This window comes from Microbacterium sp. 16-032 (assembly GCF_041079455.1).
In the GTDB taxonomy this organism is placed as follows: domain Bacteria; phylum Actinomycetota; class Actinomycetes; order Actinomycetales; family Microbacteriaceae; genus Microbacterium; species Microbacterium testaceum_A.
Map to the genome: position 1 here is coordinate 625881 of NZ_JBFYGQ010000001.1, position 56385 is coordinate 682265.

General features: G+C 69.6%; 55 protein-coding genes and 1 pseudogene (2 of these 56 running past the window's edge). 33 read left to right on the forward strand and 23 right to left on the reverse strand.

The window, feature by feature from the left end:
* Positions 1 to 1217: the 5' portion of a sugar ABC transporter substrate-binding protein gene (locus tag AB6V31_RS02835; protein ID WP_056225223.1), read on the reverse strand. 79 nt of this gene lie to the left of the window's left edge; 1217 of the gene's 1296 nt are visible here — the first part of the coding sequence; the start codon lies at positions 1215 to 1217; its stop codon lies beyond the left edge, outside the window.
* A 161-nt stretch (positions 1218 to 1378) separates the two neighbouring features.
* Here AB6V31_RS02835 and AB6V31_RS02840 point away from each other — a divergent pair, with 161 nt between their 5' ends.
* Positions 1379 to 2398 (forward strand): LacI family DNA-binding transcriptional regulator, encoded by a 1020-nt coding sequence (locus AB6V31_RS02840; protein ID WP_156371599.1) that lies wholly within the window; start codon positions 1379 to 1381, stop codon positions 2396 to 2398.
* Between the two features lie 133 nt (positions 2399 to 2531).
* Positions 2532 to 8729 carry an Ig-like domain-containing protein gene (locus tag AB6V31_RS02845; RefSeq protein WP_369363900.1) on the forward strand — a complete coding sequence of 2066 codons (6198 nt, stop codon included), beginning with the start codon at positions 2532 to 2534 and terminating at the stop codon, positions 8727 to 8729.
* Between the two features lie 50 nt (positions 8730 to 8779).
* Here AB6V31_RS02845 and AB6V31_RS02850 read toward each other — a convergent pair whose 3' ends face one another.
* Positions 8780 to 9904, reverse strand: a complete 1125-nt coding sequence (locus AB6V31_RS02850) for an AI-2E family transporter (RefSeq protein WP_369363902.1) — start codon at positions 9902 to 9904, stop codon at positions 8780 to 8782.
* 80 nt (positions 9905 to 9984) lie between these two features.
* Between AB6V31_RS02850 and AB6V31_RS02855 the strand changes: the two genes are divergently transcribed.
* The 4 genes from AB6V31_RS02855 to AB6V31_RS02870 all read left to right on the forward strand — a co-directional run bounded on the left by AB6V31_RS02855 (position 9985) and on the right by AB6V31_RS02870 (position 14054).
* Positions 9985 to 10290 carry a chorismate mutase gene (locus AB6V31_RS02855; protein WP_074694465.1) on the forward strand — a complete coding sequence of 102 codons (306 nt, stop codon included), beginning with the start codon at positions 9985 to 9987 and terminating at the stop codon, positions 10288 to 10290.
* Positions 10291 to 10676: 386 nt separating this feature from the next.
* On the forward strand, positions 10677 to 12011 hold the full coding sequence (locus tag AB6V31_RS02860; RefSeq protein ID WP_369363904.1) for a glycine betaine/L-proline ABC transporter ATP-binding protein: 1335 nt from the start codon (positions 10677 to 10679) through the stop codon (positions 12009 to 12011).
* A complete protein-coding gene (locus AB6V31_RS02865; protein WP_369363905.1) occupies positions 12011 to 13015 on the forward strand; it encodes an ABC transporter permease in 1005 nt (334 codons plus the stop codon). Before AB6V31_RS02860 ends, AB6V31_RS02865 begins: the two co-directional genes overlap by 1 nt.
* Positions 13016 to 13148: 133 nt before the next feature.
* Entirely contained in the window at positions 13149 to 14054 is a 906-nt protein-coding gene (locus AB6V31_RS02870) for a glycine betaine ABC transporter substrate-binding protein (protein ID WP_369363907.1), read from the forward strand.
* 53 nt (positions 14055 to 14107) lie between these two features.
* Here the strand turns inward: AB6V31_RS02870 and AB6V31_RS02875 are convergent, their stop codons facing one another.
* Positions 14108 to 14515, reverse strand: coding sequence for a DUF2071 domain-containing protein (locus AB6V31_RS02875; protein WP_369363909.1), 408 nt, complete (start codon positions 14513 to 14515; stop codon positions 14108 to 14110).
* A gap of 35 nt (positions 14516 to 14550) precedes the next feature.
* Here AB6V31_RS02875 and AB6V31_RS02880 point away from each other — a divergent pair, with 35 nt between their 5' ends.
* Genes AB6V31_RS02880 through AB6V31_RS02890 form a run of 3 tightly spaced genes read left to right on the forward strand, consistent with a single transcriptional unit; the run spans position 14551 to position 16344 of the window.
* Positions 14551 to 15339, forward strand: coding sequence for a hypothetical protein (locus tag AB6V31_RS02880; RefSeq protein ID WP_369363911.1), 789 nt, complete (start codon positions 14551 to 14553; stop codon positions 15337 to 15339).
* A gap of 40 nt (positions 15340 to 15379) precedes the next feature.
* On the forward strand, positions 15380 to 15910 hold the full coding sequence (locus AB6V31_RS02885; protein WP_369363913.1) for a hypothetical protein: 531 nt from the start codon (positions 15380 to 15382) through the stop codon (positions 15908 to 15910).
* Complete coding sequence (locus AB6V31_RS02890) at positions 15907 to 16344, forward strand: hypothetical protein (protein WP_369363915.1); 438 nt, start codon at positions 15907 to 15909, stop codon at positions 16342 to 16344. Before AB6V31_RS02885 ends, AB6V31_RS02890 begins: the two co-directional genes overlap by 4 nt.
* Before the next feature lie 45 nt (positions 16345 to 16389).
* On the opposite strand, the gene AB6V31_RS02895 is transcribed toward AB6V31_RS02890, so the two are convergent.
* A complete protein-coding gene (locus AB6V31_RS02895) occupies positions 16390 to 17133 on the reverse strand; it encodes a YqjF family protein (protein ID WP_369363916.1) in 744 nt (247 codons plus the stop codon).
* Positions 17134 to 17213: 80 nt separating this feature from the next.
* Between AB6V31_RS02895 and AB6V31_RS02900 the strand changes: the two genes are divergently transcribed.
* The gene (locus tag AB6V31_RS02900; RefSeq protein WP_256335524.1) at positions 17214 to 17441 is read left to right on the forward strand and encodes a DUF3253 domain-containing protein; all 228 of its coding nucleotides are present in this window, start codon (positions 17214 to 17216) and stop codon (positions 17439 to 17441) included.
* A gap of 131 nt (positions 17442 to 17572) precedes the next feature.
* Here the strand turns inward: AB6V31_RS02900 and AB6V31_RS02905 are convergent, their stop codons facing one another.
* Entirely contained in the window at positions 17573 to 18319 is a 747-nt protein-coding gene (locus AB6V31_RS02905) for a hypothetical protein (protein ID WP_369363918.1), read from the reverse strand.
* A gap of 33 nt (positions 18320 to 18352) precedes the next feature.
* On the reverse strand, positions 18353 to 19345 hold the full coding sequence (locus AB6V31_RS02910; RefSeq protein ID WP_369363920.1) for a hypothetical protein: 993 nt from the start codon (positions 19343 to 19345) through the stop codon (positions 18353 to 18355).
* Positions 19346 to 19486: 141 nt separating this feature from the next.
* On the opposite strand from AB6V31_RS02910, the gene AB6V31_RS02915 reads away from it, so the two are divergent.
* A complete protein-coding gene (locus AB6V31_RS02915) occupies positions 19487 to 20557 on the forward strand; it encodes an epoxide hydrolase family protein (protein ID WP_369363921.1) in 1071 nt (356 codons plus the stop codon).
* A 71-nt stretch (positions 20558 to 20628) separates the two neighbouring features.
* Here the strand turns inward: AB6V31_RS02915 and AB6V31_RS02920 are convergent, their stop codons facing one another.
* Positions 20629 to 20766: a hypothetical protein gene (locus AB6V31_RS02920; RefSeq protein WP_164481587.1), complete on the reverse strand. Its 138-nt coding sequence runs from the start codon at positions 20764 to 20766 to the stop codon at positions 20629 to 20631.
* A 62-nt stretch (positions 20767 to 20828) separates the two neighbouring features.
* Complete coding sequence (purL, locus tag AB6V31_RS02925) at positions 20829 to 23168, reverse strand: phosphoribosylformylglycinamidine synthase subunit PurL (protein WP_369363924.1); 2340 nt, start codon at positions 23166 to 23168, stop codon at positions 20829 to 20831.
* Between the two features lie 226 nt (positions 23169 to 23394).
* Here purL and AB6V31_RS02930 point away from each other — a divergent pair, with 226 nt between their 5' ends.
* Positions 23395 to 24390: a glycerate kinase gene (locus AB6V31_RS02930; protein WP_369363926.1), complete on the forward strand. Its 996-nt coding sequence runs from the start codon at positions 23395 to 23397 to the stop codon at positions 24388 to 24390.
* Positions 24391 to 24450: 60 nt separating this feature from the next.
* On the opposite strand, the gene AB6V31_RS02935 is transcribed toward AB6V31_RS02930, so the two are convergent.
* Positions 24451 to 26772 (reverse strand): FdhF/YdeP family oxidoreductase, encoded by a 2322-nt coding sequence (locus tag AB6V31_RS02935; protein WP_369363928.1) that lies wholly within the window; start codon positions 26770 to 26772, stop codon positions 24451 to 24453.
* Between the two features lie 61 nt (positions 26773 to 26833).
* On the reverse strand, positions 26834 to 27712 hold the full coding sequence (fdhD, locus tag AB6V31_RS02940; RefSeq protein ID WP_369363929.1) for a formate dehydrogenase accessory sulfurtransferase FdhD: 879 nt from the start codon (positions 27710 to 27712) through the stop codon (positions 26834 to 26836).
* A gap of 301 nt (positions 27713 to 28013) precedes the next feature.
* On the opposite strand from fdhD, the gene AB6V31_RS02945 reads away from it, so the two are divergent.
* From AB6V31_RS02945 to AB6V31_RS02975, 7 genes are all read left to right on the forward strand, one after another.
* On the forward strand, positions 28014 to 28493 hold the full coding sequence (locus AB6V31_RS02945) for an Asp23/Gls24 family envelope stress response protein (RefSeq protein WP_056225274.1): 480 nt from the start codon (positions 28014 to 28016) through the stop codon (positions 28491 to 28493).
* Positions 28490 to 28678 carry a DUF2273 domain-containing protein gene (locus AB6V31_RS02950; RefSeq protein WP_369363932.1) on the forward strand — a complete coding sequence of 63 codons (189 nt, stop codon included), beginning with the start codon at positions 28490 to 28492 and terminating at the stop codon, positions 28676 to 28678. Before AB6V31_RS02945 ends, AB6V31_RS02950 begins: the two co-directional genes overlap by 4 nt.
* Positions 28675 to 29067 (forward strand): hypothetical protein, encoded by a 393-nt coding sequence (locus AB6V31_RS02955; protein ID WP_369363934.1) that lies wholly within the window; start codon positions 28675 to 28677, stop codon positions 29065 to 29067. Before AB6V31_RS02950 ends, AB6V31_RS02955 begins: the two co-directional genes overlap by 4 nt.
* Entirely contained in the window at positions 29067 to 29645 is a 579-nt protein-coding gene (locus AB6V31_RS02960) for a DNA/RNA endonuclease G (protein ID WP_369363937.1), read from the forward strand. The genes AB6V31_RS02955 and AB6V31_RS02960 overlap by 1 nt, the downstream gene beginning before the upstream one ends.
* Complete coding sequence (locus AB6V31_RS02965; RefSeq protein ID WP_056225284.1) at positions 29645 to 30232, forward strand: hypothetical protein; 588 nt, start codon at positions 29645 to 29647, stop codon at positions 30230 to 30232. Before AB6V31_RS02960 ends, AB6V31_RS02965 begins: the two co-directional genes overlap by 1 nt.
* 20 nt (positions 30233 to 30252) lie before the next feature.
* A complete protein-coding gene (locus AB6V31_RS02970; RefSeq protein WP_369363940.1) occupies positions 30253 to 31140 on the forward strand; it encodes an Asp23/Gls24 family envelope stress response protein in 888 nt (295 codons plus the stop codon).
* 277 nt (positions 31141 to 31417) lie between these two features.
* Positions 31418 to 32983 (forward strand): putative Ig domain-containing protein, encoded by a 1566-nt coding sequence (locus tag AB6V31_RS02975; protein WP_369363942.1) that lies wholly within the window; start codon positions 31418 to 31420, stop codon positions 32981 to 32983.
* 50 nt (positions 32984 to 33033) lie between these two features.
* Here AB6V31_RS02975 and AB6V31_RS02980 read toward each other — a convergent pair whose 3' ends face one another.
* From AB6V31_RS02980 to AB6V31_RS03000, 5 genes are all read right to left on the reverse strand, one after another.
* Positions 33034 to 34395: an ABC transporter substrate-binding protein gene (locus AB6V31_RS02980; protein ID WP_369363945.1), complete on the reverse strand. Its 1362-nt coding sequence runs from the start codon at positions 34393 to 34395 to the stop codon at positions 33034 to 33036.
* Positions 34396 to 34423: 28 nt separating this feature from the next.
* Positions 34424 to 35365: a carbohydrate ABC transporter permease gene (locus AB6V31_RS02985; RefSeq protein WP_056225295.1), complete on the reverse strand. Its 942-nt coding sequence runs from the start codon at positions 35363 to 35365 to the stop codon at positions 34424 to 34426.
* Entirely contained in the window at positions 35365 to 36261 is an 897-nt protein-coding gene (locus tag AB6V31_RS02990) for a carbohydrate ABC transporter permease (protein WP_369364124.1), read from the reverse strand. Before AB6V31_RS02990 ends, AB6V31_RS02985 begins: the two co-directional genes overlap by 1 nt.
* A gap of 337 nt (positions 36262 to 36598) precedes the next feature.
* Positions 36599 to 37093 carry a DUF1990 family protein gene (locus AB6V31_RS02995; protein WP_369363947.1) on the reverse strand — a complete coding sequence of 165 codons (495 nt, stop codon included), beginning with the start codon at positions 37091 to 37093 and terminating at the stop codon, positions 36599 to 36601.
* A 22-nt stretch (positions 37094 to 37115) separates the two neighbouring features.
* Positions 37116 to 37361: a hypothetical protein gene (locus AB6V31_RS03000; protein WP_369363949.1), complete on the reverse strand. Its 246-nt coding sequence runs from the start codon at positions 37359 to 37361 to the stop codon at positions 37116 to 37118.
* Positions 37362 to 37458: 97 nt separating this feature from the next.
* Between AB6V31_RS03000 and AB6V31_RS03005 the strand changes: the two genes are divergently transcribed.
* The 4 genes from AB6V31_RS03005 to AB6V31_RS03020 are packed head-to-tail and all read left to right on the forward strand — an operon-like array spanning position 37459 to position 40414.
* Positions 37459 to 37917: an N-acetyltransferase family protein gene (locus AB6V31_RS03005; protein WP_369363951.1), complete on the forward strand. Its 459-nt coding sequence runs from the start codon at positions 37459 to 37461 to the stop codon at positions 37915 to 37917.
* Between the two features lie 49 nt (positions 37918 to 37966).
* A complete protein-coding gene (glp, locus tag AB6V31_RS03010; protein WP_369363953.1) occupies positions 37967 to 39163 on the forward strand; it encodes a gephyrin-like molybdotransferase Glp in 1197 nt (398 codons plus the stop codon).
* Complete coding sequence (locus tag AB6V31_RS03015) at positions 39160 to 39987, forward strand: NTP transferase domain-containing protein (protein WP_369363955.1); 828 nt, start codon at positions 39160 to 39162, stop codon at positions 39985 to 39987. Before glp ends, AB6V31_RS03015 begins: the two co-directional genes overlap by 4 nt.
* A 7-nt stretch (positions 39988 to 39994) precedes the next feature.
* Complete coding sequence (locus AB6V31_RS03020; protein ID WP_369363957.1) at positions 39995 to 40414, forward strand: YkvA family protein; 420 nt, start codon at positions 39995 to 39997, stop codon at positions 40412 to 40414.
* A gap of 3 nt (positions 40415 to 40417) precedes the next feature.
* On the opposite strand, the gene AB6V31_RS03025 is transcribed toward AB6V31_RS03020, so the two are convergent.
* The 4 genes from AB6V31_RS03025 to AB6V31_RS03040 are packed head-to-tail and all read right to left on the reverse strand — an operon-like array spanning position 40418 to position 42758.
* Positions 40418 to 40876 carry a hypothetical protein gene (locus AB6V31_RS03025; RefSeq protein ID WP_056225314.1) on the reverse strand — a complete coding sequence of 153 codons (459 nt, stop codon included), beginning with the start codon at positions 40874 to 40876 and terminating at the stop codon, positions 40418 to 40420.
* Positions 40876 to 41289, reverse strand: a complete 414-nt coding sequence (locus AB6V31_RS03030) for a type II toxin-antitoxin system VapC family toxin (RefSeq protein WP_056225317.1) — start codon at positions 41287 to 41289, stop codon at positions 40876 to 40878. The genes AB6V31_RS03025 and AB6V31_RS03030 overlap by 1 nt, the downstream gene beginning before the upstream one ends.
* Entirely contained in the window at positions 41286 to 41537 is a 252-nt protein-coding gene (locus AB6V31_RS03035; RefSeq protein WP_369363959.1) for a type II toxin-antitoxin system Phd/YefM family antitoxin, read from the reverse strand. The genes AB6V31_RS03030 and AB6V31_RS03035 overlap by 4 nt, the downstream gene beginning before the upstream one ends.
* A 39-nt stretch (positions 41538 to 41576) precedes the next feature.
* Complete coding sequence (locus tag AB6V31_RS03040; protein WP_369363961.1) at positions 41577 to 42758, reverse strand: citrate/2-methylcitrate synthase; 1182 nt, start codon at positions 42756 to 42758, stop codon at positions 41577 to 41579.
* Positions 42759 to 42810: 52 nt separating this feature from the next.
* Between AB6V31_RS03040 and AB6V31_RS03045 the strand changes: the two genes are divergently transcribed.
* Positions 42811 to 43896 carry a citrate synthase gene (locus tag AB6V31_RS03045; protein ID WP_369363963.1) on the forward strand — a complete coding sequence of 362 codons (1086 nt, stop codon included), beginning with the start codon at positions 42811 to 42813 and terminating at the stop codon, positions 43894 to 43896.
* Between the two features lie 180 nt (positions 43897 to 44076).
* Positions 44077 to 45273, forward strand: a complete 1197-nt coding sequence (locus AB6V31_RS03050; RefSeq protein WP_369363965.1) for an MFS transporter — start codon at positions 44077 to 44079, stop codon at positions 45271 to 45273.
* Between the two features lie 159 nt (positions 45274 to 45432).
* Here AB6V31_RS03050 and AB6V31_RS03055 read toward each other — a convergent pair whose 3' ends face one another.
* Together AB6V31_RS03055 and AB6V31_RS03060 are read right to left on the reverse strand one after the other, a co-directional pair.
* Positions 45433 to 46320 (reverse strand): helix-turn-helix domain-containing protein, encoded by an 888-nt coding sequence (locus tag AB6V31_RS03055; RefSeq protein ID WP_369363967.1) that lies wholly within the window; start codon positions 46318 to 46320, stop codon positions 45433 to 45435.
* Between the two features lie 43 nt (positions 46321 to 46363).
* A complete protein-coding gene (locus tag AB6V31_RS03060; RefSeq protein ID WP_056225328.1) occupies positions 46364 to 46735 on the reverse strand; it encodes a hypothetical protein in 372 nt (123 codons plus the stop codon).
* A gap of 83 nt (positions 46736 to 46818) precedes the next feature.
* Between AB6V31_RS03060 and AB6V31_RS03065 the strand changes: the two genes are divergently transcribed.
* Positions 46819 to 47568 (forward strand): DUF429 domain-containing protein, encoded by a 750-nt coding sequence (locus AB6V31_RS03065; protein ID WP_369363969.1) that lies wholly within the window; start codon positions 46819 to 46821, stop codon positions 47566 to 47568.
* A 63-nt stretch (positions 47569 to 47631) separates the two neighbouring features.
* Here the strand turns inward: AB6V31_RS03065 and AB6V31_RS03070 are convergent, their stop codons facing one another.
* Positions 47632 to 48651 (reverse strand): Lrp/AsnC family transcriptional regulator, encoded by a 1020-nt coding sequence (locus tag AB6V31_RS03070; RefSeq protein WP_369363970.1) that lies wholly within the window; start codon positions 48649 to 48651, stop codon positions 47632 to 47634.
* A gap of 271 nt (positions 48652 to 48922) precedes the next feature.
* Between AB6V31_RS03070 and AB6V31_RS03075 the strand changes: the two are divergent.
* The 3 genes and pseudogenes from AB6V31_RS03075 to AB6V31_RS03085 all read left to right on the forward strand — a co-directional run.
* Positions 48923 to 49564, forward strand: a pseudogene (locus AB6V31_RS03075) (sigma-70 family RNA polymerase sigma factor); the annotation flags it as partial.
* A 420-nt stretch (positions 49565 to 49984) separates the two neighbouring features.
* Positions 49985 to 50767, forward strand: coding sequence for a hypothetical protein (locus AB6V31_RS03080; RefSeq protein WP_369364126.1), 783 nt, complete (start codon positions 49985 to 49987; stop codon positions 50765 to 50767).
* A gap of 172 nt (positions 50768 to 50939) precedes the next feature.
* Positions 50940 to 51098, forward strand: a complete 159-nt coding sequence (locus tag AB6V31_RS03085; protein ID WP_369363972.1) for a hypothetical protein — start codon at positions 50940 to 50942, stop codon at positions 51096 to 51098.
* A 483-nt stretch (positions 51099 to 51581) separates the two neighbouring features.
* On the opposite strand, the gene AB6V31_RS03090 is transcribed toward AB6V31_RS03085, so the two are convergent.
* The gene (locus AB6V31_RS03090; protein WP_369363973.1) at positions 51582 to 53447 is read right to left on the reverse strand and encodes a DUF11 domain-containing protein; all 1866 of its coding nucleotides are present in this window, start codon (positions 53445 to 53447) and stop codon (positions 51582 to 51584) included.
* 1278 nt (positions 53448 to 54725) lie between these two features.
* Here AB6V31_RS03090 and AB6V31_RS03095 point away from each other — a divergent pair.
* The 4 genes from AB6V31_RS03095 to AB6V31_RS03110 all read left to right on the forward strand — a co-directional run.
* Positions 54726 to 55406 carry a hypothetical protein gene (locus tag AB6V31_RS03095; protein ID WP_369363975.1) on the forward strand — a complete coding sequence of 227 codons (681 nt, stop codon included), beginning with the start codon at positions 54726 to 54728 and terminating at the stop codon, positions 55404 to 55406.
* A 33-nt stretch (positions 55407 to 55439) separates the two neighbouring features.
* The gene (locus AB6V31_RS03100; RefSeq protein ID WP_180993409.1) at positions 55440 to 55607 is read left to right on the forward strand and encodes a hypothetical protein; all 168 of its coding nucleotides are present in this window, start codon (positions 55440 to 55442) and stop codon (positions 55605 to 55607) included.
* Positions 55608 to 55677: 70 nt separating this feature from the next.
* A complete protein-coding gene (locus AB6V31_RS03105; RefSeq protein WP_369363977.1) occupies positions 55678 to 56250 on the forward strand; it encodes an exosortase/archaeosortase family protein in 573 nt (190 codons plus the stop codon).
* Positions 56250 to 56385, forward strand: the beginning of a protein-coding gene (locus tag AB6V31_RS03110; RefSeq protein ID WP_103207194.1) for a glycosyltransferase family 2 protein. The gene runs 1217 nt beyond the window's last position; 136 of the gene's 1353 nt are visible here — the first part of the coding sequence; its start codon is at positions 56250 to 56252; the stop codon falls past the right edge of the window. The genes AB6V31_RS03105 and AB6V31_RS03110 overlap by 1 nt, the downstream gene beginning before the upstream one ends.

The window sequence follows — 56385 nt, forward strand, 5'->3', positions numbered from 1 at the left end:
AGCGTCAGCCACGGGCTCCCGGGGGCGTTGAACGCCTGCTGGAAGTTCAGCGCCACGGGCGTCTTGCCCTTGCCGGCGACCTCGTTGATCGCCACCTGGCGGGGGTCCTTCGCCGAATACTCGTTGTTGGCGAGGTCGGAGCGGGAGACCGTGCTGCCGTCCTTCGCCAGCACGCCCACCTGGGCGTCCTCGGAGGTGAGCCACGACAGGAAGTTCCACGCCTGCGCCGACTGCTTGGAATCCTTCGAGATGCCGATACCGTCACCGCCGACGAACGTGGACTCGCCGCCGTCGACACCCGGGATTCCCGAGACGCCGGCGTCGAACGTCAGGCTCGACAGCAGGGTGGCGGGGAACGGCATGATGCCGACGTTTCCCTCCTGGAATCCGGCGACCCACGTGGCGCCCGTCTCGTCAGCCGAGCCGGGGGCGACTGCTCCCGACGCGTCGAGGTCCTTCCAGGTGGAGTAGACCTCCTTGGCGGCGTCGTTGTTCAACAGCGACTGCGTGCCGTCGGCGTTGAGGACGTCCTGGCCCGAAGCCCAGATCGACGGGAACCAGGTGAAGAGCAGGCAGCCGCCGCAGTTCAGTCCGGTCGAGGTGCCCGAGACCCCGGGCTTGTTCAGGGCCTGCACGGCCTTCGCGGTCTTGGCGAAGTCGGCGATGGTGGCGGGGGCCTTCTCGGGGTCGAGGCCGGCCTCCTTGACGAGGTCCTTGTTCCACATCATCACCGAGAGGTCGAGCACGAAGGGCAGCACGTGCTCCTTCCCTTCGAGCGTGCCCGCGTCGAGGTGACCCTGGTTGATCGTGTCCTTGTAGGAGAGCCCGTCGATCTGGGCCGTGATGTCCTGGAACAGTCCCTGCTCCACCCAGTTGGGCACGTAGACGATGTCGGCGGCGAAGAGGTCGGGCAGGCCGCCGGAGCCGGCGGCAGCGCCCACCTTGGCCACGTAGTCGTCGTTCGGAACGACGGTCAGCTCGACCTGGTTCTTGTGGCTGGCGTTGTACGCCTCGACGAGCAGCTTGGCCTGCTTCTCGAGGGGTGCGCGCGTCCACAGCGTCAGGGTCGTGCCGTCGTCGGTGCCTTCAGCGGGGATGTCGGCCGGTGCGGTGGTGGTCGAACCGCCCGAGCACGCGGCGAGGCCGCCGACGAGTGCGCTCGCGGCCAGGATGGCCGTCGCGGCCCGAAGGGCGAAGCGGCGCCGGGATGGGGTCATTGCAGTCTCCTCTAGCTCTTCATTGAGCGGATGCGACATTCGGGGTCGGCACCGCTTTCAGGGCGGGAGATCGAAATAACCGAAATCCCTTTCGGGACGGTAACGTGAGTTCTGCCGATCCGTCAAGACGGCAGAAGATCACGAAAACGAAACGGATGCCGATGACGACAGATCCCGTGCGTGCCGCCACTCTGAGCGATGTTGCGCGTCGCGCCGGCGTCTCCATCGCCACGGCGTCCAAGGCTTTGAACGGCCGGGGCGACGTCGCCGCGGGGACGCGCAAGCGCGTCATGGAGGCGGCCGCCGAGTTGGCGTTCACCCCGAACGCGATGGCGAGGGGGCTCCTGGCCGGTCGCACGGGGACGGTGGGTCTGCTGACGAACGACCTCGAGGGTCGCTTCGTCATCCCGATCCTCATGGGCGCGGAAGACGCCTTCGGCGCCGGTCAGATCAACGTCTTCCTGTGCGACGCGCGCGGCGACGCCATCCGCGAGCAGCACCACCTGAGGGCCCTGCTGAGTCGTCGCGTCGACGGGATCATCGTCGTCGGCCGCCAGACCGACCCCCGGCCCTCGCTCGGGCAGGAACTCCCCGTCCCGGTCGTGTACGCCTACTCGCCCTCCGACGATCCTCGTGATCTCTCCCTGACGCCCGACAACTACTCGGGGGGGCGCCTCGCGGTCGAGCACCTCCTCGCGTGCGGTCGCCGGCGTATCGCCCACATTTCCGGGGATCCCTCCTATGCCGCCGCGCAAGACCGCCTGGCCGGGGCGCGGGCGGCGCTCACGGCCGCGGGCCTCGACTTCGTCGGTGAACCGATGTTCGCGGCGTGGAACGAGCACTGGGGCCGTGACGCGGCCGCGATGCTGCTGGAGCGGCATCCCGAGGTCGACGCCGTGTTCTGCGGGTCCGACCAGATCGCCCGCGGGGTGCTCGACACCGCCCGCGATTTCGGCCGCGACGTGCCGGGCGACCTCGCCGTGATCGGCTACGACGACTGGGAGCTGCTCACCGAGAACGCCCGCCCGCCCCTCACCAGCATCAACGCGAACCTCCAGCAGCTCGGCAGGCAGGCCGCGCAGCGGGTTTTCGATGCGATCGACGGGGTCGATGTCGGAGCCGGCACTCACCCGATGCCGGTGAAGCTGGTCATCCGGGGGTCGACGATCGCCCACCGCTGAGGGCGCGGCGGTGGGCTTTTTCGGGATCTTTCGAAATCTACGAAAACCATTGCGAAACTCTCAGGTTCCTCTGTAGCGTCCCAGCCACGCACCCGCTGCTCATCGATGAGCGGCGCCGAGAGGAACAGACACCGTGGACTGCAATCCGACGACCCCCCGTCGCGTCGGGCGCTCCGCGATCGCCACAGCGGCGATCGCGACGGTGCTGGCGACGACCTTCGTGGTCGCGCCGGCACACGCCGCCAACACCGACATCGGCTACCCGACGTTCTCGGGAAGCCCGACCCCCGTCCCCGACACCGGGGTGGCCTACACCCCCGGCAACCAGCTGCAGAGGATCTTCGACGCCGATGTCGCGGCGGGCGCCGGCTCGAACGCGTCGAACGACTTCTGGATGGACGAGATGCTCGCGCGCACCGGCGACGCGGGCAGTTTCGGAGACAACAATCAATGGCTGTTCACCCGCGGGCGGGCGGCTTTCATGAAGGAACACAACCCGTCGGTCCTCGGGTTCGGCGGACAGCTCGCCTATTGGGAGTCCATCGACGGGCGCTCGGGATACGCCATCACCGCGCGGGTCGCCGGCACGGAGGTGCCGCTCACCGAGGACGTCACGCAGCGGAAGCAGACCCCCAGCTACTGGCGGAGCGTTCACCGGGGAGCAGGGCTCGAGGTCGTGCAGACCAAGTTCATCACCGACGCCAACGTGCTCGTGACCAACCTCGAGCTGCGCTCGACCGGCGGTGCCGTCGACGTCGAACTCGTGGCATCCTCCCCCTACGCCCTCACGGCTGAAGGCGATGAACTCGTCGGTCACGTGCAGGCGCTGAACGACCTGACGAAGCTCTCGCCGCGTTTCTCGGGTGACGGCTTCGCTCCCGCGGGGGAGAGCCTCACCCGCACGCTGTCGGTGCCCGCCGGCGGTTCTGTCACCGCGAAGGTGCAGCTCGGCCTCGTCACCGACGAGATCGCCGCCTCCCGGACGGACTACGACGCCACCCGCGCCCAGTCCCCGGGCGAGGCACTCACCTCGCATGTCACCGCCTACAACAAGTGGTGGGCCGACAACGTGCCCTACCTCGACACCCCCGAAGACAACATCGACAAGACGCTGTACTACCGCTGGTGGCTGATGAGGTACAACTTCCTCGACGCTGACATGCCCGGAAACACGTACCAGTTCCCCGTCGCGATGGAGGGCGTGCTGGGGTACAACAACTCGATCGTGCTCACCACGGGGATGTTCATCGACGACCTCAAGTACTTCCGGGACCCGATCTACTCCTACGGTCCGTGGGTGTCGACCGGCGAGACCAGCAAGAGCTACAAGTTCGTCGACAATCCGGGCGATCCGGCCAACTGGTCGAACAGCTACACGCAGTACATCTCCGAGGCCGCATGGCGCTCCTACGAGCTGCACGGCGGTCCTACCGCGATCGCGAAGAACCTCGCCGAGTACGCCGAGGACGACGTGAAGGGGCTGGTCGACGCCTACGACTTCAACAAGAACGGCCTCATCGAGTACAACTGGGGCGCCATGACCGGCAATGACGCGGATGCGGTGTCGTTCCATTGGAAGGGCGGCTACCAGGACCGCGCCGAGAACGCGTACCTGTACTCCAACGCCCTCGCCTCGGCGCAGGCATACCGCACGGCGGGCGACACGGCCAAGGCCGACGAGATGGATGCCTTCGCGCAGAACATCAAGAGCCAGCTCATGAAGGTGCTCTGGAACCCCGACACCAAGCTGATCGAGCACGCCATGGCGAACAACGGCGAGCACGTGCCCTGGAAGGAGATCAACAACTACTACCCGTTCACCGTGGGTCTCGTCCCGAAGCCGGGGGATGCCGACTACAAGGACGACTACGTCCAAGCGCTGCGGCTCTTCGGCGACGACAAGCAGTACCCGATCTTCCCCTTCTACACGGCGAACCAAGCTGACCAGGCCGCCTACAACGCGACCGGCGGACAGGGCAGCAACAACTTCTCGGTGATCAACTCGACGGTCATGTTCCGCATGCTGTCCAAGGTGCTTCGCGACTACCCCACCGACGCGATCAACGCCGAGTGGTACAAGAAGCTCCTGTACTGGAACGCGTGGGCCCATTACCAGAACGGTGGAGACAACCGCCTGCCCGACCAGAACGAGTTCTGGGCGAACGGCTCGGCCGACCCGCAGAAGATCGATTACCGGTCATGGATCCACCACACGATCCTCGGCGCGACCAACTTCACGATGATCGAGGACACGATGGGCGTGCGTACCCGCAGCGACGCCAAGATCGAGCTCGACCCGATCGACATCGGGTGGGACCACTTCACCGCGAACAACATCCGGTACCGCGATCGTGACCTGACCGTCACGTGGGACGCTCCGGGCGGGACGCGGTACTACGGCGACGACGTGCCCGAGGGCTACTCGGTGTTCCTCGACGGCAAGCTCGCCTTCACCGTCGACAAGCTGTCGCACGTCATCTACGACCCGGCCACCGGAACGGTGCAGGTCGTCAAGGGCGACGCGCAGGTGACCACGGCGACCACCTCATCGGTCCAGGCGCCGCAGGACGTGCGCTTCGCCGACGACGCCCGCGTGGTCGACCTGTTCGCCAAGGCCGGTGCCGACGTCCGCACCGCCAGCACGGGCAGCGCGAACCTCGCCGCCTCGGCGACGGCCACGTTCTCGGCCGCGGGCCGCGACCCGAAGGGCGCGGTCGACGGCACGACCATCAACGAGCCCTTCTGGGGGACCGCCGGATCGCCGAACGCGAAGGACTCCCTCACGGTCGAGCTCGGCGGCGAGAAAACCTTCGACGACATCCGCCCCTACTTCTACGACAGCTCGTCGTCGGCGACCGCGCCGGGGTACGCCGAGCCGTCGGTCTACACGCTCGAGGTGCGCCGGGGCGGGCAGTGGTCGGTGATCCCGCAGCAGGCCCGCACACCCGCGTACCCCCGCGCGAACTACAACCACGTCCAGTTCCCTGAGGTGACCGGTGACGCCGTGCGCCTGACGGTGACCCACGCCAGAGGCATGAAGACCGGTGTCAAGGAACTGCAGGTGTTCCACACGGGCGTCGCCGCCCCGGCATCCACGAACCAGGCTCCCCTGGTCACGGCGTGGCAGAACCTCCAGGCGTCGGTCGGCGGCGCGGCCGCCCTCGTCGGCACGGTCAAGGACGACGGGCTGCCCGCGGGCACCGTGTCGTCGACCTGGTCGGTGGTGAGCGCACCCGAGGGGGCGACGGTGCTCTTCGACGACGCCGCGTCCGCTTCGACCACGGCCCGCTTCTCGGACAAGGGGCAGTACGTGCTGCGCCTGACCGCCGACGATGGGGAGAAGACGTCGCAGACCGACGTCACCGTGCAGGGCGAGCCGGTCACCGCCGGCACGAACGTCGCCCCCGAGGCGACCCCGACCGCGGAGTACACCGCGGGCTGGAACAACGTCAAGGCGGTCAACGACGGCAAGGTGTTCTTCACCGGCGGCAGCCAGAGCGACATCTGGGGAACGTGGTCGGGCAACCACCCGGCGACCCGCTGGCTCCAGTACGAGTGGAAGACGCCGCAGCGCATCGCGGGGGCCGAGATCGGCTTCTGGAGCGACCAGACCGACCCGAACTCCAGCAACGGCGTCAACGTCCCCAAGGGGTGGAAGGCGCAATACTGGACCGGATCGGCCTGGGCCGACGTCGCGAACCCGTCGGACTACACGGTGAAGCGCGACGCGACCACCTCCGTCACCTTCGACGCCGTGACCACCACGCGGCTCCGCGTCGTGCTACAGGCCGCGGGCACCGGACCGTACGCGGCCGTCGCCGTCAGCGAGCTGAAGGTGTTCGCCGACGCGCCCACCTCGATCGAGCCGATCGACGTGCGCACGGCCGTGGGCACGAAGCCGACGCTTCCCGCGACGGTGGATGCCACGTACTCCGACGGCAGCCACGCCGACCTCGCCGTGACGTGGGCCGAGGTCAGCGACGCGCAGGTCGCGGGTGAGGGCAGCTTCCCGGTGTCGGGTATCGTCCCCGGCTCGCCCGTCTCGGCCAAGGCGACCGTGTGGGTCCGCGCGACCCCTCCCGGCCAGATCAACCAGGTGGATGCCGTGACCAGCCGCACCCAGCCGGGTGTCGCGCCGGTGCTGCCGAAGACGGTGGGCGTGCTGTTCAACGACGGCTCGCGCCAGGACCTCCCGGTCACGTGGAACGCGGTCGCCGCGGACTCGTACGCCGCACCGGGACAGTTCACGGTCGCGGGCACGGTGCAGAGCGACCTGCCCGGCGCCAAGGCCGCCTCGGCGGCGGTGACGGTCGGGACCGGCGGCGACGACACGAAGGCGCCCACGGTCGCCTTCCAGGTCTCGCCCGCGGCTCCCGGGTCGGGCTGGTACACGCAGGCGGTCGCCGTCGACGTGACGGCGCGCGACGACAAGGACGCCTCCCCGCGCATCGAGGTGCGCGTGGATGCGGGCGCCTGGGCGGCCTACACCGGCACCGTCTCGGTGACCGGCGACGGAGCCCACGTCATGCAGGCCCGGGCGACCGACGCGGCGGGCAACACGTCGTCGGTGGCCGAGCAGACCGTGCGCATCGACACCACGGCTCCGGCCGTCGAGGTGACCACCGACGCGGTCTCGCGCACGATCAAGGCCACCGCGACGGACTCCGGCTCGGGTGTGGCCTCGATCGAGTACCGCCTGGGCGACTCCGGTGGCTGGAGGGCGCTGACGGGCTCTGTGCTCGTCGGACTCGACGAGACGAAGGTGCAGGTGCGCTCCACCGACACCGCGGGCAACGTCTCGCCGGTGATCGAGCGCACGGTGCCGAAGGCCGATGGCATGCAGCGGCGCAACGTCGCCCTGCTCGCCACGCCCACGGCATCCGGAACCGCTGCCTGGAACAAGGTCACGGGTCTGAATGACAACGTCCAGCCCACGTCCTCCGGCGACGTCGCACCCAACGACAACGCGAACGTGTGGGGCGTCTGGCCCGCGGTGACCGACCAGTGGGTGCAGTACGACTGGACCGAGCCGGTGACGGTCGGCGAACTGGGCGTGTACTTCGTGTCGAACATCGATGCGCAGGGACTCGGCATCGACGTCCCCGCGAAGTGGGAGGCCGAGTACTGGGATGCCACGACCAGCGCGTGGGTGCCGGTGAAGAACGCGGGCACGTACGGCACGGCGAAGAACACCTACAACACGGTGTCGTTCGACCCCGTGACCACCACGCGCCTGCGCCTGGCGCTCGACCCGGTCGGGACCGAGCAGGGCAAGGGCAGCGTCGGCATCAAGGAATGGCAGGTGTGGGAACAGCCCACGATGCCCACTCCCGACACGCAGGCCCCTGTCGTGGCCACGACGGTCGATCCCGTCGCCCCGACGAGCGGTTGGTATACCGGCACAGTCAAGGTCTCCGCGACGGCGATCGATGACCGTGACGACGCCCCGAAGATCGAGGCACGCGTCGGAGACGGCGAATGGGCCGCATACACCGCGCCGGTCGAGGTCTCGACCGACGGCGTGACGACGGTCCGGTTCCGGGCGGGGGATGCAGCGGGGAACATCTCCGCCTCCGTTCAGGTCGACGTCAAGAGGGATGCCGCCAAGCCGGTCGCCGATGTCGGCTACAACGCCGGGGCGCGGACGGTGACCCCCGCGGGTACCGACACCGGCTCCGGTGTGGCTCTGGTGGAGTACCAAGTGGGCGGCGGCGCGTGGACCCCGGCCCAGGGAAGCGTTGCCGTCGGCGATGCCGCCACAACGGTCCGAGTACGGGTCGTCGATGTGGCCGGAAACCTGTCGGAGGTCGCCGAGGCGAGCATTCCCGCGAAGGGGACGTCTGCCGGGGGGAACCCCGGCACGGGACCCGGCGCGGGCGGAGGGGACCCCGGCGCGGAACCGACCGGGGCGCTCACCGGTAAAGAGGTGCTCCGCGTCGGCGTGACGCAGGTCTCCCCGGGCGGCCAGCTGCCCGTCACGGTCACCGGGGCGGCGCCGGGAACGGTGTTCGCCGTCGAGTTCCGCTCGACGCCGGCTCGTTTGGGCACTCTCACGATCGGCGCCGACGGCACAGGGAGCGGGGTGTTCACCGTCCCCGCGTACGCCGAGGCGGGGACGCACACCGTGGCGCTGATGGTGCCGGGCGGTGAGATCACCGCTCAGGTGACCGTGGTCGCACCGGGCGCGTCGTCCTCGCAGACGCCGCCGCTCGCCACGACAGGTCAAGACCCCGCGCCCGCTCGGATCGCGACGGTCCTCGGCTCGAGCGTCCTCGCGCTGGGGCTGCTCGTGATGGCGATCGCCCTTCACCGCCGACGCCGGTCGGCGTGACGCGCGAGGGGCCGGGGGCGTTCTCGCTCCCGGCCCTTCGGCGCGGGCGGCTACTTCTTGGCATCCTGTCGCGGGATCACGATCTGTTTGACGATCAGCAGCACGGACGCGGTCACGGGGATCGCCACGAGCGCTCCGAGCAGGCCGAGGAGCGTGCCGCCGACCAGCGCGCCGATGACGACGAGAGCGCCGGGCACGGAGATCGTGCGGTTCATCACCCGGGGCGTGAGGATGTATGCCTCGATCTGCATGTAGACGAGGTAGACGATCGCGAAGATCAGGCCGGCGCTCGGGCTGACGATGAGCGTGAAGATCGTCGCGGTCGCCCAGAACAGCACGGACCCGACGAGCGGGATGAGGGTGATGCCGAACGCGAGCGCGGCGAGCAGGGCGGCGAACGGCTGCTGCAGGATGGTCAGCACGATGAACGCGAAGACCGCGTTGCAGAGGGCCAGCACGACCATCCCCGCGAGGTAGCCGCCGACGGAGTCGGTGATCTGGCCCGTCATGTCGGCGACGGTCTCCCGGCTGCGGGCGGGGGTGAGGCGCACGAGCGAGTTCTTCATCTTCGGCAGGGATGCCAAGAAGTACAGGCTCAGCACGAGCACGACGATCGCACCCGAGACGAAGGTGCCGATGTTGATCCCGACCTGAAGCAGCCCGCCGCCGATCGCGGCGATGTTGGCGGGGTTGGTGACGAAGCCCTGCACTTCTTTCAGGACGTCGCCCAGGCTGTCGCCGAAGTTGGTCTCGACCCAGCGCACGGCCTCGCTGTCGATGAGGTCGTTCACGAACGTCGGGATGTCGCCGACGAACTGTTCGATCTGGCGCACGACCGGAGGGATGAGCAGCCACAGGGCGCCGGCGAGGATCACCGCGAGCCCGCCGAACACGATGACGATCGACCACGCGCGGGAGAGCCCGCGCCGCACGAGCAGACGCACGAGGGGGTCGAGGGCGAGCGCGATGAACAGTGCGATGGCGATGTAGATCAGCACCGTCGAGAGGTTCGACAGAGCGAGTGCGAGCAGGATCGCCGTGAGCCCGCCCAGGGTGAGGAAGAACCCGGCCGCATACGGGCGGGCCAGGGCGGACCAGACCGGCTTGTCGCGCGACGTGGTGGCCCCGGCGTCTGCGCCTTCGGCGGTCGGGTCGGGGCGCGTGGATCGGCTCATGCTCACACTGTAGGACTCGCTGAGAGTCGTGCTCGGGCGGCGGCGCCGACCGGTAGGGTCGGAGCGATTGAGGAGGACACATGACCGAGGCCGATCCTTCGACGATTCTGCAGGGGCTCCGTGGCAGCATCGACAACATCGACGCCGCCCTGATCTTCCTGCTGGCGGAACGTTTCCGCTGCACCAAGCAGGTGGGCGTGCTCAAGGCGAAGCACGGGATGCCGGCATCCGACCCCTCTCGTGAGGAACAGCAGATCGCCCGGCTCATGCAGCTCGCCGAGCAGGCCGACCTCGATCCGGCCTTCGCGGAGAAGTGGTTCAACTTCGTCGTGGCCGAGGTCATCCGTCACCACCGCTCCGCCGCCGCGCAACCGGCCGTCGACTGAGGCGTCGCCGCACCGTTCCCTTCCCGCGCACGGGGTCGGCGACACGCCCGGGCTGACATCGGCGGCGTCGACGGTAGGGGCTGCGGAGCCACCTCACCCACACGCGCACGCGTGCCACACAGCATCCGGGATCGCAAGGCCGTGGGCGATTTGCCAGGGATTCCATCAGCGTGAAACGTTTGTGGAGGCCCGTTCTCGGGCCGCCCACCCGACCAGTCCGCGGTCGCCGGTGACGACTCGGGGGAGTCGACCCGGTGAGCGTACGGTCGGCGGCCTGAGCGCCGGATCCGATATCCGGTGCTGACGCGCTCCACCCCCGGAGAGCGCCGACGGCTGCCACCCGGGCGTGACCGCTGCGGCCACCCGAGGCCGCTGAGGTGCACACTGTGACCCATCCGCCTGCCTCCGCGCCGCCCGCAACCGCGGCGCCCGCTCTCTCCGCCAAGAATCTGTTCAAGGTCTTCGGTCGAGCCCCTCAGGCCGCCGTCGACAAGCTCCGCTCCGGTGCCCGACGAGAAGACGTGGCCGACGACGGAACCGCCGCCGTCATCGATGCCAGCTTCGAGGTCCAGCCCGGCGAGATCTTCGTCATCATGGGCCTCTCCGGCTCGGGCAAGTCCACCATCATCCGCATGCTCAACGGCCTGCACGAGGCGACCGCCGGCACCGTCGAGGTGAAGGGCGACGCTCTCACCGGCGTCGGCGCCGCGCGCCTGCGGTCCCTGCGCCGCGATCGCCTCGCGATGGTCTTCCAGCACTTCGCGCTCCTCCCGCACCGCACGGTCGCGGCGAACGTCGCGTACCCGCTCGAGCTCCGCGGCGTCGGCAAAACCGAGCGCCTCGCGAAAGCGAACGAGATCCTCGCCCTCGTCGGTCTCGACGGGTGGGGTGACAAGCTCCCCTCGGCCCTCTCGGGCGGCATGCAGCAGCGCGTCGGCATCGCCCGCGCCCTGGCCGCCGACACCGACATCTTGCTGATGGACGAGGCGTTCAGCGCCCTCGATCCGCTCATCCGTCGCGAGATGCAGGAGCAGCTGCTGGAACTCCAGCGCACCCTGAAGAAGACCATCGTCTTCATCACCCACGACCTCAACGAGGCGATGTTCCTCGGCGACCGCATCGCCGTCATGCGCGACGGTCGCATCGTGCAGATCGGCACCCCCGAGGACATCCTCACCGACCCGGCGAACGACTACGTCGAGCAGTTCGTGCAGGACGTCGACCGCGCCCGCGTGCTCACCGCGGGCAACGTCATGGAGCGTGCGCGTCCCCGCGTCGACGCCTCCGCCGGTCCCCGCACCGCGCTCCGTCAGATGCGCGACGCCTACATGTCCGCGGTCTACGTGACCGACCGCGATCGCAAGCCGCTCGGCATCATCACCGATCGGGATGCCATCAAGCTCGTGCGCGCCGGCGAGAACTCGCTGCTCGGCACGCTCAGGCCGCTGCCGCAGAGCGTGGGCGTCGACGACGTGCTGATGAACCTCTTCGTGCCGTCGGTCGAATCGCCCCTTCCCCTCGCCGTCCTCGACGCCGACGGGCGCCTCGCCGGGGTCATCCCCCGCGTGACCCTGCTCGCGGCTCTCGGCCCCGGCCCCACCGCGACCGAGGAGCTCACCGTGTTGCCCCAGCCCCTTCCCTCCGCCGAGATCGACGCGGCCCTCGACGGGACTCCCGCCGATGCCGGGGTCTCGGCATCCGAGACCGAGGGGGTGCGCTGATGGATGGTTTCCGCATTCCGGTCGGATCCTGGGTGGATGCCGGCGTGGACTGGGTCCGCGACAACCTCTCGGGCCTGTTCGACGTCGTCGCCCTGGTCGTGCGTTTTCTCGTCGGCGGGCTCAGCGACGTGCTGCTGGCAGCGCCCATCATCGTGGTCATCGTGGTCGCGGCGGCCCTCGCGTGGCTGCTGCGTTCGTGGAAGCTCGCGCTCGGCACGGTCATCGGCTTCGCGTTGATCCTGGCGATGGGCCAGTGGGTCACCGCGATGCAGACTCTCGCCCTGGTGCTCGTGGCGACCATCGTGGCGGTCGCCATCTCGGTGCCTCTCGGCATCTGGTCGGCTCGCAACCCCACCGTCCGCGCGATCCTGAAGCCGATCCTCGACTTCATGCAGACGATGCCGGCCTTCGTCTACCTGATCCCGGCGATCACCTTCTTCTCGATCGGCGTCGTTCCCGGTGTCGTCTCGACCGTCATCTTCGCTCTGCCGCCGGGCGTGCGACTGACCGAGCTCGGTATCCGCGGGGTGGACTCCGAGACGGTCGAGGCCGGACACGCGTTCGGTGCGACCCCCGGTCAGATCCTCCGCGGCATCCAGCTGCCGCTCGCGATGCCCACCATCATGGCGGGCGTCAATCAGGTCATCATGCTCGCGCTGTCGATGGCGGTCGTCGCCGGCATCGTCGGGGCGGACGGCCTGGGCAAGGAAGTGGTGCAGTCGATCTCGACCGTCAACCTGCCCAAGGGTGTCGAGGCGGGTCTGAGCGTCGTGGTGCTCGCGGTCTACCTCGACCGGTTGACCGCGGCCCTCGGCAACCGTGCCGACAACCGTGGTTCGCTGCTGGGCCTGCTCTCGCGTCGCCGCGCCGCGCGCTCCGCGACCGTCGTCACGGCCGGACCCACCGCTGCGCCGCACGCCGACACGTCTTCGTCGGATGCCGCGAGCGAGGCCGAGCGCGAGAAGGCCTCGCCGCGTCGAGCGCCGGTGTCGACGGGGCACTGAGTCCCGGCATCCCTCCCTCTTCCGCGTGAGGGGTCGCTTCCGGTCGCTCCGGCTCGCGCCAGGCGACACGAATCGACCCCTCACGCGGGAAGGCACCCACGGAATCACATACGAAAAGGAAGAGAACACAGCAATGAACACGCGACACCTCACCTCTGCCCTCGCCCTCGGCGCCGTGGGCGCCCTCGCCCTCGCCGGCTGCGCCAGCGGGAACCAGGCCGAAGGCGGCAACGGCGGCGGCGGCGACAAGGGCACGATCACGCTCGGCTTCCTGCCTTCGTGGACGGACGGCCTCAGCACGGCGTACCTCCTCGAAGACCAGCTCGAGAAGCTCGGCTACAACGTCGAGATGCAGACGCTCACCGAGGCGGGTCCCCTCTACACGGGCCTCGCCCAGGGCGATGTCGACATCTACCCCTCGGCATGGCCCGAGCTGACGCACAAGTCGTACATGGACCGCTACGGCGACAAGATCGAAGACCTCGGCGCCTACTACGACAACGCCAAGCTGACCATCGCGGTGCCCAGCTACGTCGACATCGACTCCATCGAAGAGCTCAAGGCCAACGCCGCGCGCTTCGACGGCCGCATCTACGGCATCGAGCCGGGTGCCGGTCTCACCAAGCAGACGCAGGAGACCATGATGCCCGGCTACGGGCTGGACGGCGACTTCGAGCTCGTCACCTCGTCGACCGCGGCGATGCTCACCGAGCTCGACAACGCCATTGCGGCGCAGAAGGACATCGCCGTCACGCTGTGGCGTCCGTTCTGGGCCAACGACACCTACGACGTCAAGGATCTCGAAGACCCCCAGGGTCTGATGGGCGACCCCGAGGCGCTGCACTTCCTCGGTACGTCCGGCTTCGCCGAGAAGTACCCGGATGCCGCTGAGCTCATCAAGGGCATCCAGCTCGATGACGAGCAGTACGGCTCGCTCGAGGACCTCGTGGTGAACGAGTACGGCGAGGGCCGCGAGGCCGAGGCCGTGGACGCCTGGCTCGAGAAGAACCCCTCGGCGTTCTCGACGCAGCGCGACTGACGCCCCGCTCGATGACGCCCCCTTCCCTTCGCGGCGGAGGGGGCTTCGTCATGTCAGGCGATCGCGTGCGCGCCCGTGAACCGCGTGATGAAGCCCGGGTGATCCGCGGGCATCGCCAGCACGGAGTCGGGCGTGCGACCGGCGAGTTGGGGAAAGCCGGAGTCGGCGACCAGGTCGTCGTCGAGCACGTCGAGGGCTGCCTCGACGAGCGGCCAAGGCTCATGTTCGTTGGCGGCCCAGATCGTGCGGCCGAGGTGCCGCTCGTGGAAGCCCCACCGCGCGGTGAGGAAGCGCGACAGCGGGGTGTCGACCGTCTCGGTGCCGAGGGTTGCCACGGCGACGGATGTTGACCCTCGCCTCACTGGCCGTATCGCGAAGGCGGAGCCGATGCCGCGACGAGGCGATGCCGAGGTCGTGCAGACGCGACGGGTCACAGCCTCGCGCGCTTGTCCACAGCGCACCTACGGTCTCGGCGTCGCGGAGTATCGTCGTATCTGTGGGTGACTATTCTCAGCTTCCCTCTTTGATCGGTCGCTTGAAAGCGGCGGCGATTGACGCCTCGATGACGGGATGGGCGAAGTCGGGTGCTGAGTATCGAGATGACTCGACCAGCGGTTATGTGACTTCGACAATGTACGTCACTCGCCCTGCGGGCGACGGCTCGGGTGGCGGTGACGTCCGGATGACGGGCTACGGAGTCATGCCACCGGAGTTCAAGAACATGTTCCACGAGCGTTTCGACGCGATCCGATCACGTGTCGATGAGGCGTTCGGCCCCTGGCTCACGTTGCCCGACCCCGCGGCGATCGGCCGGAACGTCGAGGTCTGCCGCCAGGTCACGCGACGTCTGTCCGGTGCCGCTTCGGCCACGGCTGCGGGCCAGACCGGTGCGGGGGTGATCGCGTCAAACGTCGCCTTGATCATGGAGAGTTCCGACGCGATGGCAGGCAAGGCCGCCGCCGCTTACAAAGCGACGTTCCTCGCGCGGATCGGTCCCGCAGTCGGAGGACTGCAGGGTATCTCGCTGGTTCAAGGGGCGGCGATCGCTGCGGAGCAGGGATTGTGGGACTCGGCGCGGGAGGTTGTTGTCGAAATCGTAGAGAAGGCCACCAGGCAGATGGAGGCCATCTATGCGGGCGGCGCACCGGGGCAGCTGGAACGTGGCGCTCACGGTGGCTGGCTGGGCGGTCAAGGGCGTCCAAGCGTTTGCATCTGGTGGAGTCTCCGGCGCGCTAGAGGTCGCTGGGCTCGGCCTCGAGATCCTGAACGGAGCCGAGGTCGGTGAGGTCCGGCAGGACTTCGTCGGCTCCGAGGTTGAAACGGCCTTGGCGTCCATCGAGTCCGGTCTGGCCGCCTTAAATGACAAGATCCGGGGCGAGGAAGAAGCGCTGAGAAAAAACCTGGCGTCCAACCTCTCGAACATCCGCAACGATCGTTCGTCGTACGACCTCGTCACTGACCCCATCACTCTAGAAGAGATCGACGATGGCGGGGTGATGCGCATGGACTATGCCCTTGTGCGAGACATTTACGAAACCTACATGCCCAATATCGCCGGGGAGCTGACGGAGATTGCACCCCTGAACATGACAGCCTTGATCAGCGACGCGAATCGAGATGCGGCGCTCGGCGTGGGCGGGGATGGAATCCTTCCCGAGTGGTATGCGATCAATATCACGCTGTGTCAGCTGCTGGACGAGATGCAGAGGGACGTTGTGAACAGTGCACACAACCTTGAGTACGCGGCTCGAGACATCCAGCAGCATGACGATGACAGCGCGCAGGCGCTACGCCGAATCGTCGAGCAGATGGATTCGATCGTTGACGATCCTTTGCGGAGGACGGTGTGGGGATGAGCGAGGAAGAAGTCCCGCGAGATCGGATTGCCATGGTGCTGCGGACCGTCCAGGTCTTGGCGGCGTTGGGCGCTGCTGTTGCGATCTGTCTGCTCATCGTGACCCCTCCGACGTTTCGCGTCGGAGACATATGGGAGACCGTTGAATGCAAGCCGATCGGATCTTCGGGGTTCGGCGGTGGCGGGAGTGCCGACGGGTTGACGGGGGCTCAGAGCGATCAGGTCAAGCGCATCCTTGAATCGCTGCACGTGGACGCCACGTCGCCGCTCTTCGATGAGTTTTCGGCGGGCTTCCAATCGCAGTGTCTCGAAGCGAGACAGTCGCGGATGGTGTGGGTGGGGATCACCGGGTTCGCCGCTCTGGGCGTCATGATCCTGGCATCCCCGGTCGGCTCGAGGCGAAGGTTCAGCGAGGGCGCGCCCGGAGCCGCGTGATCTCACGCCGTCTCGAAGACGAGGGTTAGAACGCCGCGCCGCTCCTCAGCGGTTCTGTCGCTCTATCGCTCTCGCGCCCGTGAACCGCGTGATGAAGCCGGGGTGATCGGCTGGCATCGCCAGTACGGAGTCGGGCGTGCGGCCGGCGAGCTGGGGGAAGCCGGAGTCGGCGACCAGGTCGTCGTCGAGTGCATCGAGCTCCGCGCTCACGAGCGGCCATGGCTCGTGCGCGTTCGCCGCCCAGATCGTGCGACCGAGGTGCCGCTCGTGAAAGCCCCACCGCGCGGTGAGGAAGCGCGACAGCGGGGTGTCGACCGTCTCGGTGCCGAGGGTTGCCCGCACGCGCGTTCCCGGATGCCGACCCCCGTGGCGCCGTGACCGGAACTCGATCCGCGCGCCGTCGGTGCGCACCCCCGCGCGCGCCCAGCGATAGGGGAGTCCGAACAGGGCCTGCGCCGCCAGCACCGGGGCGAGGTGCTCAGCCTCGAGCGTGCGGAAGACGACCCCCTGACGTCCCTCATCGTCGACGGCGTACGTGCGCACGTTGATCTCGGTGAAGGTGCCCAAGAGCGGCACCGGCGGCAGCGGCAGGAACCGGAACTCGCTCAGCACGAACGGCACCAGCCCCACCCAGGCGGAGCCGTCGTGCACGTCGGGGCGCGTACCCCGGGGAAGCAGCGGAGCGACCTCGGCGGGGTCGATGCGCCAATGCACGAAGACCGCGCGGTTCCATCGCTGCGCGATGACGGCGCGTCCGGGGAGGTCGGGGGCGTGTCGCTCTGTGATCACCGGGTCATTCTGGCCCCGGCGCTTCGGCGCGGAGGGACACTGGACAGATGGCCCCGTCATCTGGTGCAGACCCTCGGCTCGTGGCATCCATCCGCGAACTGCTCGCGGCGCGCGACGCCGGGAAGACGATCTGCCCCTCCGAGGCCGCGCGCGCGGTCGGCGGCGACGACTGGCGCGACCTCATGCAGTCCGCGCGGGACGCGGCGCACTCCTTGGTCGAGCTCGGCGAGGTCGAGGTGACGCAGAAGGGTGAAGTGGTCGACGTGAACACCGCCCGGGGGCCGGTGCGCATCCGTCGGGTGGGCTGAGAGCATCCCGATTCACCCGGTGAATCGGGATGCTCGTGCTCGGGAAGGGGATGCCAGGGCGCGAACGATCCAACGATCCGACGACGTCGCGGTTCTCGAATCCCGGCGACGGCCCGACGCGGCCCGCAGGGTCAGGCGGCGGAGCCGGGCGCCGGCTCGGCCGAGGGAGCGGATGCCGGGGGTGCGGTGCGCTCGCGGGGAAGCTCGAGCGCGACCTTCTTCTCGAGCACGTCGACGGCTTCGTCCGACAGCAGGATCAGCCCGTCGAGCTCCTCCCGGACCCGCCTGTAGGCGAGCTGGCGCTCGTTCGGGGTGGCAGCCTGATCGGTCGCGACGGTCAGCAACTGTTTGGCGGTGTCGAGGCGCTTGCGCTCGTCGGCCGTGAACGCCGCGTCCTTCACGCGTCGCGCGTCGCGCTCGGCCACGTCGAAGGCCACCTCGTAGTCGGTGACCGCGTCGCGGTACTCCCGCAGCCGCGAGGGCGAAAGAATCTCGCCCTCGGCCGGGCGCAGGTTGTCGGCGGCTTTCTTCGCCCGAAGGAACGCGGCGGTGAGCGGCTGGCGGCCATCGCTCATCGCGGGATAGGTGATGAGCTTCGTCGCGTCGAGTTCGTACTCGAGCCAGCGGTGCGTGACGGCGTCCTGCGCGGCGATCAGGCGCTGCTGACCGTCGGTCGGGGCGGCGAGGGGCATCGGCGCCGCACCCGGTGTCTCGATCGCACCACCCTGAGCGCGGATCAGCTCGAGCTGTTCACGGTGGCGACGGCGGGCACTGGCCTCGCGGAACTTCACGCGCCGGTTGATGACCCCCATGGTCATTCCGAAGAGGGGGAAGGCGAGCCACCAGTAGGTGCCCGCAAAGGGCCAGAAGTCGTGCACGGCGTCATGTTACGCCGCCCGAACAAGGACTTCTCAGGAAGACGACGTCGGCGGCCGGTCGCGTGCGGGCGGCGGCCAGACCGGGCCGCTCGACGGCGGCGGGCTCCCGGCATCCGGGGACTTCTTCTGGGCACGCTTCGCGCCCCGCTCGCTCCAGTTGCGGGCGGCAGCACGCCCCACCGACTCCATCGAGCGGGCGAGGGCGCGCTGGGCGGTCTCGGCGAGGTCGGATGCTACGCGGCTCCACGCGTCGTTGCCCTCGACGCTCGGCTGCTCGCCGGCACCGCGGCGGGCCGCCCGCTCGGCGCGGTCGAAGGCGTGAGCGGTGCGGCGCACGGCGTCGCGGTAGGCGAGGAAGTCGGCGGGAGACAGGCGCGTCTGCACCGAGGCCGGCCGGAGCCACTGCGCTTTCTCGTGCGCGCGGAGGAACTCCGCGAGCAGGGGGGAGCGGGAGTCGCTCATCTGGGGGTAGTCGATTGCGAGCCCGGGGTCGGTCTCGTAGGCCATCCAGCGCGCGAGGATCGCGTCGTGCTCCGCCAGCAGGCGGGCGACCGGCAACGGCGCGCTGCCCGAGCGGATCGCGGGGAGCATCGCCTTCGCGGCCTTCACCCCGGCGCGGCGCGCGCGCACCTCGGCCAGGGCGGCGCGAAGGTCGCGCTGAGCGTCGGTCAACCGCCCCCGCGCGGCGGCGACCGCGTCGGACGGGATGCGGGATGCCGCCCGCTCGGCCTGGGCGCGCACGACTTCGGCGTCGGCGACCTTCACGTCGGCGCGGCCGCGGGTGACGGCATGGCGCGCGGTCTGGAGATCGAGCACGGCGGCGTCGAGCTCGAGGCGGCGCGCGGCCGCCTTGCCGAGAGGGCGCGACGACCAGGCGCGAACGGCGCGATCTGTGGTGGTCGTGGTGCCCGCGGGAAGAGCCCGCTGGCGGGAACGACGCACGCCGAGCCAGCCGACGGTGCCCGCACCGGCCGCGGCCGGGCCGATCCACCACCAGTCGACCAGAAGGGCCATCAGCGGTTCCACAGTCCCCATGCTATGCCGGGGGTCCGACACGGGGCTGGGTGTCGAGCCGGAATCCGCAGCTGCGGCACCCGCGGGCGCAGCCCTCACGGACCCTGTTCCTCCCTCTGCGGCACCGGCGGCTGCCGTGCCAGGGTGGACCCCATGATCACCCGTCTCGACCCGCGCACCTCGGCTGACGAGATCGACGACCTGCGACGGCGCATCGCCGCGACGCGGTGGCCCGGCGACGTGGGCGACGACTGGTCGCGCGGGACACGTCCCTCGGCGCTTCGTCGCGTGCTCGATGCCTGGGCGGAGTTCGACTGGAGCCGCGTCGAGCGGCGGCTGCGCGACGAGCAGCACCTGCTCGTCGGCGACCCGGGCCGCCGCGTGCACCTGTGGCGCTCCGGCACGCCCGGTGCTCCGGCGATCGTGCTCGTTCACGGGTGGCCCGACAGCTTCGTGCGCTTTCGCGGAGTGGCCGAGCACCTGGCCGACCTCGATGTGATCGTGCCCAGCATCCCGGGGTTCGGGTTCAGTGACCCGGCGGGTCGCGACGAGGGCGGTCCGCGATGGAACGCCGAGCGGCTCCTCGCCGCGCTCGAAGAGATCGGCGTGCGGTCGTTCGCGGTGCACGGCGGCGACCTGGGCACCGCCATCGCCGACCAGATCGCCACTCTCGCCCCCGAGCGCGTGACGGCCCTGCACCTCTCGGACGTGCCGCTCTGGCACACGATCGACGACGACGATCTGTCGGTCGAAGAGAAGGAATGGGCGGATGCCGCTGCCGCCTGGGAGGCCGCGGAGGGGGCCTACGCCGCCGAGCAGCGCACCAAGCCCCAGACGCTGGCCGCCGCGCTGACGGACTCACCGGCGGGACTCGCGAGCTGGTACCTCGAGAAGTTCCAGGCCTGGGGCGAGGGCGACGTGTTCGAGCGCATCCCCCTCGAGCTGATCCTCGAGAACCTGTCGCTGCACTGGTTCACCCGCGCGGCCGGCAGCGCCGCCCGCGTGTACTTCGACCGGCGGCGCTTCCCACCGACCGGCCGGGTGAGCGTGTCGACGGCGTTCGGGCTCTTCCCCCACGACCTCGACCACGGGGTCGAGTCGTTCGCCCGCCGCTGGTACCCGACCGTGCGGTTCACGCGCTTCCCGTCGGGCGGGCATTTCGGCGCGATGGAGCACCCGGCGATGCTCGCCGCCGACCTCCGCGCCCTGCTCGAGAACGCGTGAGGGGTCATCTTCTGTCGCCGAGGCGCTCGCCAGGCGACAGGAGATGACCCCTCACGCGGGGATCGCGGGGTTCAGCCGAGGATCAGCGAGATGACCGTCGCACCGCCGCCGGTGAGCACGAGCGCGCCGATCACGACCCACGCGGTGATCTTGACGCGCTTCTGACGCTTGTCGCTGAACACGGTCATGTCGTCGTCTTCATCGGTCATCGCGCGTCTCCTCTCGGCGGTGCGGCGGTGCGGGGGTGCGGTGCAGGGCCGGAGCCCGGGCCTCAGGCCACCGGCTCCGAGACGGTCGGCCCGAAGACCGCGGGCAGCGTCTCGTTCGACAGGCGGCGCAGCTCCGAGACGGGGACGGTGAAGACGTCCTGGATCTCGAGGGTGGCCTCGGTGCCGGGCTCGACGTCGGTCACACCGATGCGCAGCACCGGGTAGCCGCGACCGTCGCAGAGTCCGCGGAACTTCACGTCTTCTTCGCGGGGCACGCTCACCAGCACGCGGCCGGTCGACTCGCTGAACAGGGCGGCCGTGGCGTCCACGCCGTCGCGCTCCATGAGCTCGGTCAGCCAGACGCGCGCGCCGACGCCGAAGCGCATGACGCCCTCGGCGAGGGTCTGCGCGAGACCGCCCGACGACAGGTCGTGCGCGCTCGAGACGAGCGACTGGGAGCCTGCGGCCTGGAGCAGCTCGGCGAGCTTGCGCTCCATGCCGAGGTCGACCTTCGGCGGGCGGCCGCCGAGGTGGTCGTGGATCGTGCCGGCCCACTGCGAGCCGTCAAGCTCGTCGGCGGTGACGCCGAGCAGGTACAGGTTCTCGCCGGCGTCCTGCCATCCGCTGGGGATGCGGGCGGCGACGTCGTCGATGATGCCCAGAACGCCCACGACCGGGGTCGGGTGGATCGGCTGGTCGCCGGTCTGGTTGTAGAACGAGACGTTGCCGCCCGTGACCGGGATGCCGAGCTCGAGGCAGCCGTCGCTCAGGCCCTCGACGGCCTGGCTGAACTGCCACATGACCTCGGGGTTCTCGGGGCTGCCGAAGTTGAGGCAGTCGGTCACCGCGGTGGGCACGGCGCCCGTGACGGCGACGTTGCGGTACGCCTCGGCGAGGGCGAGCTTCGCGCCGTTGTACGGGTCGAGCTGGTTGTAGCGGCCGTTGCAGTCGGTCGCGATCGCGAAGCCGAGACCGGTCTCCTCATCGACGCGGATCATGCCGGCGTCATCGGGGAAGCTGAGCGCCGTGTTGCCGAGCACGTAGTAGTCGTACTGGTTCGTGATCCACGAGGTGTCGGCGAGGTTGGGGCTCGCGACGAGGGTCGTGAACTGGTCGCGCAACACGTCGTTGTCGGTCGTGCGAGGCAGTGTCGTTGCGGAGTCGGCCTGAAGGGCGTCGATCCACGTGGGGTACGCGACAGGGCGCTCGTAGACCGGGCCGTCGACCGCGACGGTCGAGGGGTCGACGTCGACGATGCGCTCGCCGTACCAGTCGATGACGAGGCGGCCGTCTCCGGTGACCTCGCCGAGCACGCTGGTCTCGACGTCCCACTTGCCGACGACGGCGAGGAACGCGTCGAGCTTCTCGGGCGCGACGATCGCCATCATGCGCTCCTGCGACTCCGACATGAGGATCTCTTCGGGCGTCAGCGAGGGGTCGCGCAGCAGCACCTTCGACAGTTCGACCTTCATGCCGCTGTCGCCGTTGGCGGCGAGCTCGCTCGTGGCGCACGAGATGCCGGCGGCCCCGAGGTCTTGGATGGCCTCGACGAGGTCGTCGCGGTACAGCTCGAGGCAGCACTCGATGAGCACCTTCTCGGCGAACGGGTCGCCGACCTGCACCGCGGGGCGCTTGGTGGGTCCGCCGTCGGCGAAGGTGTCGGATGCCAGGATGCTCGCGCCGCCGATGCCGTCGCCGCCCGTGCGGGCACCGAACAGCACGACCTTGTTGCCGACGCCCGTGGCGTTGGCGAGCTTGATGTCTTCGTGGCGCATGACGCCGACCGCGAGGGCGTTGACGAGCGGGTTGCCCTGGTAGACCGCGTCGAACACGGTCTCGCCGCCGATGTTCGGCAGGCCCAGGCAGTTGCCGTAGAACGAGATGCCGCTGGTCACTCCGTGCACGACGCGCGGGGTGTCGGGGTGGTCGATCGCGCCGAAGCGCAGCTGGTCCATGACCGCGACCGGGCGCGCGCCCATCGAGATGATGTCGCGCACGATGCCGCCGACGCCGGTGGCCGCGCCCTGGAAGGGCTCGATGTAGCTGGGGTGGTTGTGCGACTCGACCTTGAAGGTCACCGCCCAGCCGTCGCCCACGTCGACGACGCCGGCGTTCTGACCCATGCCCACCATGAGGCGGGTCTTCATCTCGTCGCTGACCTTCTGGCCGAACTGACGGAGGTAGATCTTGCTCGACTTGTAGGAGCAGTGCTCGCTCCACATGACCGAGTACATCGCCAGCTCGCCGCTGGTGGGGCGGCGGCCGAGGATCTCGCGGATCTTCGCGTACTCGTCGCTCTTGAGGCCGAGGGCGCCGTACGGCTGATCCTTCTCGGGAGTGGGGATCGCGTTGTCGACGGTGTCCGCAAGAGCGGTACGGGCGGCGGGGTTCGGGGTGGTCACGCGGCTGAGCTCCAAGATCGCAGGGGCCGGACGCCAGTCAGTCTAGTTGGGAGCGCCGACATGCCCGGGGTCGACGGCAGCGTGAGGGCGCAACCTCGGTGATCCGCGGAAAGTCGGCCGGGTTCCCGGCATCCGGGCTGAGGATGTGCGGATCGTCGTGCCCGTGCGGCGGCTCGGGGCAAGATGGTCGGGGCTGCGCCGCCAGCAGCCCGCTGAGAGGACGCCCATGCGCATCGTCATCGCCCCCGACAAGTTCAAGGGCACGCTGACCGCGCGGGAGGCGGCGGATGCCATGGCCCTGGCCGTGCGCGACCGATGGCCGGGCGCCGAGATCGCGATCGTGCCGATGGCCGACGGCGGAGACGGAACGCTCGACGCCCTCGGCGGGGCCAACGTGCATGACGAGGTGACGGGACCGCTCGGCGCACCCGTGCGCGCGGCCTGGCGCCTCGACGGTCGAGCCGCCGTGATCGAGTCGGCGGCGGCATCCGGACTCGTCCTCGCCGGGGGAGCGGAGGCCAACGACCCCTGGGGTGCGACGACACGCGGCGTCGGCGAGCTCATCGGGCTCGCCCTCGACTCGGGGTCGGTCCGCATCGTGGTGGGCACCGGTGGCGTCGCCGCGACCGACGGCGGACGCGCGGCGATCGAGGCGCTCGGCGACCACGTGCCGTTCGCTCCCGGGCAGGTGACGGTGCTCACCGACACGACCACGACGTTCGTCCACGCGGCCGAGGTGTTCGGTCCGCAGAAGGGCGCCGACGCCGAGCTCGTCGAGCGCCTGACGGAGCGCCTGCGGGCGGATGCCGCGGACTGGACCGAGCGCTTCGGGCTCGACGTCTCGGTCGTGCCGAGGTCGGGCGCCGCCGGTGGTCTCTCCGGCGCGTTGCTCGCGGCCGGCGCCGAGGTGGTCGACGGCGCGGCCTACGTCGCGCAGGCGCTCGAGCTGAGCGAGGCGCTCGCCGAGTCGGATCTGGTCCTCACCGGGGAGGGGGCGTTCGACGCCACGAGCCTTGCGGGCAAGGGGCCGGGGCACGTGCTCTCGGTCGCCGCGCGCCACCGGGTGCCGGCGGTCGTCATCGCGGGGGTCGTCGCCGCCGACGCCGTCGGCTCGCGCGTCTTCTCGATGAGCGAGGTCGTCGGGGCCGAGCGCGCGCTCGCCGACGCCGCCGAAGCGTTGCGCGTCACGACGACGCAGGCTCTCTGGCAGCTCGACCTCTGAGGGGTCGCGGCCTCCGCGGGGCAGGACTCGGCTCGGCGGGGGCCTCGACTCTTCTCGGCGTCAGGCCGTCTTCGCGATGCGCACCCGGATGTCCTTCATCAGCGGCTGGTCGCTCTGACGGCTGTAGTCGTCGGGGCCGAGCAGCACGTTCAGCTCGGGGAAGTAGCCCGCGGCGCTGCCGCGCGGGGTGTCGTACTCCAGGGCGCGGAACGCCGTGACGCTGCGCACCGAGCCGTCGCGCGAAGTGGCGACGATGTCGACGAGGTCGCCCTCGGCGATGCCGCGCTGCTTCATGTCGCGCCGGTTCATGAACACGAGCTCGCGGATGTTGCGCACGCCGCGATAGCGGTCGTCGGCCGAGTAGATCGTGGTGTTCCACTGGTCATGTGAACGCATGGTCTGCAGCACGAGCACGTCGGCCTCTTCGGGGATGACGTTCGGCAGCTCGGCGTGCGAGAACTCGGCCTTGCCCGACGGCGTCTGGAAGTCGCGCTCGCGCGCGGGCTGCGGGATGCGGAAGCCGTAGTGCTGGCGCACGAGCTGGTTGAAGCCCTCGAAGCCGGGCAGCACCTTGGCCATCGTGTCGCGGATGCGGTCGTAGTCGCCGACGTACCACTCCCACGGCGTCGCCGACTCGGGCATGGTGGCGCGGGCGATGCGCGCGATGATCTCGGGCTCGCTGAGCAGGTGCGGCGAGGCGGGCTTGCGCGACCCGAGCGAGAGCATGACGGAGCTCATGGCGTCTTCGGTCGAGATCGACTGGGGTCCCGACTCCTGCTCGTCGCGCTCGGTGCGGCCGAGGCACGGCAGGATCAGCGCCTGCTTGCCGTGGGTGAGGTGGCTGCGGTTGAGCTTGGTGCTCACGTGCACCGTCAGCTCGCACCGGCCCATGCCCTCGGCGGTGAGCGTGGTGTCGGGAGCGGCCCGCACGAAGTTGCCGCCCATGCCGAGGAAGACCTTGAGGTCGCCGCGGTGCAGCGCCGCCACCGTGTGCACGGTGTCGAGGCCGGGCTCGCGGGGCGAGGTGATGCCGCAGACCTCGTCGAGCTTGGCGAGCCAGTCCTCGGTGGGCTTGTGGTTGATGCCGCAGGTGCGGTTTCCCTGCACGTTGCTGTGGCCGCGCACGGGCGAGGGGCCGGTGCCCTTGCGCCCGACGTTTCCGCGCAGCAACAGCAGGTTGACGATCTCGCGCACGGTGTCGACGCCGTGCTGGTGCTGGCTGACGCCGAGGCACCAGCTGATGACGCAGCGTTCCGAGGCGAGGTACACCGCCGCGGCTCCGCGGATCTCGGCCTCGGTCAGTCCCGCCTGCTCGACGAGCTCGGCCCACGTCGTCGCCTCGACCATCGCGCGGTACTCGTCGAGTCCGCTGGTGTACTGGTCGAGGAACGCCTGATCGATCGCGGTGGGGTCGGTCGCCGAGGCTTCGAAGACCACCTTGGCCATGCCGCGGATGAGGGCGAGGTCGCCGCCGGGGCGCACCTGCAGGTTCATCGTGCTGGTCGGGGTGGAGTGGAAGGTCGCCATGTCGACGATCTCGTGCGGCACGATCGTGCGGGTGCCGGCGACCTCTCGCAGCGGGTTCACGTGCACGACCTGGGCGCCGCGGTCGATCGCCTCGGCGAGGCTGGTGAGCATGCGCGGCGCGTTCGAAGCCGCGTTGACGCCGAGGATGAACAGCGCGTCGGCGTTCTCCCAGTCCTCGAGGTCGGCGGTGCCCTTGCCTGTGGCGAGGGATGCCGTGAGTCCACGGCCCGAGCCCTCGTGGCACATGTTCGAGCAGTCGGGGAGGTTGTTGGTCCCGAGCTCGCGCGCGAACAGCTGGTAGAGGAACGACGCCTCGTTGCTGAGGCGGCCCGAGGTGTAGAAGGCGGCCTGGTCGGGGGAGTCGAGCGCGGTGAGGTGCTGCGCGATCGTGCGGAACGCGTCGTTCCACGAGATCGGCACGTAGTGGTCGGTCTCGGCGTCGTAGACCATCGGACCGACGAGTCGACCGGCGTCCTCGAGCTCGAAGTCGCTCCATCGCGACAGCTCGGTCACCGAGTGCTCGGCGAAGAACTCCTTGCCGACCCTCTTGTGCGTCATCTCCCACGTGACGTGCTTGATGCCGTTCTCGCAGATGTCGAGGGTGACGCCCTTGTCGTCGGGCCAGGCGCACCCGGGGCAGTCGAAACCGCTCTTCGGGTGGTTCATCGTGAACATCGCTCTGGTGCCGGCGACCGGCTGGCGCTGCTGGTAGAGCACCTTGCCGACGGTGAGGGCGGCGCCCCAGCCGGCGGCGGGGTGCTCGTAGGGGCCGGTGCTCGACCACTCGCCCTCGACCTGCGGGCCGAGGCCTCCCTGGCGCGGTTCCTCGGTCATCAGCCCGAACGATTCACCCATGTTCACCCTCCGTGGATTGCGGCGCAGGGGTGGTGGCATCCACTCGCCCTGCACTCGGTCGTCAGCGTACGCTCGCGAGATCGGTCGTCGCGGGGGTTGTGGACGGCGCGATGATGCGATCCGTCCGCGTGTACAGGTTCATGCTGTTGCCCCGCACGAAGGCGGCGAGGGTGAGACCCGCCCGCTCGGCGAGCTCGATCGCGAGCGATGAGGGCGCCGATACGGCGGAGAGCATCGGGATGCCGGCCATCACGGCCTTCTGCACGAGCTCGAAGCTCACGCGGCCCGACACCTGCAGCACGGTGCCGCGCAGGGGCAGGCGGTCATTCAGCAGGGCCCAGCCGACGACCTTGTCGACGGCGTTGTGCCGGCCGACGTCTTCGCGGGCGACGAGAAGATCGCCGCTGGCGACATCGAACAGCGCGGCACCGTGCAGACCGCCGGTCTTGTCGAAAGTCTTCTGCTGCTCGCGCAGACGATCGGGGTAGGCAGCGACGTCCTGGGCGGGGATCCGGATGCCGTCGGAGGCGACGTCGTAGCTCGACACCTTCTCGACCGCGTCGATCGACGCCGTTCCGCACACTCCGCACGAGCTCGTCGTGTAAAGGGAACGCGCGATGTCGGGGGAGGGGAGTTCCACGCCGGGTGCGAGCGTGAGGTCGAGCACGTTGTAGGTGTTGCCGTCGGCTCCGCCCGTTCCGGGACCGCCGCAGTGGATCGCCCGGGCGAACTCGTCGCCGCGACTGATGACGCCCTCCGACACGAGGAAGCCGGCCGCCAGCTCGACGTCGTGCCCGGGGGTGCGCATCGTCACAGACAGGGGCGTACCGGCGACGCGGATCTCGAGCGGTTCTTCGACGGCCACGGCATCCGGCCGCTGTCTGTTCACGCCGTCGAGGGTGAGGCGCGTCACGCGACGCGACGCGGTCAGGCGGCCCATGTCAGGACCGAATCCGAGAGCTGGAGGGGGACATGGGTCGAGCGTACGCCGGGCCTCCGACACCGCGGCGCGCTCTTCCGCGACGAAATGACCGAACGAGGGGATGCCGAGACCCGGTTGCTATGGGAACGTGCACAGTCCCGAAATCCTGCGGTTTCCGGCCATTCGCATTCATGCGAATACAGATCTGCAGAAGTTTTTCAAGTCCGACGTGACGATTCCCCCACCCGGTACGTCTTAGTCATGTAGGCCGAAGCGCCCACCCCGGATACCCGGGTCCAGACATTCGAAAGGCACGGACATGGCTGAGAACGCCCCCACCACCCCCGCTGCGCAGAACGTCCCCCAGGCGGCGTCGCGCGTGAACCGTCCCCTCGCCGGTCGCGGTCAGGAAGCCCACACCGAGGGCAAGACCACGATCGCCGAAGGCGTCGTCGCGAAGGTCGCCGGCATCGCGGCCCGCGAGGTCAACGGCGTCTACGCCCTCGGCGGCGGCGGAGCCCGCGCCCTCGGCGCCATCCGCGACGCCATCAACGCCACCGACCTGACGCAGGGCGTCAAGGTCGAGGTCGGCGAGACCCAGGCCGCCGCCGACGTCACCATCGTCGTCGAGTACGGCGCCCCCATCCAGGAGGTCGCCGACCAGGTCCGCGCCCGCGTGGCCGGTGCCATCAACCGTCTCGTCGGCCTCGAGGTCGTCGAGGTCAACGTCGACGTGAACGACGTCCACATCCCGGGCGACGAGAACAACGACGCCGAGTCCGAGAAGCGCGTCCAGTGAGCGCCACCACGAAGGGCGCCCTGGTCGGCCTCGTCCTGGCCCTCAGCGCCCTGATCTTCGGTTTCTGGGGATTCATCCTCGTCGCCCTCTTCATGGCGATCGGCGTGGCCGTCGCCCGCATCACGGCGGGTGAACTCGACTTCGGCAACATCGTCAACGCCTTCAAGGGTCGGAGCACATCGTGACCACCGTCACCGCTTCCCCCGGGGTCGGCAACCGCACCACGGTTGCCGGCCCCGGCCTCCCCGCCGGCCGGGTGACCATCTCGGACCGCGTGCTGCAGAAGACGGCCGAGCGGGCCGCCGCCGACATCATCGGAGTGGACGCCAAGAGCGTCCGCGTCGAGATCGTCTCGGCCCGTCAGACCGCCGCCGTGCGTGTGACGACTGCGTTCCCCGTCCCCCGCCTCGACCACACCGAGGCCGTGCGCGCCGCGACTCCCGTGCTGGAGGCCGCGCGCGTCGCCCAGACCGAGCTGCGCTCGCGTCTGACCCGTCTCTTCGGCCGCGAGATCTCGCGCGTCGACCTCACCATCTCGGGCGCCACCGCCCCTCAGCGAAAGCGAGTGCTGTGATGACTGACACCGTGCTCCGCACCGTCGTGCGTCGCGAGACCCACTCGCCCCGCACCGTGGCCATGCTCGTCGTGGTCGTGCTGCTGCTGCTCGCCCTCGCCTACGCCGCGGTCGAGATCATCCTGGACCTGTCCGGAGCCCAGCCGCTGCTGGTCGCCCCCGGCGAGGCCCTCAACGCCGTCGTCGCGGCGCCCACCGCTCTCATGCCGGTCGCCTTCATCGTCGGCGGGGTCGTGCTCGCCATCGTCGGGGTCATCGTCCTGGTCCTGTCCCTCAAGCCCGGCCGCCTCTCGCGCCACGAGATGTCGTGGGGGGAGCGGGCCGTCGTCGTGGACAACGGCGTCGTGGCATCCGCCCTCGCCCAGCACCTCAGCAACGAGTCGGGGATCGCTCGGGAGGACATCGTCGTGGGCGTCGCCCACCGCTCCGTCGACGTGACGGTGCGGCCCCCGGTCGGCATCCCCGTCGACGAGGCGCAGCTGCGCCGCATCGTCGATGAGGAAGTCGGCTCGTACAAGCTCTCGCCCGCCGTGCGCACCCACCTGCGCGTACAGCGTCCCGACACCAAGGAGTCCTGATGAACGCGACGCGACGCGGTCTGAACCGCTTCCTCCTCTTCCTGGTGGCCGTGGTGCTGCTGGGCCTGGGAGCCCTTGCGCTCGCCGTGGGTCTGCTCCCGGGCGGGACCGACACCTGGACCTCCGTCATGGGCGGCTTCCAGGGCTGGCTCGAGTCGCTGGGCCGTGAGTCCGCCGGCTGGGGCGCCGTCGCGGCCATCGTGGTCCTGGCGATCATCCTGATCCTGATCGCCTCGGCCGCCGTGCGCGGGCGCCGCCAGGCTCCGCTGCAGTCGACCGGCAGCGCGAACGACGAAGGACGCATCACCGTCACCGACGGGTTCGCGTCCGAAGCCCTCAAGAACGCCCTGGGTGAGCGCGACGAGATCCTCTCGTCCCGCGTCAGCGCCGGCGAGGTCGGCAAGGAGTCGGTCCTGCACGTGGCCGTCACCCCGCGCCAGAACACCTCGCCCCGCGACGTCGCCGAGCACGTCGACACGCTGGTCACCAACCTTGCCGCTCTCACGGGCCAGAACCTGCGCGCCTACATCTCCATCCACTCGGGTCTGCGCGCGAAGCTCGCACGCGACAACACCCGCGTCCACTGACACCCCCACGAGGAGACGTGATGTCCACCATCGATGCGACCATCGACCCGCCCGACCTCGACGCCGCGGCGACCCTGGCGGCGACCGCCGCAGGCGCCGTCCCGGGCGTCCACGCGCTCGGCAGCCTGATCGGACGGGCGTCGGATGCCGTGCGCGAGCGCGTCGGTCTCGCAAGCACCGCTCCGGGCGTGAAGATCGACACCGATCGGGCCGACGCGGTCACCGCGACCATCTCGCTCGTCGTCGACTACCCGCACAAACTGCGCGAGGTGTCGGACGAGGTCCGCCGGGCCGTTCGTGCCGCGCTCGAGCCGCTGGGCCGCGGTCGGGTCGACGTCGACGTGGTGGTGACGGGCGTGTTCGGACCGTTCGACCGCGACGTCGTGGCCGAGGCCGAAGAGCGGGCGGATGCCGTCGCCGCCCGCGCATCCGAGGTGGCCGACGATGCGAAGGCCAAGGCGAAGGACGTCGCGGACCGGGCGTCGGCCGTGGCCGACGACGCGAAGTCCCGGGCCTCGGAGGTGGCCGAAGATGTGCGGTCGCGGTCGAAGGACCTCGCGGCCAGCGCCTCGGAGACGATCGACACCGCCGTCTCCAAGACGAAGGATGTCGCCGCCGGCGCAGCGGCTGCGGTGGACGAGACCGTTCGTCAGGCACGCGAGCGCGTGGTCGCGGCCGACGCGGAGTCCGACATCGACGCCGCGGATCGCGTGACCGAGGGCCTCGAGCCCGAGCGGTCCGCGCCGGCTGCGGGTGACCGCGGGGACGTGAGCGACGTCGTCGCCGAGGCCCTCGAGGACGCCGCGATCGACATCGCGATCGCCGCCGACGAGGTGCGCGCCGACGACAGTACCCCGGCGACCGACAGCGTGCAGTCGGTCGTGGAGGACGAGCGCCCCCGCGCCTGAACCGCGAGTACCGAGAGGGCGCCCCGGCTTCGACCGGGGCGCCCTCTCGCGTGCCACGGCACACGCACCCCACCCGACACGTCCCGGACACGTCACCGGAAGTTGTCGCTCGGGCAGGTATCCCACCCCGAGAAGCGACATGCCTGCATGATGGGCAGCATTTCCCTTCGGTGCCCGTGAGCCGGAGTCGATCACGCGATAAGACAGCAATGCCAGCGGCCGCGTCCGCTCTCGGTGATCCCTCCGCGCTGCGGTCCTTCCTGTGAATCGAGAGCTCATGAAGCGTTTGGCCACGACGGTATCCGTCAGTGCTCTGGCCGTCGGCCTGATCGCGTCCGGCGTCGCCGTCGGCGCGTCGCCCGCGGCGGCCGCGGGCTGCACCACGACCCCCACGACGTGGGTCGACCTACAGGACGCTTTCGCGAACGCCCCCCTGGCGGGGGCGGTGATCTGCCTCGGGGCCGACATCACGAGCCCCGCGTCACCGACGGTCAACCTGTCCCTCAATCAGCCCGTCGGGTCGAACGTGATCTTCGACCTGAACGGTCACTCTCTGACCAGCGTGCTCAACCCCGGAGGCCCCAGTTCTCCCGACGCGGGCATCGACGTCAGTGCGGGCAAGACGCTCACCATCGAGGCCACGGGCGGGGGCGCCCTCACGATCAGCGGGGGAGCGCTGTCGGCCGCGATCGGCGCTCACAACGGGGACGACCTCGGGACGATCATCATCAACGGCGGCACGATCAACGTCTCCACCGTGTGGGACGGCGCGGGAATCGGGGGTGCGAACCTCTCGAATGCCGGAGGCGGGTCGATCACCATCAACGGGGGAGACATCACCGCCACGGCGTACGACTGCGGCCCCGGCATCGGAGCCGGTGAGTACAACACCGTCGCGGCGGACATCACGATCACCGGAGGCACCGTCACGGCCCACGGCTCATGCCGGAGCCCGGGAATCGGTGGCGCGGCCGGCGCATCCGGCGGCAACATCACCATCACCGGCGGTGTCATCACCGCAACCGCGACGCAAGGCGCCGGCATCGGGGGTGTCCACGACAGTCCCGGCGCGAACATCACGATGTCGGGGGGCGAACTGACCGCATCCACCGCCGCCAGCGGGGGTTTCAACGGCGCGGCGCTCGGATCGGGATACACCCCCGGAAACGGGCCGTTGCGCGCACCCGGATCCCTCACCCTGATCGGCGCGGGTGTGCCGACCGCGACCTCGGGTACCAGCCCCCGGGCCTCGTCACCGACGGCGACGGTACTGCCGGGCCCGCCCGGTGTGGTCTTCACGCAGACGACGCAAGACGGCACGGCCACGCAGCCGGCGATGACGCACATCGTGTTCGCGCGCCTGGTGCCCCCGCAGATCACGACCCCGGCACTCGCGGGCGGCACGGTGAATCAACCGTACGCGCAGACGGTGCAGGCAACGGGTACGGGTCCTCTGACGTTCGCCGTGGCGGGCGGAACCCTCCCGCCCGGGCTGACTCTCGACCCCGTCAGTGGGGTCATCTCGGGTCAGCCGACGCAGTCGGGCACGTTCACGGTCATCGTCGAGGCCACCGGTCCCGGCGGCACGGACTCGCGTCCCTACACGATCGCGATCCCCGCCGCGCCGGCCCCCACGTCGTCGCCGAGCCCCACGTCGAGCACGACGCCGCCGTCATCGGCGACGCCCGCCTCAGCGCCGGCACGGGCGGCGTCCACGGGCCCGAAGCGGCTCGCCGTCACGGGAGTCGACAGCACCCCGGTCATCGTCGCGGGAATCGTGGGGGCGGTTCTTCTGCTCGCCGGGGCGGTCGCCCTGGTCGCTCGTCGGCGTCGCCGCAGCTGATCCCGACGGTCGAGGGGCGCCCGCGCATCTCTGCGGGCACCCCTCGACGGTCAGTTCGCCGTGGCGTTGTCGTACGCGCGCTGCGCGGCCTGCTGCGCGTCGGCCAAGGCCTGCTCGGTCGTCTTGTCGCCGAGCAGCACAGCGGTGATGGCGTTGTTCAGCTCGTTCTGGATGTCCTGCCCCGCCGGAGATGAGCCGAACGACTTCCCGCTCTCGACGACGTCGTAGTAGGTCGAGATGACCTGGTCGAAGCCGGCGTCGCCGGTCGGCTCGACGAATCGGTCGCGGATCATCGCGTCGGCCTCGGGTGAGCCGGTGAACAGGCCGGTGTTGAGCCCGCCTTTGCCCGAGATGGTCTCCGCGCGTGCGGTCCCGGCCGCCATCCACGCGTCCGTCGACGTGAGGTCGGTCATCCAGGCGCACGCCGCGGCGGGGTTCTTCGCACCGGCGGGGATCACGAACGCGGTCCCCGAGGCGAGAGAGAACGGCTGGCCGTCGGCATCCCGGAACGGGACCGCCTCCAGCGAGATCCGGTCGCGGTAGGCGCCGAGCACGTTGGGGTACCACTGGTTCGCGACCTGCGCGCCGACCTGGTTCTGCACGAACTGGTTGGCATCGCCAAAGGTGTCGAACGAGTCGGTGAAGCTCTTCACGGCGGCGTAGCCGCCCTGGGCATCGGTGATCTGCTTGAGCGCGTCGATACCCGCGGCGTTGGCCGAGTCGTCGAGGGTGGGCTTCCCGTCGGCGTCGGTCAGCTGTCCGCCCATGCCGAGCACCCAGAGGCCGCCCTGTCCGGTGGCGACCGGGTCGAGGCCGAGTCGCGTGGGGTTGCTGCCCGACGCCTGGTAGATCTTGCTGATCGAGGCCAGGAGGCCGTCCATGTCGGAGGTGTCGAACTGCTCGGGCGTCACGCCGGCCTCGTTCAGCACGTTCATGTTCAGCAGGATCGCGGGCGGCTGGTAAAACTGCGAGACCGCGTAGACGGCATCCTCATACGTGACGTCGTCGACGACGTTCTGGTACCAGCGCTCGGTCGGATCCACGCCCTTCGCCTCGAAGCATGCGTTCAGCGGCATGATCAATCCCTGAGCGGCATACGTTGTGACGTAGCGGCGATCCATCTGGACGACATCGGGCACGTCGCCGCTGGCGATGCGCGTGGTGAACTTCTGGGCGTCGAAGGCCGTGGCATCTAGGGTCACCTCGACATCGGGCAGTTGTTCGGCGGCATAGTCGAGACGGGATTGCCCGACGTCGTCGGCGTTCTCGAAGCCCCAGGCGGCGAGGGTGCCGCTCGGTGCGGCGGAGAAGTCGGCGCCGGCGGCGGGATCGTCGCCGCTCCCGCTGCAGGAGGTGAGAAGGAGCGCGGATGCCGCGACCGCGGCGACACCGGCGAGGGAGCGCTTGCGCATGATGGGGTCCTCTCGAGACGGGGGGATCTCAGCCCTTACGGCCTTGGGTGGCGACGCCCTCGACGAAATACCGCTGGCCGAAGGCGAAGATGATGAGCATCGGGAGGGTCACCAGAAGAGAGGCGACCATCACGTACTGGTAGTCGCCCTGTCCGCCCGCGCTGGGGCTGTATTTCGTCATCGCGTACGCGATGCCGAGCGGCGCGGTGAACTCCTCGACGCTGCCCGCGTTCAGGTAGATGAGCGCTGCTTGGAGGTTGTTCCAACTCGCCTGGAACTCGAAGAGGAACACGATGATGAACGACGGGATCGACAACGGCATGGCGATCCGCCAGAAGAGGCCCCACGCGCTGCACCCGTCGAGTCGCGCCGCCTCGAAGAGCTCGCGCGGGACGCCGAGGAAGAATTGCCGCTGCAGGAAGATGTAGAAGGCCGAGCCGAAGAGGTTCATGCCCCACAGCGGCACCCACGTGCCGAGCAGCCCGGTCTCTTTCCAGATGAGGTAGATCGGGATCATCGTCACGGCGCCCGGCAGCATCATCGTCGCGAGCACGAGACCGAACAGCAGCCCTCGGCCGGGGAAGCGGAAGTACGCGAAGCCGAAGGCGACGATCGAACTCATGACGGCGACGGTGGTCGCGGCGAGCAAGGCGATCGCCACGCTGTTGAACATCCAGCTCAGCAAAGGCAGCTGGTTCCACACCTCGACGTAGTTGCCGGGGAGGAAGGTCTTCGGAATGAGGGCGTTGTCGAACACCTCGCCGCGCGGCTTGAGGCTCGCAGCGAGCAGCCACGCGAAGGGGTAGAGGAACAGCAACGCGAACAGCACGAGCACGCCGGCGAGGATGACCCGGCCGGCGAGCGTCTTCGGCTGCTTCAGTGCCCGGCGCCACCGGGACGGCCGGGCGGCGGAGGCCGCGAGCTCGGGGCGGGCCTGGGCGACGCCCGGGGTCTGCAGGGTGTTCGTCATCAGCGGTCCCCCTCGTAGTAGACGAAGCGGTTGCCGAGGCGCACCTGCACGAGGGTGATGAGCAGGATGATCACGAACAGCAGCCACGCCATCGCGGCGGCGAACCCGAAGTTGAACTGCCGGAACGCCTGCTGGAAGAGGTAGATGGCATAGAAGAGGGATGCCTCTGGCGAGGCGTTGCTCTGATCGCGCCAGAACAGCAGGTACGCCTGATCGAAGACCTGGAACGCCGCGATCGTCAGCACGATGACGTTGAAGAACATCGCGCCCGAGATCATCGGCAGGGTGATGGAGAAGAAGCGGCGGACGGGACCTGCTCCGTCGATCTGCGCGACCTCGTAGAGGTCGACGGGCACGTTCTTGATCGCGGCGAGGAAGATCACCATCGTGCCGCTGACCGTCCACAGCGCCATGATCACGATGCTCGGCTTGACCCATGCGGGATCGACGAGCCACTGCGGACCCTGGATGCCGATGGCCCCGAGCGCCTGGTTGACCGCTCCGGAATTGCCGTTCAGCAGCAGGAAGAACACCGCCGCGGTCGCCACGGCGGGCGTCATCTTGGGCAGGTAGTACAGGGTGCGGAAGACGCCGGCGCCCCGGCCGACCCGGCTGAGCAGCAGCGCGAGGATCAGGGCGAAGGCGATCTCGAGCGGAACGGCCATGACCGCGTAGAACAGGGTGTTCCCGAGCGAGACGGCGACGCGCGGGTCCTCGAAGAGCTGCGCATAGTTCGAGGTGCCGACCGGCCGGGCGGCGCCCGTTGCCAGGTTGTAGCTCGAGAACGAGATGACGAGGCTGTAGATCATCGCCCCGGCGGTGAAGATCAGGAACCCGAGGACCCAGGGCGAGATGAACAGGTAGCCGGCGAGGGCCTCACGGCGGTTGTATTTCACCTTCTGCCGCGGGACGCGGCGTTTCGTGGAGGGTGGATCGGTGGTGTCGTCGTCTCTTGGCCGGGCGGGGGAGAGCGTCACCGGAAGAACCGGTCGGGGGCGGTGGTCTCGATGCTCATGGGGGTCTCCTCTCGCGTGCGCCTTCGTCGTCGAGAAGCGCTTCGCCAGGGTCGAGAAGGGCGGAGAAGGGGTCCAGGGCGTTGCCAAGCGCGCGCGAACGTGGGATAAGCCGCGTCCCCCGGCACGAGGACACCCGCCACGCGCGAGATCACGGGGAAGGATCGGCTCGGACCGCGTGACATCGCACGATCCTGTGTGCGCGCAAGGGTGGGCCGGCTCAGCGCCCGTCGAGTGCGCGGAGGTATCGCCGCGTCATCCAGGACTGCACCCGCCGGCCGACGGGAGCACCGAGACGCGTGAACCAGCGCCCGGGTGAGGAGAACGCGGCGATGTCGAACACCACCTCACCAGATGGCGTGAGGGTCAGGGTGAACCGCTCTTCCCCGCGCTCGGGGTGCCCGGGCAGGGTGCCATAGGCGAAACCCGCGAGGGTCTCGGTGCGGTCGGCCCACACGACGAGGCACGGAATGCGGAAGCTCAGGATGCCGATACCCAGGCGCATCGTCACGCGCGTGCCCGCGCGCATCGGGGTGTCGGACAGGTCGATCCGCGCACCGGCGCGGCGCTGCGCTTCTCCCGCGAGCAAGGCATCGGCTGCCCGGGCGAAGTCCTCGGGGCCCCGACCGATCACGCGGCGGGCGCGCACGTGGTGGTAGCCCTCGGGCATCTGCCCGGCGGTCGCGCCGACCTCGTCGTACGTCAGCTCGCCCATGGCCTCACGCTATCGGGGGCCGTCAGTGCGGCGGGTGGGTCTTGCGGATCCCGACGATCAGCTCCCGGTGAGCAGGGTGCAGGTAGAGGGCGGTCGGGCTCTCGAAGTGGCACGCCGGGTGGATTGCCGACGTAAATCTCACCTCGACGTGAGGCCTCTCGCTCAAGACTTTGTCCACGGCTCTGGCGACGTACGTTTTCATCACGTTCTCGTGCTCCTCCACACAACCGACGCGGGAAAACTCGGGATCGATAACGAGGGTACCCATTCGAGTGAATGAGATGAAGGGGTCTCGGGGGCTTCCTCCTGCGCGGCCCGCACGCGAGGTGCGAGGCGGCGTCGGAGGGGGATGCGAGGATGACGCGATGATCGACTTCCGCGAAGCTCGCCCCGACGACATCGACGCGATGGTCGAGGTGCAGAACGCCATCCACCGCGCGGGCCTGCGGTCATGGCCGGTCGACACCGCTCTCGTCGAGGAACGATACTTCGACGCGGAGCACTCCGTCGCGTGCACCGTCGCCGTGCGAGACGGCGTGGTCGTCGGCTTCCAGTCGCTCAAGCGGGCGTGGCCCGGCAACCCGTACGGGGTCGAAGAGGGGTGGGGCATCATCGGCACGCACATCCACCCCGATCTCGGGCGCAGCGGCATCGGGCGGAGCCTCTTCGCGCGATCGGTCGCCGCGGCGCACGCCGCGGGGCTGCGGCACATCGATGCCACGATCGGCGCCGACAGCGAGCCCGCCCTGGCCTATTACCGGGCGATGGGCTTCGTCCCCTACCGGGAGACGGACGGCGCGATCCCGCACCGCTACGACCTCTGACGCGCGCTTACGCTGAGGGGATGGTGTCGACAGTCCCCGGTCCGCTCGCGTGATCGACGTCGCCGAGCACCTCGCCGCGATCCTCGAGACGGTCGTGCCGCTCGAGCCCGGGCCGCGTGACGTCGCGGCCGCGCGCGGCCGGGTGCTGCGCGCCGCCGTGCACGCCGCTGTCGACGTGCCGGGGTTCGATTGCTCCGCGATGGACGGCTTCGCCGTGCGTGCAGACGACGTCACGGGCGTGCCGACGACCCTGCGCGTGGTCGCCGACCTGCCAGCAGGCGCCGACCTCGACCCGCCGATCGCGGCCGGCGAGGCGGCTCGCATCATGACCGGAGCCCCCGTGCCCACGCACGCGACCGCCGTGGTGCCGTTCGAAGACACCGCCGACGGGCTCGCGGGCGGACTCGGTCCGGTGACGGTGCTCACGGTGCCCCGCGGACCCGGCGCGCATATCCGTCGTCGCGGGTCCGACGTGCGGGAGGGGGCCCTCGTCGTCGCCGCCGGTGTGCGGCTCACCGCCGGTCGGGTCGGTGCGATCGCGGCATCTGGGGTCGGGACGGTCTCGGTCGCTCGCGCCGCACGGATCGCCGTCGTGTCGACGGGATCCGAGCTGCGACCGGCGGGAACGCCGGTGCGACGCGGGCAGATTCCCGAGTCGAACAGCCTGCTGCTCGCCGGCCTCGCCGAAGAGGCGGGGGCCGAGGTCGTCTTGCGCACCAGTGTCGATGACAGCGGCGACGGCCCGCGCCGGGCGATCGCCGCCGCCGAAGCCGCGGGCGCCGACGTCGTCGTGTTCTCGGGCGGGGTGAGCGCGGGCGCCTACGAGGTCGTCAAGAACACCCTCGGCGATCTCATGCGGTTCGAGCCTGTGCGCATGCAGCCGGGCAAGCCGCAGGGCTTCGGTCGTTCCGAGGCGGGGACGCTGCTGTTCGGGCTGCCGGGCAACCCGGTGAGCGCGGCGGTGTCATTCGAGCTCTTCGTGCGACCCGCCCTGCGCGCGCTCGAGGGTGATCGTGAACTCGACCGCCCCCGTGCCGTCGTGCCGTTCGCCGCCGAGTGGCGCGCGCGGCCCGAGCGGGCGCAGTACGTGCCCGTTCGGATCGACCGGTCAGACCCGGCGTTCCCGGTGGCCGAGCCGGTCGAACGCGGTACGCGCGGCTTCGGAGAGGCGAACGGCCTCGCCGTGATCCCCCCGGGGACGCGCGCGACCGGCGCGGGAGATCCCGTCGAGGTGCTGCTGTGGTGAGCGTGGACGCGATCCTCCTCGCCGGTGGACGCGCCTCGCGCGTCGACGGGGCGACGAAGCCGTTGTTCGAGGTGCACGGAATCACCCTGCTGGACGCGGCGATCGGGGCCGTGCGCTCCCGTGGTGCGCAACGGATCGTCGTGGCCGCACCCGCGCTCGCCGACGACCTCGACGTCGAGTGGGTGCGCGAAGACCCGCCCTTCGGTGGACCGGTCGCGGCCATCGTCGCCGCCCTGACCCGCGTACGCGCCGACGAGGTCTTCGTGCTCGCGTGCGACCTGCCGACCGCTCGCGCTGCGGTCGGTCTCTTGCCCGACGAACTGGCCCCGGACATCGACGGCGCCTGCCTGGACGATGGCCGCCGACAGTGGCTCATCGGTCGCTACCGTGCCGCGGCGCTGCGGGAAGCGGCATCCGGCCTCCCCGAGAAGGGGCGCGACGCCTCGATGCGCGCGTTGCTGGGCGGACTGCGCATCGCCGCGATCGCCGCGGACGCGTCCCTGACGCGCGACATCGACACGTGGGACGATCTCCGGGTAGCCCGAGGAGGAGCCATGACCGATTCCCGCACCCTGCCGCCCGAGGCGCTGAACGACTGGAGCGCCGCGCTCGCGGAGCGCTTCGGCCTGGCCGAGGGCGACATCCCCATCTCGTTGATCCTCGACCTCGCGCGCGACGTCGCGAACGGGGTGGCCCGGCCGGCCGCGCCGCTCAGCGCCTTCGTCGCGGGGCTGGTCGCCGGTCGCGCCGGCGGCTCACCCGCCGACACCGAAGCCGCGGTCGCCGCGGTCGTCGAGATGGCCCGCGGGTGGAAGAACGACTGAGCGGGCCATGCCCGAGTGGTTGATCGTCGCCCTGGGCGTCGTGGCGGGCTTCGTGCTCGTGTGGGGGGCACTCATCGCCGTGCTGTGGTGGCAGCAACGGCGCTCGGGTGGCGACGTCGACTGGCGGGCGTTGCTGCGCCTGGCGCCCGATGTGATCCGCCTGGTGCGCCGCCTCGCCGTCGATCCGGCCGTGCCGCGGGCGACGCGGTGGTGGCTGATCGGGTTACTCGCCTACCTGCTCTCGCCGATCGACCTCGTGCCCGACTTCCTGCCGGTGATCGGCTACGCCGACGACGCGATCGTGGTCGCGATCGCGCTGCGCTTCGCCATCCGTCATGCCGGGATGCCGGCCATCGAGCGCCACTGGCCGGGAACGCCCAAGGGGTTGAGCAGCGTCCTCACGCTCGTCGGCGCGGCGAAGGACTGAGTGTCAGCCGAAGACCCCCGACAGCACCACCGTGCGCGTCTGCGGGTCGATGGCGACCGTCGCGCCGTGACCGCCCGACGAGAACAGGTCGTCGAGCTCCGGGCTTCCTTCGAACGGACCGGTCGGGAGCTTCGGCGCGAGATCGTCGACGAGGGTGGGCGGATCGACCTTCACGAGGTCCGCGGTGGACCGGTAGACGTCGATCTCGGACTCCGGCATGACCGCGATCACGTCGACCCAGTACGTCGAGGGGCCGACATCGCGCGAGCCGAGCGTGCCGCCCATCCACTCGACCGACTCGGCGGACGCGAGCTGCGGGTATCTCTCGGCGAGGGGGGCGAGGTCGGTGCGGAGGCGCCCGTCGCTATGCTTCGCCGCGGTCTGCGGCTCGGGCGCGGGGGCGGAGCAGGCGGAGAGCGAGACGCAGAGGGCGGCGATGACGAGGGCTGCGGTGCGGCGCATCAGGCGACCCGGGCCGCATCGGGATCGTTGAGAATGTCGACGGCGAGACCGCCGGATGCGACCGCCAAGCGCGAGTCGTTGGTCCACAGCGAACGGCATCCGGCCTGGCGGGCGATCGCGAGGTGGAGGGCATCGGCCGTCTGCAGCCCGCTGTAGCGAGCACGCAACAGCGCGGCATCGAGGAACGCATCGGGGTCGGCCGGGAGCAGCTCGAAGGCATCGAAGGCGCTCCACATGGTCAGCTGCGCCTCGGCATCGGCGGCCCGCATCGGCTTCACCAACGCCTCCATCATGACCAGGGGGCTCGTTGCGAGGGGCTCGTCGGCGCGAGCGAGGGTGGCGCGTGTGCGTTCACCGATCTCGTCGTCGCGTTCGACCGCGTAGATCACCAGGCAACTGTCGATGTAGATCACGCCCCGGCTGCTCGGTTCTCGGCGATGATCGCTTCGATCTCGTTCACCGGGCGGGCGCGCTCGGGAGTCAGGGGATGCTCCTCGAGCCACTGCGCGAAAGCGTTGCCTGCGCGCCGGGGCACGTAATCGATCGGCACGATCCTCGCGACCGGGACACCTCGTCGAGCGATCGTCACCTCGGCGCCCGACTCGACGTCGGCGATCAGCTTCGAGAGGCTGTTCCGCGCCTCCAGGACGTTGTACATCATGCCGTGCAACCTAGCCAGGAATATGGCTAGGTTCAACCCTCACGGCCCCACGTACTCCCCGCGCGGGCGCAGTCGCATCGCGGGTTCGGCGTACTCCGCGGCGATGTGCGCGATCCATCCCGCGATCCGCCCCAGCACGAAGATCGTGCTCGCGGCATCGTCGGGCAGGCGGGCGCCCGAGACGAGCGCCGCCAGCGCGAGGTCCACGTTGGGCAGCAACCCCGTCCGGGCGGCGACGACCTCGGACAACCGGTGCACGGCATCCATCGTCCGGTCTCCGTCGGGCAGTCCGGCCAGAAGGGGGAACAGTGCCGCGGCCCGGTCGTCGCCCCCGGTGTAGAGCGGATGACCGAAGCCCGGGATGCCGTTGCCCTCCTGAAGCGCGTCGGTCAGTGCCCGCTCGGGTTCCTGACCGCGGTTCACCCGCGCGAGCAGTCGCGCTGTGCGGGTCGCGGCGGAGATGTGCAGCGGGGAGTCGGCCGCACCGAGGGCGGCGCTGACGGCGGCGTAGCCGTCGGCGCGTGCCGAGGCCGCGACGCGCGCGGCGAACGTCGAGACCGCCAGGTCGTGGTCGATGGCGAGGACCAGTGCGGCGTTGACGGCGGTGATGGTCACGTCGTCGGCGGTGGGGGTCCACGTGCTCGTGAGCGAACGCGCGAGATCGGGGTGCGGGCGCCCGCCGAGGGCGACGGGCAGGCCCGTGAGAAGGGTCCAGCCGATGCGGTGGGCGGTGTCCGCCGAGGCGTCGTAACGCAGGGGGTCGTCGGCGGCGAATCCGGTGAGAGCGGCGCGTAGGCGGTCCATCGCCCCGGCTGGGAGCGGGAGCGCACCGACCATCGCGCGGGCGCTGCCGATAGCGGGGTCCGGGGCGTCGATGCGCTCCGCGTTCCACAGCCAGGCGACGACCTCGGCGAACGGCTGAGGGATCAGGTCGCGGGCACGCCGCCCCCGGTAGAGCAGCTCGTCGTCTTCGATGTCGGCCACGTCGGTCTGCACGACCCCGAGGGGCATGCCGGTCGTGGGGTGGGTGGGCGTCCGGACGGCCGCGCGACGGCGACCGGCGGCGAAAGCCTCGACCTCGAGTGCGTCGAAGGTCGAGCCGCGGGCGTCGCGCTCGCGGGTGAGGAGGCCGCGTGACACGTAGGCGTACACGGTCTCGGGTTTGACGCCGAGGCGGGCGGCCACCTGAGCGGCGGAGAGACGGGGGAGAGGCGCGCTCATCTTGATCCGATCAACGTTGACGCTGTCGTCGTCATGTTCGCACACTGAGCGCATGAGCGACCTGATCGATGTGCCCCGCGGCCTGAACGGCGTCGTCGCGGCCGAGACGACCATCAGCGACGTCGACGGCGACGCCGGTGTCTACCACTACCGCGGATTCTCGGCGGTGGAACTGGCCCGCACGCGGTCGTTCGAAGACGTCTGGCACCTGCTGGCGGTCGGCGCGCTTCCCGATGCGGCCGAGAGCGCGGCGTTCGCCGCCCGCGTCGCCGCGGCGCAGGCCGACCCCGACCTGGGCCGGCTGGCGGCCCGGGTCGACGTCCTCACCGCGGACCCCCTCGCGGCGCTGCGCGCGGTCTGGACCCTGCGGGGCGCGCGCCCGCTGTACGACCTCGACGACGGTGCCCGCCTCGACGACGCCGTCGCGTTCGCGGCCGTGGCCCCCCTCGTGCTGTCCGCCTCCCGCCCCTCGGCCGGCGCCCGCACCGGTCGCGGAGTCGTCGGCGACTACCTGGCTCGCGTCACCGGGAGCGCCCCCGACGACGCCCATGTCCGCGCGTTGTCGGCCTACCTCGTCGCCGCGATGGACCACGGCTTCAACGCCTCGACGTTCACGGCCCGGGTCATCGCCTCGACGGGGGCGGCCATGGCATCCTGTCTCTCCGGTGCGCTCGGCGCACTCTCGGGACCGCTGCACGGCGGAGCCCCGGCCCGCGCTCTCGACAGCCTCGACCGCGCAGGGGACGACCCCGCGGCGTGGATTGCGGCGGAACTCGACGCCGGACGCCGACTCATGGGCTTCGGTCACGCGGTGTACCGCACGGCCGACCCGCGTTCCGAGCTGCTGCGCGCCGTCGCGCGCGATCTCGGCGGAAACCGCGTCGCCCAGGCGCTGGCGTTCCAGCGAGAGGCCGAGCGACAGCTCGCGGAGCGGCGACCCGAGCGCCCGCTCCACGCGAACGTGGAGTTCTACGCCGCCGTGGTCATGGAGCAGTGCGGCATTCCGCGAGCGATGTTCACCCCGACCTTCGCCCTCGCCCGCACGGTCGGGTGGACAGCGCACGTGCTCGAGCAGGCCCGGGATCCGAAGATCATCCGCCCCTCGGCGCGGTACGTGGGGCGTGCCCTGGCGGGGTGAGCGCGCGCCGTCCTGCGGAGCTGGCGGTCGATACGCCGCGATCTCGCCGCGGAGGCTCGGCGTGTCGCACCTCGGCTCCGCAGGACGGCCGGCGGCGCGAGACGCCACGGCCGGACGAATGGTGGGATGCCGCGGACGATCGGTCGGGCGCGAGCTGCGGCGCCGGACGAGCATCGAGTCATGACCACGACCGCGTCCGTTCCGACTCCGCTCTCCGCCCCGCCCTCGATGCGTTACGGCGGTCTCATCGTCGTGATGCTGCTCAGCTTCCTCCTCGTGACCGCGGAGTTCCTCCCCAACGGCGTGCTCACCGAGATGGCGGCCTCGCTCGGCATCACCCCGGGTCAGGCGGGCCAGACCGTCACCGTCACCGCCCTCGCGGGGCTTCTGGTCGCCCCGACCGTCGGGCTGCTCCTGCCCCGTCTCGATCGCCGCACCCTGCTGACGGGCGCGGCGGCGGCAGCGGCGATCTCGAGCCTCGTCGTCGCGATCGTGCCGAGCCTGGTCGCCATCCTCATGGCGCGGTTCCTGCTGGGCGCGGCGATCAGCTCGTTCTGGTCGATGTCGATCACGGTGGCGGCGCGCCTGTCGAGCCCCGAACGCATCGGCCGGGCCGTCATGTTCGGGTCGGCGGGCCTGTCGCTCGCGACGGTGGCGGGCGTTCCCCTCGGCGTGGCGCTGAGCGAAGCCCTCGACTGGAGACTGGCCTTCCTCCTCGTCGCGGGGGCGACCGCGGCGGTCGGCGTCGCCGTGCGCCTGGTGCTCCCGCCCGTGCCCCCGGCCGCGGCGTCGACCCTCGGCATCCTGGTCGACACCCTGCGTCGCCGGGGTGTCGCGGGCGGCATGGTCGGCCACGTGCTCGTGGTGCTCGGGCACTTCCTCGCGTACACGTACGTGCGCCTGTCGCTTGAGCGCATCCCCGGTGTCGACGCGGGCACCATCGTGCTGCTGCTGGCGCTGTTCGGCGTCGGCGGACTGGTGGGCAACATCGTCGTGGGCGTCATCGTCGACCGGGCGTTCGCGCGGCTCGCGGTCGTCGGACCGCTGGTGATCGCACTCGCGGTCGCGGCCCTCGTCCTTCTCCCGTCGGCGATCGCCGTCGTCGCCGCCGCCGTACTCGTGTGGGGCTTCTTCTTCTCGTCGTGGCTCATCATCGTCAACACCTGGGTCGGACACCGCATGCCCGACCGTCTCGAGGCGGGCGGCAGCCTCGTGGTCACCGGCTTCCAGCTGGCCATCACGATCGCGGCGGGCCTGGGCGGTCTGCTCGTCGACGCCGCCGGGGTGACGACGGTGGATGCCATCGGCATCCTGCTGCTCGTGATCGGCGCCGTGTCGTTCGGGCTGTCGCTGCGGCGTCGGTCCGTCGCGGGGTGACGCGGGCGGGGTGCGGTGCTGGCGGGGCGGGTGGCGTCGCGCTGGTGCCGGGCGGTCGTGCTTCTCGCTTCGGCAGTGGCGGGAGGCTCGTCAGGAGCCCGAACGTCGTAGTCCGCGTGCCGCGGCCGGACGCGGGAAGGGCCGAATTACAGCGCGCCCTCAGGCCGTGATCGCGCGCCGGCCGTTGCGCCAGGCCGAGGGGGCGACGCCGGCATGGCGGCGGAAGGCGCGGCGGAATCCCTCGTCGGAGGCGTATCCCAGGACGCGGGACGTCTGCGACACCGAGGTCCCGGCCTCGAGTAGGTCCTTGGCGCGGCGCATGCGCACCGCCGTCACGTAGGACGCCGGCGAGCTGCCGAAGACCTCGCGGAACCGGGCGGCGAACACCGAGCGCGACATGGCGCCCAGCGAGGCGAGCTGGTCGATCGTCCACTCCTTCCCCGGGTCGGCGTCGATGGCCGCGGCGACGCGAGCGAGAAAAGGATCGCTGGTGCGCGGCGGCCACGAGAGGTCCTGGTCGGATGCCGCCCACGCGCGCAGCGCCGAGAGCAGCACCGTGGTGACCATGAGCTTGCAGATGGTCTCGTCGCCGTGGCGATCGCCGGCCCCGCCGGGAGCAGGGATGCCGAGGTGCGCGGCGAGGCCGGCCGCCGCGGGTTCGGCGCGGGCGAAGCCGCTGACGAAGACGACCGGGGGCAGAGCGCGCGTGTCGACCGTCGGAACCACCTCGAGAGGGACGACGGTCACCTCGGCGCCGGACTGCGAGGAAAGGCCGAGCGGGTGGCATCCGAGAGAGATGAACGCGTCGCCCGCCAGCAGCGTGCGTTCGCCCTCGACAGCCGCCGCCGATCCGGCTGAGGCGTTGACGGAGCAGCCCGATCGCGCCGCGCTGAGACCGGTGAGCTCACCGGATCGCACGTAGACGATCGCGGCCTCGCCCCGCGACAGCGTCACGCTCTCGCCCGTCGACAACGATTGCTGCCACGCGCGTCCGGGATGGACGTCGATCGCGGACAGAGCGCGTTCCAGCGCAGCGCGGGAGGTCATGTGAGCGGCAACCCCGCTCGCGGCGACGCTATTCCGGGGCCGCTCAGCCCAGCAGCTCGAGGCCGCTGAACAGACCGATCGTCACCGACAGCAGACCGGCGGCGACCCCGGCGATGAACCCCGCGGCGGCGAGCTCGCGCGCCATGCGCGCGTTCAGGCTCAGGATTCCGCACACGAACGAGACCACCGCGAGCACCCACATGCCGATCTGGATGAACGGCAGGTTGTCGATCTCGGCGATCGCGCTCGCCGTGGCGATGAAGAGGTACCAGGCGATGACGATCACGCCGGTGACGATCGCGACGATCGACACGGCGCGGAGATCGCCCTTCGGCGTCGGGGGTGCCGGCGGTTCTTCGCGCGGGGGGATGTCGACGGCCGGTTCGAGCGAATCGGGGAGATCGTCGTCTGCCATGTCCCGATCCTCCCAGGTCGCGTGGGCTTTCGGCGAGGTCTTGACGGGCCGCGCGGTCTGCCACGGCGCCTAGGCTCGACGGGATGAGAACCGTCGGAGTCGACCTCGCCGCCGGAGCCCCCGGCACCGCCCTCGCCGAGGTCGAGTGGGCGGGCGCCTCCGCTCGGCTGACGCGGCTCGAGATCGGGATGCAGGATGCCGACATCGTGGCGTCCGTCTCGGCCGGCGAGGCCTGGCTCGGCGTCGATTGCCCGCTCGGTTGGCCCGACGCGTTCGTCGATTTCGTGCAGGCCCACCACGCCGATGTCGACCCGCGGCTCGGGCCGGTCGACGGGGGAGCCGACTGGCGTCGCACGCTCGTCTACCGCCACACCGACCACGTCGTGCGGGAGCGCATCGGCCGCTGGCCGCTGAGCGTCTCGACCGACCGGTTGGGGGTCACCGCTCTGCGTGGCGCGGGTCTGCTGCGCCGCCTGGCCGCAGCGGGATTCCCCGTCGACCGCGCCGCCGAGGGGCGCCTGTTCGAGGTCTATCCCGGTGGGTCGCTGCGCCTGTGGGGCTTCGACACGAGCGGATACCGAGTGGATGCCACCCGCCGCGCGATCCTTCTCGACGCGCTGTCGCAGCGCGCACCGTGGCTCGACCTCGGAGGTTTCGGGTCGCTCGCCGTCGCGAAGGCCGATGCTTTCGACGCCGTCATCGCCGCCCTGGCCACGCGCGCCGGTGCTCTCGGGGTGTTCGAGCGTCCGGCATCCGGAGTGCTGCCCGTCGCCCGGCGCGAGGGCTGGGTCGTGCTGCCGGACGGGCCGCTCGGGGCGCTGGTCGAGGCCTGAGCTGACCGGGTGATGGGCGATCGCGGTGCCACTCGGTCGAAGGGAGTCCGCGCAGACGCTGCGTCACGGTGAGGAGGCGCGAATGTCGTTCGAAGCCGTTCCCGTCACGCGTCCGTGCTTATCGAAGGTTCGAGATGCGTACCGGACGATCTCCAACACCACCATCCGACCCTCGATATCAATTCGCGGGTTGATGTGGTGGATCTTCGCTTCGAAAGCCTCGAGTGCGGCCAGATGGGGGAGAGCAACCCGCACGTGCATGTTGGTGGGCCCGGCCGCCAAACCCAGGTAGGTCGTCCCCGTAAGGGCAGTGATCCGAGAGACGGCCTCACCGACGTCCCCCGCGGGCACCCGTAGGCCGATCCACACAATGGCGCTCGTCGGGATCGCGGCGGGCGCGAGCGCCGCCCTCACGTGCAACGCGCCGGCAGAGATGAGCTTGGAGACGCGTCGTTTCACGGAGGACTCCGACGCACCTACTGCACGCGCCAGAGCGGCGACGGATGATCGGCCGTCGCGACTGAGCTCCATGCAGATCGCCCAGTCGAGATCGTCGGTCCGCCCGGTCGACGGTACGAGGGTGCCTCGGTCGTGCGCCGGAAGGCGCGAGCGAGAGCCGGGCTCCATGGATCCGGCCGCAGCCAGGCCTCTGTCGAGATGGGTTGCCACGGTGGGCTGGGACAGGATCTTCTCGACGCCGGGAATCCTCGGAAGCGACTCGAGGATGAGCTCGCTGAGGTCTTGGTGGCTTTTTGCGCAAGCGACCATGAAGATGTCGGAGCTTCCACTGACGATCTCCACGGTCATAGCGTGCGGAAGTTCGGCGATGATCGCGGCCACTGCTCGAACGCAGGCGACCTTGCACTGAATCTGCAGGAATGCAGCAGCCATTCCCCGCGTCAGCAGCGGATAGCACGTCACCCACGCGAGATTGGCTTCTTGCATCGAATCCCACCGTCGCGCGGCGGTCACCGGGTCGACGCCGACGGCCGCGCCCACAGTCGCCCACGATGCACGGGGAGCGATCTCCACCGCGTGGAAAATTGCGAGGTCGGTCTCGTCGAGGAGTGTCTTTTCCTGCATTCATGAACGGTACATGAAGGAATCCTGCACTTTGGGCTGTCTAGCGGACGGCTTGTGAATATGGCGCCTGGTCGCACCCGAAGCGGCCTGAGGAGTACCGCACAATGTTTCGAGCCCGCCTTTTCTGCCCGCGCGTCGGGCGGGGAGCCGATGTCCGACCGTCCGCCGCATTCATCCACGCGTCATCGGCTCGTGGACCTCGATGCGCTCGACGAAGCGCTGACGGGGCGGTGGACGCCTCGTGAGCGACGATGTCTTGAGCGCGCCCGCCGTGGACGATCGAGAGCTTCTCGCAGCAGCGCGCAGCGGATCGTCCGATGCCTTGCAGGAGCTCTGGCGCCGGCACCAGCGGGCCGCGCACCGGTACGCAACCTCGCTGACGCGTCGTTTCGATGCTGATGATCTGGTTTCTGAAGCATTCCTTCGCGTGTTTTCGACCCTGCGCAATGGCCGTGGTCCGAACGACGCGTTGCGGCCCTATCTCTTTGTGACCATCAGAAACATTGCGATCAAGTGGGCGAAGTCGCCGGGGTCGGTCTCGCTGGGCGACGTCGACGAGCCTGGGTACGACGCGAACCTGGGCGGGGCATTGCTCGACACCGCGAACCGAGGAAAACTCCAGGAGGCGATGAGTTCGCTCCCCGAACAATGGCAGCGCATACTCTGGGCGACGGAGGTGCAGGGCCAACGCCCCGCGGACCTCGCTCCCACACTCCGCCTTCAGCCCAACAGCGTCGCCGCATTGGCATACCGCGCCCGGGTGGCTCTCAAGCAAGCGTGGGTCCAGGTCCATGTCGGCGACGACCTCGGCTCAGGGGAACACCGATGGGTCCGAGAACGCGCGGGACGCTACGTCTGCCGGGCGCTGACCGCCCAGCAGAGGGAACGGTTCCGCGCTCATCTCGACACGTGCGTGCCGTGCGCCGTCCTCGTTCGAGACGCGGAGCACCTCGCTGTCCTCCCGATCGGTGCCCTTGCGGTCCTCCTGCCGCTCGGGGCCTCCCCTCCGCTCGGGGCGGGCGTGCTCGGTGGAACCCCACCGACGTTCGCCGCGCGTCTCAGCGCGCGCCTCCGCCAGTCTTTCGACGGCCTGAGTCGGGCCTCCACCACGACCATCGCCGCGACCGCCGCGGTGACCGCGGTCCTCGCCGTCGGGGCGATCGCCATGGCTCAGGATGCCGGTCGTTCTTCCACCGGCACATCTGTGGCGGCCCCTTCATCCCTGTCCCAGACCGCGGAATCTCCCGACTCTGCCCACGGGGCGTCGAGCGTATCTGCCCCCACCCCGTCGCCGATGGATCCGGAACCCACCCCCTCACCTTCGGCGAGAGTCGTGACCCCCGCACCCCGGGCCGGCGACGCTATCGGCCCGCTGACCGCACCGAAAGGCCTGATCGAGCCCACGACCAGCCCCGGGGTGTCGGTGTCATCGACACCCGTGTCGACGACCTTCACTCTCTCGACGATCGCCGCGGGTGGCGCGGGCATCGCCACCGTGGAAGTCGTCAACGAGGGTGAACCCTTCGCTCAGCGAGCGGACACGATACGAGGATCCACCGCCGTGTTCATCGCGCCTGCGGGGGTCACCTTCCGTCCTCAGAGCACCTTGGTCAACGACTACCAGTACGCCGGCAGTTCCCGATCGGTCTCTGCGATCGGTTTCACGGCGTGCGTCACCGAAGACGACGCTCGCGTTCTGCGGTGTGAGGTGGTGGCGGCCAACCCCACTGCTCCGTCAGACGCGACGTGGGTGTGGGGATCGGGGGACACCCGCAGGATCTATCTCCAGGTCGCCGTCGCCAGCGATGCGGCACCAGGCGCCCTGACGGGCTCGGCCCGGCTGGCGTTGATGTCCGACAAGAGCGAAGAGACGGTCTTCGATCGCTCGTGGCACGTCGACGTTTCTCCCCCGACAGATCGCCTCGCACCCGCCATCGGAACCATCGACCCCGTCGGCGATGACATCGCCGTCCAGGGAAGCGCCCCCTCCGGCCGTCTCGTCGTCATCTGGAACGGTCCTCACGCGCTCGGAACGGCGACCGCGGACGACCAGGGCCGCTGGACGATCACGCTGCCGTGGGGCATTTTCGACACGCTCGTCGCGCAATCCACCTAGACGGACACGACTCGAGATGGCGGTGAGAAAGCCGCACGACGAACCCCGTTCCTCTCACGTCATGAAGGTGGCGACGACGTCTCCTCCATGTAGTCGGAAGCGTTCTGGCGATCAGGGACGGAGCGAGATGAGAAGTGAAGCTGCCTCTACACGACAGTTCGATGACGCGCGGGTGCCCGGGTCGGACGAGATCGGTAAGGACCGCCAGGACGCTGAGATGACCTGGGGCGTCACCCACGCTCGCGCGGCGATCGTCGGTTTGTCCCTGGTCATGGGCGGTTTCTGGGGCCCTCTCGTCCTCGTCTACTCCCTCCAGCCTTTCGGGAGGTGAAGACTTATCCGCTTCCGAGCGCCGAGGGTTCGACAAGAGGGCAGCGTCCCGCGCCCTCCCGGTCCTCGTTCATCGAATACGTCGTTCTGTCCCGCGCCCTGAGGCGCAGAAGCAAGGATGTCCCATGCTCCCGTTCACATGCATGCGGGGTTCCGCCGAGCAGCCCCTCCGAGGGCACGCCTGATGTGGCACTCACCCCGCGAAGAGGCTTTCCTTCCCTCTCGAGGGCACGCCATCGTGACAATCACCGTCCTGGACGAGAATGGCTTCACCCATCACTACGCACCGGTGGAACTCCGGCTTGACGTGCTGACTCACGTGATCCCCACGTTCTCCGCACCCGCGGAGGATCACGCCCGGTCGCCCCGCGCGATGAGGTCGAGACGTCTCAGAGATCGCTGGTGATACCCGGAGCCGACGGCGTCGATCGGTGTCGAGGCAGCCACGGTGGCCGGGTCCGGGAGCCACCGTGGCCACGTTTCCTCAGACGCTCTCGAGGTCGCCTCGGCGACGGCGGGCGATGATCAGGGTCAGCCCGAGCGCGGAAAGGGCTGCCGCGGTGATGCCTCCGCCGGCCCAGAGGCGCGAGCCCGTCGTCGCGAGTTCCGGCGGGCTGCCGGCTGCCGCGGATCTGCAGGCCGCATCGTGCGCACTCGTTGCACAGGTGGCTTCAGCCGGGCCGGGGGCGGTCGGGCTGCGTGGGGTTTCGGCCGCCTGCGTGACGGTGAAGGAGTAGGTCACGGTCACGGTTTCTCCGATGTCGAGCGCACCCGACCATGTGAGCTTCCCCTTCTCGACGACGGCCCCCTCAGTGGCGTCGTCGTTGTACGAACCGTGCGCCAGCGCTGAGCTCAGATCGTCGGCGAACGACGCGGGTCGGCCGACCGTGTAGGGCACCCGTCCGGTGTTCTCCACTGTCGTCGTGTACCTCACGACGTCTCCGGGGCGCACGGTGTCGTGATCGCTCGTCGTGGTCACTCGGAACGAGCCGACGGGCGTCGAGCTCGCGCACTCGCCTCCGCAGCTGCCTCCTGATCCCGTCGCGAGGAGCCTCCCCGTGAGCAGGGAGTCGCCGGCGCTCCCGGTCTTCACCGTCACGGTGTACGTGACCGTCGTCGTCTCGCCGGCCGCGAGCGGGCGGATCCAGGTGAGCGTCGAGCCGGCGAAGGTGGCACCGTTCGTCGCGTCGTCGTTGTATGTGGCGTCATCGAGAACTCCGACGAGCTCATCCTCGAACGAGGCAGGCGTGTCGACGGGATAATCCACATTCCCCGTGTTGGTGATCTTCACGGTGTACCTCACCGTCTCGCTCGCCGAGGCGGAATCGACGTCGGCCGACTTCTCGACCGTGTACGAGCGCGCGGCGGCGATGGCCTCGGCCGTGTCGGTGTTGTTGGACGGCACCGGGTCTGCCTGATTATTGGTCACCGTTGCGGTGTGGGAGATCTGGTCTCCGGCAGCAGCCGTGGCCTCTGCGGAGATGCGGAAAGTCGTCGATTGGCCGGCGCTGAGACGACCGCCGGACACGGTGATATCGGAGCGGTCGACCGCGAAACCGACCTCACCCGCCACGGAGGGGTTCGTGAGCGCCGACGGGAGCGTGTCGCTGACGGTCCAGCCGCTGGACACCCCGGGACCGTTGTTCGTGACGGTCATGGCGTACTCGACCCGCGTCCCTGAGACGACCGTCGCCGGCCCGTCAACGGTGAGGGAGAGATCGCTGGGCAAGCCGGGGATCGCGGCACCGTCACTGAAATCCGACCGCGGGCCGTCCACGCTCGAGACCAGAGCGATCGACGGAGTCGCTGAGCCCGGATCCGTGATGCTGACCTGATACACGCGTCCGGTGTCGTTGGCGGAGAAGCCGATGTTGCCGTTACCGAACGTCCACGCTGCTCCGTAGCCCCCCGCGGTCGCCGGCAACACGTCGGTGAACGTGCGGATGCGCCCGTTCGACAGGTTGACGCGGCGTAGTCCGCCGCCCGGGCCGGCGCCCCAGGCGAACCCGTCTCGGATGGTGAAATCCTGGGCGAGGAGAGCCTCGGGGAGTTGGATGCGTCGAACCTCGGCACCCGTAGTGACGTCGATGGCGAGCAGGGTGCGGTTATTGACCGCGACGGTTCCGGAGTCAGCGACGTAATAGAGGCCGTCGTCCGGGTTGAAAGCGCCCGAAGACCAACGGTTTCCTCCGCCCGTGTGGGCGTACACCCTGTTTCCGACCCGTTCTATGACGCCCTCTCGGCCGATACGGATGAGTGATCCGAACGGGAGCGAGGTCGTGTCTCGTTGATCGACCATGGCGTACAGGTAGTTGTCCGCGGGGTTGAAGCCGAGCGCGCTGTGCCGCACGGGCTCCTCCGGGCCTTCTGTCGCAAAGGCGTAGCTCCCGTTCCCACTCGTCTCTGCCTTGTACAGCTGTGTGGGCGTTCCCTGCGCGATGAAGACCGCCGGCGCAGCCGGATCGAAGGCGTCTCCCGCCGATGCCTGTGCGGGGGCCGCGGTCGCTACGCCGACTCCTGCTATGGCGACAACAGCAATAGAGACGGAGAGTACTGAGGCAAGGCTCCTCCGGGGTGGTCCCTGACGTACGCGCGGACGGTCATGCCAGTGATTCATTTCATTCTCCACGTCGGTAACGGGGGAGATGGTCTCCCCCTCCGAACGGGCGAGACCATCTCCCCCGTGGTTATGACGCAGGACGGCGAAGATCACGAGATACCGGATCGATCCCGGCCCCGGTGACATCACGTGCGCCGCGCGCAGACGCATCTGCGGGGAGTGTCGCAGACGAGGAGAGCGTCGGAGGACGAGGCGCCGAGCGGGAGAGGGGTGGGGATGGGAACGCGGCGCGTCCCCATCCCCACCGCGCCGGACAGGTGGCGAGTGGGATCGACCACCCCGATCCGCGCGTACGGAGGGAGAAACCTGCACGGAGTCGACGTGCAAGCTGGGGGATCCCCCTCCCTCAGGGGAGATCACATCTCGACGGTCATGACGGGATCCGCGGGAGAACGGATCGCGATCATCTGCGGTGGTCCCTCACGTCCTCCGTGAAAAGCCGCCGCCGCGTCCCGAGTGATGACGCTGCGGGTACACGGCAACACGCCCCGCACAGCGATTCCTGGTGTTTCTCGGGCTGCTGTGCGTCATAACAGTCGCCGCGGGGCCTCCCCCAGAGTGGGGAGAGGATCGACCTCCGCGGCAACCGGGGCTTCTCCTTATCAGTGCGGGACGAGCGGTTTCACTGCTTTTCGCTCGTTCGGCGCCGTGGGGGTGGGTCATTCATCCGTAAGGGGAGGGAATGATTCACCTCCACGCTCTCGCGGCCAGAACCTCTGGGCCGGATCACCGGGGTGAACGACGTTCGGGTATGCAGATGCTCTCTCCGCGTTTCACCGCGCGAGAGCAGATCCACCGGGAGCGTGCAGGGGAGCGAGAAAGCGTGCCTCGCAGGCAGGAAGGTTTCCGTGGGTGGGATGTCTCCGCGAGAACTTGTCATTTCTCGCGTCATACATGTCTGCGTGGCCGCTCCCTCCTCATAAGCACCTGCGCAGGTCGGTCCTTTGATTCCCTGCGCAGCACGTGATTTACGAGCACGTCGTGCTCGGCGACACAGGAGGAATAACCATGAGTGGCATCACACGAGTAGGCAAGATCGGCGCGGTGGCAGCGCTCGTCATGGCGGCCGTCGCAGGCAGTGCGATGGGGGCGTCGGCCGCGACGACGCTGGGACCGGCATCCCCGAATCAGGTCTTGAGCCCCGGGCAGACCGGGACGCTCATGACCGGCGCGGTCAGTTCCAGCACCAATGCGGGCACGAACGACGGGGCGAAGATCGACTTCTTCGCACCTCAGGGAACGACGTTCCCGTCGGCCAACGTCACGTTCATCAAGCGCAACAACGGTGAGCAGGTGTCCACCGGGAGCGCCCTTAATTGCACCCTCGTCTCGTCGACCCAGATCACCTGCGATTGGACGAGCGGGCGTCTCATCAACCCGCCGCAGACCGTGACGGGGTTCCTTCCCGATCAGTACTACGTTCTGCCGGTTCAGGTGAGCTCGACGGCGGCGTTCAACACGCGGTTCGACGGCCGTATGGTCGTCACCCGCACGGGCACGGACGCTCCCACCGACCGCTCGGTCACGTCGGGTGAGTCGACCTTCGGGTTCTCGACCCCTGCTCAGGCCGACAGCCCCGTGATCGATCCGGCCGTGGGTGGCATCGCGGCGGCCGGGATGCTCGGTCTCGGAACCCTCGGGTTCACCGCGACGCGTCGCAAGCGCGCCGCCTCTTCCGCCCGCGCCTGATGACCGTGCGGAACGAGCCGATGGAGAGCGTCGATGTATAGCCCCGGCGCCGGTGCACAGCCCGTGCTCATCGCGGGCGGAACGCTCGCCGCCACCGGGGGTGTGTCGCCCACGGCGGCACTCGTGGTCGCTGCGGTCGCGCTGTTCGTCGGAGCCCTCCTTCGGATCCGTACGCACCGTCTTCGCCGCATCAACCAGTAGACCCCGCGGGGCCCGGGTCCGTTCACATATGGACTCGGGCCTCGCAACGGTGAAAGAAAGGCAGGACCGGATGTCGTCCGATCGACAGGTGCGTCGCCGGCGCAGGTCCCCCGAGACGATGCGGCCGCAAGGGGCGCAGCGCATTCTCGCGTGGGGGGCGATCCTCGCCGCGGTGGCGAGCATCATCTTCATCGAGCAGATCGCCGTGGGCGAGGCGCTGACGACCGCGTTCTGGCTGAATCCGCTTCTTCCCGGCGGCGTGATCGCGTTGCGGGACAACTTCGTCGTCCAGGTCGAGGGCGTTCCCATCGCCTTCCACGTGACGGCAGGCTGCTCGGCCGCGGTGCTGCTGGCGCCGGCGTTTCTCTTCTACGGGATCACCCTTCTCCTTCGCCGCATCGCGTTCGTCCGTGCCCTCGCGGCTGCGGTCGTCATGATCGCCGTCATCTTCGTCACCAACCAATTGCGCCTCGGAATGATCGGCTGGGCCAGCCAGACGTGGGGCATGGATCTCGGATACCAGGTCTCGCACCGCTACGTCGGATCCGCGCTGGCCATCGTCGGTTTCTGCGCCGGCATCGCCCTGCTGTTCCTCCTCACGAGTGCCCACCGGCGCCCACTTCGACGGACCATCGCCGCCTGATGCTCTCGCTGTTCTCCTCCATCTCGCTCGTCCTGACGGTCTCTTTCCTGACGTACGTCGCCTTCATCGTCGTGCCGTTCATCCGGCAGAGATCCGAGGTCGCGGGTGACCCCGACCGGTTCAGCTGGCACATCT

Excerpts from the sequence above, each read along its gene's own strand:
- AB6V31_RS02840 (WP_156371599.1), top strand. The coding sequence starts at position 1,379 with ATGACGACAGATCCCGTGCGTGCCGCCACTCTGAGCGATGTTGCGCGT.
- AB6V31_RS02850 (WP_369363902.1), bottom strand. The coding sequence starts at position 9,904 with ATGAGCCGATCCACGCGCCCCGACCCGACCGCCGAAGGCGCAGACGCC.
- AB6V31_RS02855 (WP_074694465.1), top strand. The coding sequence starts at position 9,985 with ATGACCGAGGCCGATCCTTCGACGATTCTGCAGGGGCTCCGTGGCAGC.
- AB6V31_RS02865 (WP_369363905.1), top strand. The coding sequence starts at position 12,011 with ATGGATGGTTTCCGCATTCCGGTCGGATCCTGGGTGGATGCCGGCGTG.
- AB6V31_RS02870 (WP_369363907.1), top strand. The coding sequence starts at position 13,149 with ATGAACACGCGACACCTCACCTCTGCCCTCGCCCTCGGCGCCGTGGGC.
- AB6V31_RS02890 (WP_369363915.1), top strand. The coding sequence starts at position 15,907 with ATGAGCGAGGAAGAAGTCCCGCGAGATCGGATTGCCATGGTGCTGCGG.
- AB6V31_RS02915 (WP_369363921.1), top strand. The coding sequence starts at position 19,487 with ATGATCACCCGTCTCGACCCGCGCACCTCGGCTGACGAGATCGACGAC.
- AB6V31_RS02920 (WP_164481587.1), bottom strand. The coding sequence starts at position 20,766 with ATGACCGATGAAGACGACGACATGACCGTGTTCAGCGACAAGCGTCAG.
- AB6V31_RS02930 (WP_369363926.1), top strand. The coding sequence starts at position 23,395 with ATGCGCATCGTCATCGCCCCCGACAAGTTCAAGGGCACGCTGACCGCG.
- AB6V31_RS02935 (WP_369363928.1), bottom strand. The coding sequence starts at position 26,772 with ATGGGTGAATCGTTCGGGCTGATGACCGAGGAACCGCGCCAGGGAGGC.
- fdhD (WP_369363929.1), bottom strand. The coding sequence starts at position 27,712 with ATGGGCCGCCTGACCGCGTCGCGTCGCGTGACGCGCCTCACCCTCGAC.
- AB6V31_RS02945 (WP_056225274.1), top strand. The coding sequence starts at position 28,014 with ATGGCTGAGAACGCCCCCACCACCCCCGCTGCGCAGAACGTCCCCCAG.
- AB6V31_RS02960 (WP_369363937.1), top strand. The coding sequence starts at position 29,067 with ATGACTGACACCGTGCTCCGCACCGTCGTGCGTCGCGAGACCCACTCG.
- AB6V31_RS02965 (WP_056225284.1), top strand. The coding sequence starts at position 29,645 with ATGAACGCGACGCGACGCGGTCTGAACCGCTTCCTCCTCTTCCTGGTG.
- AB6V31_RS02970 (WP_369363940.1), top strand. The coding sequence starts at position 30,253 with ATGTCCACCATCGATGCGACCATCGACCCGCCCGACCTCGACGCCGCG.
- AB6V31_RS02975 (WP_369363942.1), top strand. The coding sequence starts at position 31,418 with ATGAAGCGTTTGGCCACGACGGTATCCGTCAGTGCTCTGGCCGTCGGC.
- AB6V31_RS02980 (WP_369363945.1), bottom strand. The coding sequence starts at position 34,395 with ATGCGCAAGCGCTCCCTCGCCGGTGTCGCCGCGGTCGCGGCATCCGCG.
- AB6V31_RS02985 (WP_056225295.1), bottom strand. The coding sequence starts at position 35,365 with ATGACGAACACCCTGCAGACCCCGGGCGTCGCCCAGGCCCGCCCCGAG.
- AB6V31_RS02995 (WP_369363947.1), bottom strand. The coding sequence starts at position 37,093 with ATGGGCGAGCTGACGTACGACGAGGTCGGCGCGACCGCCGGGCAGATG.
- AB6V31_RS03000 (WP_369363949.1), bottom strand. The coding sequence starts at position 37,361 with ATGGGTACCCTCGTTATCGATCCCGAGTTTTCCCGCGTCGGTTGTGTG.
- AB6V31_RS03005 (WP_369363951.1), top strand. The coding sequence starts at position 37,459 with ATGATCGACTTCCGCGAAGCTCGCCCCGACGACATCGACGCGATGGTC.
- AB6V31_RS03020 (WP_369363957.1), top strand. The coding sequence starts at position 39,995 with ATGCCCGAGTGGTTGATCGTCGCCCTGGGCGTCGTGGCGGGCTTCGTG.
- AB6V31_RS03025 (WP_056225314.1), bottom strand. The coding sequence starts at position 40,876 with ATGCGCCGCACCGCAGCCCTCGTCATCGCCGCCCTCTGCGTCTCGCTC.
- AB6V31_RS03035 (WP_369363959.1), bottom strand. The coding sequence starts at position 41,537 with ATGATGTACAACGTCCTGGAGGCGCGGAACAGCCTCTCGAAGCTGATC.
- AB6V31_RS03040 (WP_369363961.1), bottom strand. The coding sequence starts at position 42,758 with ATGAGCGCGCCTCTCCCCCGTCTCTCCGCCGCTCAGGTGGCCGCCCGC.
- AB6V31_RS03045 (WP_369363963.1), top strand. The coding sequence starts at position 42,811 with ATGAGCGACCTGATCGATGTGCCCCGCGGCCTGAACGGCGTCGTCGCG.
- AB6V31_RS03050 (WP_369363965.1), top strand. The coding sequence starts at position 44,077 with ATGACCACGACCGCGTCCGTTCCGACTCCGCTCTCCGCCCCGCCCTCG.
- AB6V31_RS03055 (WP_369363967.1), bottom strand. The coding sequence starts at position 46,320 with ATGACCTCCCGCGCTGCGCTGGAACGCGCTCTGTCCGCGATCGACGTC.
- AB6V31_RS03060 (WP_056225328.1), bottom strand. The coding sequence starts at position 46,735 with ATGGCAGACGACGATCTCCCCGATTCGCTCGAACCGGCCGTCGACATC.
- AB6V31_RS03065 (WP_369363969.1), top strand. The coding sequence starts at position 46,819 with ATGAGAACCGTCGGAGTCGACCTCGCCGCCGGAGCCCCCGGCACCGCC.
- AB6V31_RS03070 (WP_369363970.1), bottom strand. The coding sequence starts at position 48,651 with ATGCAGGAAAAGACACTCCTCGACGAGACCGACCTCGCAATTTTCCAC.
- AB6V31_RS03095 (WP_369363975.1), top strand. The coding sequence starts at position 54,726 with ATGAGTGGCATCACACGAGTAGGCAAGATCGGCGCGGTGGCAGCGCTC.
- AB6V31_RS03100 (WP_180993409.1), top strand. The coding sequence starts at position 55,440 with ATGTATAGCCCCGGCGCCGGTGCACAGCCCGTGCTCATCGCGGGCGGA.
- AB6V31_RS03105 (WP_369363977.1), top strand. The coding sequence starts at position 55,678 with ATGTCGTCCGATCGACAGGTGCGTCGCCGGCGCAGGTCCCCCGAGACG.